This window comes from Centipeda periodontii DSM 2778, from assembly GCF_000213975.1.
GTDB lineage: Bacteria > Bacillota > Negativicutes > Selenomonadales > Selenomonadaceae > Centipeda > Centipeda periodontii.
The window spans coordinates 1,908,560-1,962,274 of the sequence record NZ_GL892076.1 but is presented as its reverse complement, the minus strand read 5'-3'; the positions used below and the strand labels follow the sequence as shown (position 1 = coordinate 1,962,274).

General features: G+C 55.1%; 49 protein-coding genes and 1 pseudogene. 41 read left to right on the top strand and 9 right to left on the bottom strand.

Annotation, left to right across the window (positions count from 1 at the left end; translation table 11 throughout):
• The 7 genes and pseudogenes from HMPREF9081_RS14210 to HMPREF9081_RS08870 form a co-directional block, all read left to right on the top strand.
• A partial coding sequence (locus HMPREF9081_RS14210; protein ID WP_218916827.1) for a hypothetical protein occupies positions 1-183 on the top strand: 183 nt, incomplete at its 5' end.
• Positions 183-605 carry a single-stranded DNA-binding protein gene (locus HMPREF9081_RS08895; RefSeq protein ID WP_006306852.1) on the top strand — a complete coding sequence of 141 codons (423 nt, stop codon included), beginning with the start codon at positions 183-185 and terminating at the stop codon, positions 603-605. The genes HMPREF9081_RS14210 and HMPREF9081_RS08895, both read left to right, overlap by 1 nt.
• Before the next feature lie 121 nt (positions 606-726).
• Positions 727-1,941 carry an ISL3 family transposase gene (locus tag HMPREF9081_RS08890; RefSeq protein ID WP_040394936.1) on the top strand — a complete coding sequence of 405 codons (1,215 nt, stop codon included), beginning with the start codon at positions 727-729 and terminating at the stop codon, positions 1,939-1,941.
• A gap of 288 nt (positions 1,942-2,229) precedes the next feature.
• A pseudogene (locus HMPREF9081_RS08885) lies at positions 2,230-3,206 on the top strand (IS5 family transposase).
• A 12-nt stretch (positions 3,207-3,218) separates the two neighbouring features.
• On the top strand, positions 3,219-3,983 hold the full coding sequence (locus tag HMPREF9081_RS08880; protein ID WP_006306848.1) for an ABC transporter ATP-binding protein: 765 nt from the start codon (positions 3,219-3,221) through the stop codon (positions 3,981-3,983).
• Positions 3,980-4,726 (top strand): ABC transporter permease, encoded by a 747-nt coding sequence (locus tag HMPREF9081_RS08875; protein WP_006306847.1) that lies wholly within the window; start codon positions 3,980-3,982, stop codon positions 4,724-4,726. Before HMPREF9081_RS08880 ends, HMPREF9081_RS08875 begins: the two co-directional genes overlap by 4 nt.
• Before the next feature lie 139 nt (positions 4,727-4,865).
• Entirely contained in the window at positions 4,866-6,659 is a 1,794-nt protein-coding gene (locus HMPREF9081_RS08870; RefSeq protein ID WP_006306846.1) for a methyl-accepting chemotaxis protein, read from the top strand.
• A gap of 134 nt (positions 6,660-6,793) precedes the next feature.
• On the opposite strand, the gene HMPREF9081_RS08865 is transcribed toward HMPREF9081_RS08870, so the two are convergent.
• On the bottom strand, positions 6,794-8,422 hold the full coding sequence (locus HMPREF9081_RS08865) for a DUF4153 domain-containing protein (RefSeq protein WP_245529876.1): 1,629 nt from the start codon (positions 8,420-8,422) through the stop codon (positions 6,794-6,796).
• A gap of 36 nt (positions 8,423-8,458) precedes the next feature.
• Complete coding sequence (locus HMPREF9081_RS08860) at positions 8,459-9,043, bottom strand: hypothetical protein (RefSeq protein WP_006306844.1); 585 nt, start codon at positions 9,041-9,043, stop codon at positions 8,459-8,461.
• 196 nt (positions 9,044-9,239) lie between these two features.
• Between HMPREF9081_RS08860 and HMPREF9081_RS08855 the strand changes: the two genes are divergently transcribed.
• The 26 genes from HMPREF9081_RS08855 to HMPREF9081_RS08730 all read left to right on the top strand — a co-directional run bounded on the left by HMPREF9081_RS08855 (position 9,240) and on the right by HMPREF9081_RS08730 (position 37,705).
• The gene (locus HMPREF9081_RS08855) at positions 9,240-11,129 is read left to right on the top strand and encodes a type I glutamate--ammonia ligase (protein ID WP_040394934.1); all 1,890 of its coding nucleotides are present in this window, start codon (positions 9,240-9,242) and stop codon (positions 11,127-11,129) included.
• Positions 11,130-11,268: 139 nt separating this feature from the next.
• Positions 11,269-13,842, top strand: coding sequence for an ATP-dependent chaperone ClpB (clpB, locus tag HMPREF9081_RS08850; protein ID WP_006306842.1), 2,574 nt, complete (start codon positions 11,269-11,271; stop codon positions 13,840-13,842).
• Positions 13,843-13,975: 133 nt separating this feature from the next.
• Positions 13,976-15,421 (top strand): DUF438 domain-containing protein, encoded by a 1,446-nt coding sequence (locus HMPREF9081_RS08845; RefSeq protein ID WP_006306841.1) that lies wholly within the window; start codon positions 13,976-13,978, stop codon positions 15,419-15,421.
• Between the two features lie 81 nt (positions 15,422-15,502).
• Positions 15,503-16,903: a TIGR02452 family protein gene (locus HMPREF9081_RS08840; protein WP_006306840.1), complete on the top strand. Its 1,401-nt coding sequence runs from the start codon at positions 15,503-15,505 to the stop codon at positions 16,901-16,903.
• Between the two features lie 113 nt (positions 16,904-17,016).
• On the top strand, positions 17,017-17,382 hold the full coding sequence (locus tag HMPREF9081_RS08835; RefSeq protein ID WP_040394932.1) for a sigma factor-like helix-turn-helix DNA-binding protein: 366 nt from the start codon (positions 17,017-17,019) through the stop codon (positions 17,380-17,382).
• The gene (gene ffh / locus HMPREF9081_RS08830) at positions 17,379-18,746 is read left to right on the top strand and encodes a signal recognition particle protein (protein WP_006306838.1); all 1,368 of its coding nucleotides are present in this window, start codon (positions 17,379-17,381) and stop codon (positions 18,744-18,746) included. The genes HMPREF9081_RS08835 and ffh overlap by 4 nt, the downstream gene beginning before the upstream one ends.
• 188 nt (positions 18,747-18,934) lie before the next feature.
• Entirely contained in the window at positions 18,935-19,210 is a 276-nt protein-coding gene (gene rpsP / locus HMPREF9081_RS08825) for a 30S ribosomal protein S16 (protein ID WP_040394931.1), read from the top strand.
• A 79-nt stretch (positions 19,211-19,289) separates the two neighbouring features.
• Entirely contained in the window at positions 19,290-19,517 is a 228-nt protein-coding gene (locus tag HMPREF9081_RS08820; RefSeq protein WP_006306836.1) for a KH domain-containing protein, read from the top strand.
• Positions 19,518-19,585: 68 nt separating this feature from the next.
• Complete coding sequence (locus HMPREF9081_RS08815) at positions 19,586-19,996, top strand: YlqD family protein (RefSeq protein ID WP_006306835.1); 411 nt, start codon at positions 19,586-19,588, stop codon at positions 19,994-19,996.
• A complete protein-coding gene (gene rimM / locus HMPREF9081_RS08810; protein WP_006306834.1) occupies positions 19,968-20,486 on the top strand; it encodes a ribosome maturation factor RimM in 519 nt (172 codons plus the stop codon). The genes HMPREF9081_RS08815 and rimM overlap by 29 nt, the downstream gene beginning before the upstream one ends.
• A 109-nt stretch (positions 20,487-20,595) precedes the next feature.
• Complete coding sequence (gene tsaE / locus HMPREF9081_RS08805) at positions 20,596-21,072, top strand: tRNA (adenosine(37)-N6)-threonylcarbamoyltransferase complex ATPase subunit type 1 TsaE (protein ID WP_006306833.1); 477 nt, start codon at positions 20,596-20,598, stop codon at positions 21,070-21,072.
• Entirely contained in the window at positions 21,053-21,772 is a 720-nt protein-coding gene (tsaB, locus tag HMPREF9081_RS08800; RefSeq protein WP_006306832.1) for a tRNA (adenosine(37)-N6)-threonylcarbamoyltransferase complex dimerization subunit type 1 TsaB, read from the top strand. Before tsaE ends, tsaB begins: the two co-directional genes overlap by 20 nt.
• Positions 21,769-22,257 carry a ribosomal protein S18-alanine N-acetyltransferase gene (gene rimI / locus HMPREF9081_RS08795; RefSeq protein WP_006306831.1) on the top strand — a complete coding sequence of 163 codons (489 nt, stop codon included), beginning with the start codon at positions 21,769-21,771 and terminating at the stop codon, positions 22,255-22,257. The genes tsaB and rimI overlap by 4 nt, the downstream gene beginning before the upstream one ends.
• Positions 22,220-23,242: a tRNA (adenosine(37)-N6)-threonylcarbamoyltransferase complex transferase subunit TsaD gene (tsaD, locus tag HMPREF9081_RS08790; protein WP_006306830.1), complete on the top strand. Its 1,023-nt coding sequence runs from the start codon at positions 22,220-22,222 to the stop codon at positions 23,240-23,242. Before rimI ends, tsaD begins: the two co-directional genes overlap by 38 nt.
• A 129-nt stretch (positions 23,243-23,371) precedes the next feature.
• Entirely contained in the window at positions 23,372-25,435 is a 2,064-nt protein-coding gene (locus HMPREF9081_RS08785; protein WP_006306829.1) for a PRD domain-containing protein, read from the top strand.
• A 37-nt stretch (positions 25,436-25,472) separates the two neighbouring features.
• Positions 25,473-27,371: a PTS mannitol transporter subunit IICBA gene (locus tag HMPREF9081_RS08780; RefSeq protein ID WP_006306828.1), complete on the top strand. Its 1,899-nt coding sequence runs from the start codon at positions 25,473-25,475 to the stop codon at positions 27,369-27,371.
• Positions 27,372-27,392: 21 nt separating this feature from the next.
• A complete protein-coding gene (locus HMPREF9081_RS08775; RefSeq protein WP_006306827.1) occupies positions 27,393-28,544 on the top strand; it encodes a mannitol-1-phosphate 5-dehydrogenase in 1,152 nt (383 codons plus the stop codon).
• Between the two features lie 234 nt (positions 28,545-28,778).
• A complete protein-coding gene (locus HMPREF9081_RS08770; protein ID WP_006306826.1) occupies positions 28,779-30,245 on the top strand; it encodes an ATP-binding protein in 1,467 nt (488 codons plus the stop codon).
• A 25-nt stretch (positions 30,246-30,270) separates the two neighbouring features.
• Positions 30,271-31,260: an aldo/keto reductase gene (locus tag HMPREF9081_RS08765; RefSeq protein ID WP_040394926.1), complete on the top strand. Its 990-nt coding sequence runs from the start codon at positions 30,271-30,273 to the stop codon at positions 31,258-31,260.
• 238 nt (positions 31,261-31,498) lie between these two features.
• A complete protein-coding gene (locus HMPREF9081_RS08760) occupies positions 31,499-32,140 on the top strand; it encodes an ABC transporter ATP-binding protein (RefSeq protein ID WP_006306824.1) in 642 nt (213 codons plus the stop codon).
• Entirely contained in the window at positions 32,097-32,753 is a 657-nt protein-coding gene (locus HMPREF9081_RS08755; RefSeq protein WP_040394924.1) for a heme exporter protein CcmB, read from the top strand. Before HMPREF9081_RS08760 ends, HMPREF9081_RS08755 begins: the two co-directional genes overlap by 44 nt.
• Before the next feature lie 13 nt (positions 32,754-32,766).
• Positions 32,767-33,384, top strand: a complete 618-nt coding sequence (ccsA, locus tag HMPREF9081_RS08750; protein WP_006306822.1) for a cytochrome c biogenesis protein CcsA — start codon at positions 32,767-32,769, stop codon at positions 33,382-33,384.
• Positions 33,377-33,751 carry a cytochrome c maturation protein CcmE domain-containing protein gene (locus HMPREF9081_RS08745; protein ID WP_006306820.1) on the top strand — a complete coding sequence of 125 codons (375 nt, stop codon included), beginning with the start codon at positions 33,377-33,379 and terminating at the stop codon, positions 33,749-33,751. Before ccsA (HMPREF9081_RS08750) ends, HMPREF9081_RS08745 begins: the two co-directional genes overlap by 8 nt.
• Positions 33,748-35,877 carry a cytochrome c biogenesis protein CcsA gene (ccsA, locus tag HMPREF9081_RS08740; protein ID WP_006306819.1) on the top strand — a complete coding sequence of 710 codons (2,130 nt, stop codon included), beginning with the start codon at positions 33,748-33,750 and terminating at the stop codon, positions 35,875-35,877. The genes HMPREF9081_RS08745 and ccsA (HMPREF9081_RS08740) overlap by 4 nt, the downstream gene beginning before the upstream one ends.
• Before the next feature lie 48 nt (positions 35,878-35,925).
• Entirely contained in the window at positions 35,926-36,408 is a 483-nt protein-coding gene (locus tag HMPREF9081_RS08735; RefSeq protein WP_006306818.1) for a cytochrome c3 family protein, read from the top strand.
• Complete coding sequence (locus HMPREF9081_RS08730; protein ID WP_006306817.1) at positions 36,401-37,705, top strand: ammonia-forming cytochrome c nitrite reductase subunit c552; 1,305 nt, start codon at positions 36,401-36,403, stop codon at positions 37,703-37,705. Before HMPREF9081_RS08735 ends, HMPREF9081_RS08730 begins: the two co-directional genes overlap by 8 nt.
• A gap of 68 nt (positions 37,706-37,773) precedes the next feature.
• Here the strand turns inward: HMPREF9081_RS08730 and HMPREF9081_RS08725 are convergent, their stop codons facing one another.
• Positions 37,774-38,571: a sulfite exporter TauE/SafE family protein gene (locus HMPREF9081_RS08725; protein ID WP_006306816.1), complete on the bottom strand. Its 798-nt coding sequence runs from the start codon at positions 38,569-38,571 to the stop codon at positions 37,774-37,776.
• Between the two features lie 228 nt (positions 38,572-38,799).
• Between HMPREF9081_RS08725 and HMPREF9081_RS08720 the strand changes: the two genes are divergently transcribed.
• The 6 genes from HMPREF9081_RS08720 to HMPREF9081_RS13375 all read left to right on the top strand — a co-directional run bounded on the left by HMPREF9081_RS08720 (position 38,800) and on the right by HMPREF9081_RS13375 (position 44,576).
• Positions 38,800-40,236 carry a carbon starvation CstA family protein gene (locus tag HMPREF9081_RS08720; RefSeq protein WP_006306815.1) on the top strand — a complete coding sequence of 479 codons (1,437 nt, stop codon included), beginning with the start codon at positions 38,800-38,802 and terminating at the stop codon, positions 40,234-40,236.
• 127 nt (positions 40,237-40,363) lie between these two features.
• On the top strand, positions 40,364-40,855 hold the full coding sequence (locus tag HMPREF9081_RS08715) for a hypothetical protein (RefSeq protein ID WP_006306814.1): 492 nt from the start codon (positions 40,364-40,366) through the stop codon (positions 40,853-40,855).
• A 144-nt stretch (positions 40,856-40,999) separates the two neighbouring features.
• Positions 41,000-41,833 carry a polysaccharide deacetylase family protein gene (locus HMPREF9081_RS08710; RefSeq protein ID WP_006306812.1) on the top strand — a complete coding sequence of 278 codons (834 nt, stop codon included), beginning with the start codon at positions 41,000-41,002 and terminating at the stop codon, positions 41,831-41,833.
• Between the two features lie 413 nt (positions 41,834-42,246).
• On the top strand, positions 42,247-42,471 hold the full coding sequence (locus HMPREF9081_RS08705) for a FeoA family protein (protein ID WP_037358255.1): 225 nt from the start codon (positions 42,247-42,249) through the stop codon (positions 42,469-42,471).
• A gap of 15 nt (positions 42,472-42,486) precedes the next feature.
• The gene (gene feoB / locus HMPREF9081_RS08700; RefSeq protein WP_006306809.1) at positions 42,487-44,382 is read left to right on the top strand and encodes a ferrous iron transport protein B; all 1,896 of its coding nucleotides are present in this window, start codon (positions 42,487-42,489) and stop codon (positions 44,380-44,382) included.
• A gap of 26 nt (positions 44,383-44,408) precedes the next feature.
• Positions 44,409-44,576: a FeoB-associated Cys-rich membrane protein gene (locus HMPREF9081_RS13375; RefSeq protein WP_006306808.1), complete on the top strand. Its 168-nt coding sequence runs from the start codon at positions 44,409-44,411 to the stop codon at positions 44,574-44,576.
• Between the two features lie 104 nt (positions 44,577-44,680).
• Here HMPREF9081_RS13375 and HMPREF9081_RS08695 read toward each other — a convergent pair whose 3' ends face one another.
• The 4 genes from HMPREF9081_RS08695 to HMPREF9081_RS08680 form a co-directional block, all read right to left on the bottom strand.
• On the bottom strand, positions 44,681-45,637 hold the full coding sequence (locus tag HMPREF9081_RS08695) for an arsenic resistance protein (protein ID WP_006306807.1): 957 nt from the start codon (positions 45,635-45,637) through the stop codon (positions 44,681-44,683).
• Between the two features lie 130 nt (positions 45,638-45,767).
• The gene (locus HMPREF9081_RS08690) at positions 45,768-47,534 is read right to left on the bottom strand and encodes an ABC transporter ATP-binding protein (protein WP_006306806.1); all 1,767 of its coding nucleotides are present in this window, start codon (positions 47,532-47,534) and stop codon (positions 45,768-45,770) included.
• Positions 47,521-49,266, bottom strand: coding sequence for an ABC transporter ATP-binding protein (locus HMPREF9081_RS08685; RefSeq protein ID WP_006306805.1), 1,746 nt, complete (start codon positions 49,264-49,266; stop codon positions 47,521-47,523). Before HMPREF9081_RS08685 ends, HMPREF9081_RS08690 begins: the two co-directional genes overlap by 14 nt.
• 42 nt (positions 49,267-49,308) lie before the next feature.
• Entirely contained in the window at positions 49,309-50,616 is a 1,308-nt protein-coding gene (locus HMPREF9081_RS08680) for an MFS transporter (protein ID WP_245529873.1), read from the bottom strand.
• Between the two features lie 112 nt (positions 50,617-50,728).
• On the opposite strand from HMPREF9081_RS08680, the gene HMPREF9081_RS08675 reads away from it, so the two are divergent.
• Both HMPREF9081_RS08675 and HMPREF9081_RS08670 read left to right on the top strand, forming a co-directional pair.
• Positions 50,729-52,135: an aminotransferase-like domain-containing protein gene (locus HMPREF9081_RS08675; protein WP_006306803.1), complete on the top strand. Its 1,407-nt coding sequence runs from the start codon at positions 50,729-50,731 to the stop codon at positions 52,133-52,135.
• Positions 52,136-52,231: 96 nt separating this feature from the next.
• Complete coding sequence (locus tag HMPREF9081_RS08670) at positions 52,232-52,924, top strand: aspartate/glutamate racemase family protein (protein ID WP_040394912.1); 693 nt, start codon at positions 52,232-52,234, stop codon at positions 52,922-52,924.
• Between the two features lie 176 nt (positions 52,925-53,100).
• On the opposite strand, the gene HMPREF9081_RS13365 is transcribed toward HMPREF9081_RS08670, so the two are convergent.
• Positions 53,101-53,259 (bottom strand): winged helix-turn-helix transcriptional regulator, encoded by a 159-nt coding sequence (locus tag HMPREF9081_RS13365; protein WP_006306801.1) that lies wholly within the window; start codon positions 53,257-53,259, stop codon positions 53,101-53,103.
• Positions 53,260-53,422: 163 nt separating this feature from the next.
• A partial coding sequence (locus tag HMPREF9081_RS08665) for a VOC family protein (protein WP_006306800.1) occupies positions 53,423-53,715 on the bottom strand: 293 nt, incomplete at its 5' end.

Sequence of the window (53,715 nt, the reverse complement as noted above, 5' to 3'; positions counted from 1 at the left end):
GAAGAAACGAAAAACATTTGTCCGCCTTCAAATGCTTGCGCAAATTCGGCGGACGGGCCTTATATCCCCAGCCCTAAAGGGCTGGGCTTTACGGCGCATTGGGGTAGAGCGACGCTGCCGGATAAAAATGGAAAACCGGATGCAGCCCCCAAACGTCCAACAATGAAAGCGAGGAAATTCTGATGAACATTGTAGCTTTGAGTGGACGCCTCGCTGCGGACATTCGCGAACACTACACGAAAACAGGGAAGCACGTGATTCATTTTCCGCTTGCCGTCCGGAAAGGTTTTCAAAGAAACGAGAAGGGGAAGTATCCCGTCAATTATTTCCAAATTGAAATTTGGAATAAGCTCGCCGATGCCTGTGTCGATCATTTGATGCGTGGCGATCGAATCAATGTGATCGGTCGTCTTGATACAGATCGCCGTCGAGATGAACAGGGGAATACTTCGTATCAGACGAAAGTTGTCGCCACGGAGATCGAGTTCCTGACACCTCAAAAGAGAGATGGTAAAACAAACGAGGAGATACCGGAAACAGTTTCGGATGAATCGTTTTCCGAAGCACCGTTCCCGGCAGTCGATGATGACGAAATTCCGTTTTGACCAATACTTCTCATGAAAAAAAAGGATGGATGACCGCAAATGCTGGCATCCATCCTTTTTTTCATGGAGAAATTCCGCTATACTGTGTGTTGGCGAAAACAATCAGAAAGGGGCTTTCTCCATGTACGAGGATTTTAACATTTTTTTATTAAAACTACCAGAGGACTGCAAGGAAATAACCACTGAGAGCTGCGTACAATTTCATTTGCCGCGTAAGCATCATGTCTGCCCTGATTGCGGGTCGCAGCACACCTATACACATGACTATCGGAAACAAAACCTGTGCGGGATTCCATCAGAAACAAATTATATCTACAATAGACGGCGATATCGTTGCCAAGATTGCGGGAAAAAATTCTCCGAGAACAATCCGTTCATAGATCCTTGTCAACGGATGCCCCGCAGTGAAATCGACAACATCATCAAGGAGCATAACGAACTTGTTCCGTCCGCGCTTATTGCACGCAGACACGGAATTTCAGTGAACACCATTATGCGTCATTTTGAGCGAGCCATAAACCGTGTTGAGGAAAAAGAGACAGCAAGCGAAAAAACCTTAAGTACCGTCATCTCAATCGATGAGTTTCGCGGAAATGCCGGTGCAAAATTTCAGGTCGTGCTCAACGATTTGCAGAATCGTAGGTGCTGTGACATCATCGATGATCGGAGCGTTGCAACATTCTATGACAGAATCCGAAGCTATCCGCTTGTGGATCGTGAACGTGTTGCGATGGTCAGCATGGATTTATCTCCGCTCTTTCGTCGGCTCGTTGAGGATTTTTTTCCCAATGCAGAAATCGTAGCCGACAAGTTCCATGCAGTGCGACTTGCCAACGAGGCATTGGACAGCATCCGAAAAGAAGTCCAGAAAGAGCTTGATAAACCACATAAGAAATGGTTCAAAAATGCACGCCGTGTGCTGCTCCGGCGACAGCAAAAACTCAGCTCCGGGGAACGCGCAAAACTCTCACAGATGTTCAGCTTCTCCGACAAATTGGCTGTTGCCCACGCCTTGAAAGAAGAATACTGTCGTATTTTTGACAGCTGTGATCGGAAAATGTTTAAGGAGCGGCTGCGGGATTTTAGGGAGCACGTTCTTGCCTCCAATATTGCGCCATTCATCAGAGTTCTAAAGACGATCGAACAGTGGAAAGAAGAAATCTGGAACGGAATCCGTACCGGATATAACAACGGATTCACCGAGGGCTGCAACAATACGATTAAAGTCCTAAAACGAGTCTGCTACGGATTCCGGAACTTCGCAAACTTCCGACGTCGCATCATGTATATTATCAACGATGAGGAACGGAAAAGCCGTCGGACAAAATTTTCCTAAAAATCTCCATTATTTTTCTCCCCAAGCATTGACAAAGAGCCGAAACCAAGGACTTGACATGGTAATGCACGCGAAAGTCGCGCCCCGCACGGGGCGCGTGGATTGAAACTGGATTGACAATCGAGAGAAGTCAATCCGTACAGTCGCGCCCCGCACGGGGTACGTGGATTGAAACAATTAAAAGCAACGAGGTGTTAAGGAAACGCTGATAAATTCTTTTGTTGCGTGATTCACCTCCGAAAGATTACAATAAGAGGAAGAAACAACGCGATGAGGGAGAGAAACAAAATGGTGCAACAAACATTTACGGACATGGAATACGCAAACCGCAAGAGAACAACACGGCGTGAAGCCTTTCTGGAAGCCATGGAATCCATCATTCCTTGGAACGAATGGATGGCACTCATCGCGCCGTACTATGTCCAGAGCGTGGCAGAAAACTGATTCCACTGGAAACGATGCTACGCATGTACCTCATGCAGAACTGGTTCGGTCTTTCTGACGAAGGAATCGAGGATGCAATTTATGACAGCTACGCCATGAAACGCTTTCTGCGGATTGATTTTTCCACAGAACAGACACCTGATGCCACGACGCTTCTCCACTTTCGTCACCTGCTCGAAAAGCACGACATCACTCGCAAGATGTTCGATGACGTGAAACAGCGGTTGGAAGCCTCTGGACTCATCATGCACGGCGGTACGATTGTGGATGCAACGATCATTCATGCACCGAGTTCGACCAAGAACGCGACAAAGTCCCGCGATCCTGAGATGCACTCCACGAAGAAGGGGAATCAGTGGTACTTCGGCATGAAGATTCATTCCGGTGCGGATGCCGGAACAGGCTATGTCCATACGATTATAGCGACCGTTGCCAACGTGCACGACATTGCAAAGACACATGAACTGATCCGCGAAGATGATCATATTGTCTATGGGGATTCGGGATATCTCGGTGTGGAAAAGCGCACGGAAATACGGGAGAACCCCGATCTTTCAGGTGTGGACTACCGCATTGCCAAAAGACATTCGCAGAACCGCATGACGAAAGAATACAAAGAAACGAATTGGGACAAGCAGATCGAGCATGCGAAAGCCTCGGTTCGCAGCAAGGTGGAGCATCCGTTTCTGATTGTAAAGAGGCTGTTTCATGCGGGCAAGACGCGGTATCGCGGTATCAGGAAGAACCTTCTGCAATACTATCTGCTCTTTGCGTCGGCGAATCTCGTTATTTTATCTGCGAAGTTTGAGAACATCATATAAAAACAGAAATGAATGTGGGGTGATGGTTTGCTGTGCTTTTCGGGGGTGTCCGTGGACTACGGAACGGGGGAGGACGCTGTGCACGCGCTCGCAGATATTTCGCTCTGCGTCGAGCGGGGGACAGTACTCGCGCTGATCGGTGCATCGGGCTGCGGCAAGTCGACGTTGCTGCGTGTGGTGGCAGGGCTTGTGCGTCCGACGGCGGGCACGCTGCACGCCGATGGTGCGCCCGTTGACCCACGTGTGTTGCGCATTGGCTTTCTGCCGCAGAACTACGGACTGCTCGCGTGGAAGACCGTGCGCGAGAACATCCTCCTCGGCGCAGAGATCAAGGGCGAATGGGATGGAAAGCGAAAGGCTATTTTCGACGAGCTTGTCACCGACCTCGGACTGAAGGACCTTCTCACGCGCTATCCGCACGAACTTTCGGGCGGACAGCAACAGCGTGTGGGGCTTGCGCGCGTCTTTCTCCTCGCGCCCGATCTCCTGCTGATGGATGAGCCGTTCTCCGCGCTCGATGCGATTACGCGCGAGTCCATGCAGGAGGTGTTCCTCTCGCTCCGAAAAAAATACGCCGTCACCACCATGCTTGTGACACACTATGTCGAGGAGGCGCTGGCACTCGCTGGGCGGATTGCCGTCATGACTGGAACGCCGGGGCGCATCGCCGAGATCATTGACAATCCGTTTGCGGGCGATCTCACCAATCGCTCCACGCCGGAGTTCTTTGTGCTGGGACAAAAACTGCGTGCAAAGATCGCGGGGAGCGGTGTATGATGGGCAAGATTTCGCTGCAGATGTTTGCGTTCGGCATATTTCTCTGTCTTGTACTCTGGGCTGTCACGGCACAGATTCTCCAGATGCCCGTGATCCCGTCGCCCGAGCAGGTACTCCTGCGGCTCATGCAGAAGTTCCCCGACACGATCGCCGTGCACGCGGGTTACAGCCTCCTGCGCATCGTCCTCGGCCTTGTTGTCGCTGTTGCCGTCGGCTATCCCGTCGGCGTGCTTATGGGTTATTTCCCGCGTGTGAACCGCCTGCTTGCGCCCATCCTCTACCTGACCTATCCCGTGCCGAAGATCGCGCTGCTGCCCGTTGTCATGCTCCTCTTCGGCGTGGGGGAGACGAGCAAAATGCTCCTCGTGTTCCTTATCATCGTCTTTCAGGTCGTCGTCGCCGTGCGCGACGCCGTGGCTGCGATCCCGCCCGAGACCTATGCGCCGCTGCGCGTCCTCGGCGCAACATTCGCCCAGATCGTGCGGCACATCATCGTGCCCGCCTCCTTGCCGAAGTTTATCACAGCCGTTCGGGTAGCGATGGCGACGGCGATCTCCGTCCTCTTCTTCACGGAGACATTCGGCACTCAGTATGGCATCGGTTATTACATCATGGATGCATGGCTACGCGTGAACTACCTCGATATGTACGCGGGCATCGTCGTCCTCAGCGCGATGGGGCTCGTGCTCTTCATCCTGCTCGACTGGGCGGAGCGGCGGCTGTGTGCATGGAGTCGGACATAAGGTTTCGATTTGCTCATCTTTTTACCGTTGTAATCCATCCGACAGGAAAAGCTGCAAAATTGCTTTTCTTTTTCCTACAAATGTCCTATTATATAAACTAGGGAAGATTGTGTATATGAGTTCGGGAGGGCTCTATCATATGAAAGGTACCGTGGTAGCAACTTGGATTAGTACGTCGCGTGAGCTGTGGGGCAATGCGTTGGTTGACAGGGTTATGCAGGAGATGGGGTGGGAGCCGGATCGGCTCTTTCTGCCGCTTGAGGACGTTGACGACGGCACGATCAAACGCCTGATGGACACGCTCAGCAAGGCGAATGGTCTGTCTGTTCGAGATATTTGGTATGAAATGGGACGCGATAATATCAAGTCCTTTGCGCGTGTGTATCCGTCTTTTTTCGCGAATAAAAATCTATATACATTCTTGGCATCGACGTATGATATTCATGTCGAGATTGTGAAAAAGATTGCGGGCGCAAAACCGCCTCAGCTTATTATGACGCCGATTTCGGAATACGAGGCGGTATTTACCTATGACTCGAATCGGGGGCTTCTGGACTATTTTCGCGGGTTGCTCAATGGTTCGACCGAGTATTTTAAGGAAAAACTCGGGGTCGAGGTACTGGAACAGACAGCCACTCATATGAAGCTGAAGCTCACCTTTGAAAAACCGATCTTCCGAGAGAAAAATTTTGGCATCAATAAGATTGTTTCCTTTACCGGCTCATTGGCGGGCGGCATTGGTCTGCTGACGTTTGCAGGGACTCTGATTTTATCCGTGCTGATCAGCATCAGCGATATTTCGTGGAAGACGTTCGTCCTTCCTGCGTGCGGTGCCATGTTTGCTACAATCGGCGCCGGTATGCTCCTGCGTCCGCTCGGCGCGATCGAAAAAGAAATCGATCAGCTGTTGGAAAACAAATATTTCGACGCACTGACACTTCGCTCAGGCGACGTGTTCGAGCGGGTGAGTGACAAGCTGATCAAGTATCGCAAGCAGGCGCAGGCGAACTTTACGGGCTTCAAGGGGACAGGGGACGAACTGCGGCGATATGGCATTGACTTTGACGGGTTGGCTGAAAATATGGGGGGTGCCTCGGAGGATATCGCTGGTGTGATCAACGAGATTGCCGACAGCGCTACGACCGGGGCGGAGAATACCATATCTGTGGCTGCGTTCCTCAACGATAATATGAAAGCGCTGCAATCGGTCATCAATGAGCAGGTCAAGAACAATGATGAGTTGAATTACGCCGTCAACAGCATTCACGAGGGGTTCAGCAAGGTGCGGGCATCCAGTACGAACCTCAATCACAGCATGAAAAAATTCACTGAGGTGAAGGAAGCAGTCGAGTCCCTCAGAGAGGCGACGGAGAAGATCATGGCGATCACGGGGCTGGTGACGGATATCGCCGGTCAGACAAACCTGCTCGCCCTCAATGCGGCGATTGAAGCGGCGCGGGTAGGGGAGCAGGGGCGAGGGTTCAGTGTCGTCGCCGAGGAAGTCCGCAAACTTGCCGAGCAGTCACAGGGACATGCAGAGGTCATCACGTCCGATGTCATGGCGGTCACGCGTATCATCAACGAGGTCGTCGTTTCGGTCAATGAGGAATATGAGGTCTTGGAGCGTGAGAGCAATCAGCTCGTCCATGTTGTCGAGGGGAACAGTCAGTACATCGACAACATTCGCGGCGTGTCGGGAAGCATTTCGGGCATCATCGAGCAGATCAAGACCGAGATGACGAATATGGAAGATGTTCTCAGCAAGGTCGAGCATATCGCTGCTATGGCGGAGCAAAACTCCGCCTCAACTGAGGAAGTCAACGCTGCGATGCACACATATAATCTGAAGCTGCAGGACATGATGGAAAAAATCAAGCAGTTCAAGGATGTCACGACGGCGTTCTCGGCAGATATCAATCACTATAAGACCTGAGGAAGCACCGATAAATCCTGTCCTATGAAAAAGGCTGTTGCACGAAGACAATTTTGTCCTTGTGCAACAGCCTTTTTAGGCATCGCTGATAACACAGCATGATTGCACAGATTGAACAGGGAGGGCGTGCTTCCCTAGCGTATGAGTACAAATCCCTTTGCACTGTCCCAGACAACACGGCCGTCCTCGGCTCGACTGACGGCAATATGGTCGAAGTGGAGGAGGTAGTTGCCTGTCTCGTAGTTCTGCAGTTCTTTGCTGAGGATGGATTTTTCGTTTTGCTCTCCATATTGTACGAGTATGTGCGCGTAGGGGTTCAGGTCAATGCGTTCCTCCGTGCCGTCTGTGCGCGGAACGACGAGGACACCCTCATGCGTAATCTTGTTCGAATCAAATGGGAGCAGCGTGCGATAGCCTGCAATGGAGAGTTCTTCAAAGTCCTCTCCGTAGAAGTAAAAGGACGCGCGCATCGCGTTGAACTTGGTGTCGAATACCTCTGCGGCGAGCGGGGAGGCATCCTGTTCGAGGTAGAACGCAATATCGATGATCTCGTCCACAACCGTGGGCGGCGTGTCGTCACGCTTTATGATCTGTCCATCCTGCATGAGGTTGTGTTCTGTGAGCAGCTGACTGAGCCGTGCCTCCTGACTGCGGAGCGGTACGTCGACGACGTTGAGCGGGGTGAGACTGAAGATGAGCGCGAGGATGGCGGCGCAGAGGTATACTTGCTGCGGTTTTCGCCGAAGGAAGGCGACGGCAAGCGCATAGATGCCGCAGAACGTACAGATCATGGAGGTGTAGCGCAGCGTTGTCAGTCCGTATGCCTCATAGCGGAGATAGACGCCGTAGAGCTGGACGGCGAGGATGGGGAGGAAGAGGAGAAGCCCCCATTTCAGAAAGCGGGAAAAGAGGGGAAGACGCTCCTGCGCGGCAAGTGTGCCGAAGAAAAAGGCGAAGCCGAGGAGCGCGAACGAGGCGTACCAATTCATCGTGCCGACGGGCATCTCGCCCACGCCGATGATCTTGCCGACGTAGAGGTAGAGAACGATGAGCAGAAGGAGATAGACGGGGAAGAAGAGATAGAGGAGCAGCTTCTGCGTGGCGGCGGGGAACTGATAGCGTGCGTTCGCACTTGGCAGTGCGCCGAGAAATGCGGCAAGTCCCCAGCCGCCGTATGCGATCAGACCGGAGAAGAGATAGGTCGTCTCGGGCAGCCATCCGTCCGCATCGGTGACGATCAGTGCCCAGAATGCGGCGACACAGAGGATGAGCCCGAGAGAGAGCAGGATGCTCGTCACGATGGAAAAGGCGGCGGCAAAGAGAAGGGCGGGAAGCCCCGGGGCTTTGTTTGTTCGTTCGAGGAGAAAGAGCGCAAGGAAGGCGAGTGCGAGATAGATGCCTTGCGTTCCAATGATCAGATGGCGGCTCGGATTTTCCACGCCATACCACGCATAGGCAAGGAGGAGGAACAGGACGGCAGACGATGCCGCATGCAGCAGCAAGGATTTTTTCACGGGAAATACATCCGTGAAGAGGCGGAACATGACCGCCATCATCCATGCGCCGAAGACGGCGGGGGCGAGGCGTACGAGATGCTCGAAATAGTCGCTGTGCCAACCCTCCGCATACAAATCGGGGCGCAGCAGGATAATGCCTGCACCGACGAGAAACAGGGCTGCCTGCCAAAAGACGGCGACGGGGAAACGGTGGATGAGTTCATGCGCCCGTCCCTTCAGCTGCAAGATGCGAATGGTGATATTCATAGCCATCATCCTCTCTGTGACCGATTTCCGTTTACGTTACAGCATTTGTATTACTGATCCTGTCCGTGGCTCTTCCGTGTCATCTGCATCGCCTCCGTATTCCTTTGCATCGCTGACCTCGACAAAGCAGAGCGCGTTTCGGTCAAAGTCCCAATGCGGCGTACGGTACCAGCGGTTCATCAGTCGAACATGCGCCTGTACGCGCTCCTCAAAGTGCTCCGGTGAATAGACGGGGTGGATGAGGCGCAGATACCGTTCGAATGCGGCGAGCCGTGTATCCTCAATGGCGTTATAGATATACGACCTTCGCTCTGCATAGAGCCATTTTCCGTTTTCGACGCGTACTCTTACATAGCGCCATTTTTTTGAATTTTCCGTACGGTGCTCCAGTTCCAACGCATAGCTGAGCAGCTCACAAACGTGATCAAACTGCCACAGGCGAAGATCCTCCTCGTCGCGTGCCGCATACTCCAGTGTGTCCGGTTCACCGCGCTCACCCTCCAACATGACGTTCCTGCCATCCAAGTAATAGCCGCCAAAAAATCCGATGTCCCGATCTGCAAACTCTCTCGGCAGGTGTGAGCGAATCCATGTCCAATCTACATCCATCTTGCTTTTCATGGCATCTTCTTCTTTCTCTTTATTATGTATGTCTTCCTATATTCTATGTGTATAGGGAATGATCGTCAATGTGTATGAAATTAAGGAAATGAATACTTCTTCTCAATATCTTTACAACAACCTCCGAAAAATGGTAAGATGGGCGCGTGAGTTTATGCCGCATGGCATTCTTTTAGAAAAAGGGTGGTACGCAAAGATGAACGAGCTCCTCTATAAGATTCCCGCCAACACGCCGCGTGAAGAGGTTATCCGCCAGCTCAAGGCGCATCCCGAGGTGCGCTTCGTCTCGCTTGTCGGCATCGATATGGCGGGCAACGATACGGACGAGAAGATTCCCGTGCGGATTTTCATTGAGGACATTGAGAAATTCTACAACGGAACCGCCGTGCAGACGGATGGTTCCTCCGTCGTCCTGCCGAAGATCGCGACGATCAACAACGCGAAGGTGGATCTTCCGATTGATCCTGCGGTCAACTGGTTTGTCGACTACGACCCCGAGGGGGCGGATGAGGAGACGGGGCTGCCGATTGGGACGCTGCGCATTCCCTCATTCATCATACATGAGGAGAAGCGCGTCGACTCGCGTGCGGTAATCGTGGATACGCTCGCCTATGTGAAAAAGGAACTCCTCGACTTCTTCCATCGGAATCCTGAGATTTCCGCTGCGCCCTCTCTGAACGGCGCGGATATCGTGGACATCGCCTTTACGTCGGCGACGGAGCTTGAGTTCTGGGTCAAAACACCGCTCGATGACAACGCATCCATCGAGGAGATGTCTGCCTCGCAGGTGATGAATGAGCAGTACTGGGAGCGTACGCACGGTGCTGTGCGTACGGCACTTGAGGACTGCATTATCCAGCTCGACAAATACGGCTTCCACATGGAGATGGGGCACAAGGAGGTCGGCGGCCTCAAGGCGCAGATCAACGAGAGCGGGCGCATGACACATGTCTGCGAGCAGATCGAGATCGACTGGCAGTATGATAGTGCCGTGCAGGCGGCAGATAACGAACTCTTCGTCCGCACCTTTGTTCGTGAGATCTTCCGACTCTACGGACTCGAGGTCAACTTCAAGGCGAAGCCGCTGATCGGGTTGGCGGGCAACGGCGAGCACACGCATTTGAGTCTCGCGGCGATCACGAAAGACGGCAAGCGTCACAGCCTCTTTGCCGCAGACGACCAGAATGCACACTATATGAATGCGGTCGGCTATAGCGCACTGATGGGGCTGCTCAAGAACTATGAGGCGATCAATCCGTTTGTTTCGGCGACGAATGACGCATTCAACCGCCTGAAGCCCGGATTTGAGGCGCCGGTCTGCGTCGTTACCTCGTTCGGGGCATCGCCCGCGATCCCGTCGCGCAACCGTACGGTACTTGTCAGCCTGATCCGCGATCTTAAAAACCCGCTCGCAACGCGGTTCGAGTTGCGTGCGACCAATCCCTACTCGAACACCTACCTCGTCATTGCCGCTTCGTACCTCGCAATTCTCGACGGCATCAAGTATTCGGAGGGACGCACGGCGGATGAGCTGCTCGCGGAACTCTCGAAGCAGCCGGGGGAACCTGCGGGTTACCTCGAAACCGACCGTGCCTATCGGAGCGAGGAGGACGTATTCGAGCACTATACGGCGGACGAGCGCGATGCGCGCTTCGGCAAGCCGCCCGCGACGGTTTGGGAGAATATGCTCGGCTTTGATCTCTATCCCGAGAAGGTGGCGGTGCTCACACAGGCGAACACACTTCGCCCGCAGATCATCGACTCGTTCCGCACGGGAGCACTCCTGCGCTGGAAGATCGAGCTCATCAGCCGCATCATTCCCGAGAACCGCAACATTGTGCGCCGCATGACGGAGATCAAGAGTGATTTCCTGACGGATCAGGATGCCTATATGTGGAACAAGATCCACGATCTGCGCATCTATCTCGCGAAGGACACGATCGACGACAAGGCGCTCTTTACGCTGCTCATCAAGGCACTCAATGAGGGCGACTATCCGACGGCATCCGCGCTGCAGCTTGAGATGTATGCAAAGATGGAGGAGCTCAAGGAGCTTTACGACGCGTATAAAAAGAATATGATCTGAATGTATGAGGCTCTGCTCAACGAAGGCAGAGCCTCTTCTAAAAAATAAAAGTCAAAAAAACAAAATTTATATTTGACTATTTGACTTTATCTGGTATAATAAGCTCATAAATATGAAATGAACTGTGGAGGGACACATTATGGAACAGGATAAATACACAGCGCGCACGCTCGCGGCACTGCAATCGGCACAGCAGATCGCGGCGATGCGCTATCATCAGGAAATCACATCGGTACACGTACTGCTCGCACTCGCGAAGGAGCCGGAGGGGCTGCTCGCAACCATCTTTGATGTCTGCGGTGTTGATCTGCCGCTGCTCAAGGCACGGCTCGAAAAGGAGCTCGCCGCCATCCCCAGTGTGCGCGGGACGAATCGTCTCGGCATGGGGATGGACATGGTACGCGTGCTCGGGCGTGCCGAGGAATTGGCGAAGTCGATGAAGGATGAGTACGTCTCGACCGAGCATCTGCTGCTCGCACTTATTACGGACGGGAGCGACGAGGTACAGAGCATCGCGCGTGAGTTCCGTCTGACGAAGAGCGCGGTGCAGGAGGCGATTCAGAAGCATCGCAAGCAGAATGTCACGAGCGACAACCCGGAGGAGGGCTATCAGTCACTTGAGAAATACGGACGCGATCTGACAGCGGCAGCGCGTGCGAACAAGCTCGATCCCGTGATCGGGCGTGATGAGGAGATTCGCCGCTCGATCGAGATTCTCTCACGTCGGACGAAGAACAACCCTGTGCTCATCGGTGAGCCGGGTGTCGGCAAGACAGCGATTGTCGAGGGGCTTGCCCGCCGCATTGTGGCGGGGGATGTGCCCGAGTCGCTGAAGAACAAGACGCTCTACTCGCTCGATATGGGCGCACTGGTCGCGGGCGCGAAATTCCGCGGCGAGTTCGAGGAACGTCTCAAGGGCGTGCTGAACGAGATCGCAAAGTCCGAGGGGCAGATACTGCTCTTCATCGACGAGGTGCATACAGTCGTCGGTGCGGGCGCGGCAGAGGGGGCGATGGATGCGGGTAACCTGCTGAAACCGCTCCTTGCGCGCGGTGAGCTGCGCTGCATCGGTGCAACGACGCTGAACGAGTATCGCAAGTACATCGAGAAGGATACGGCGCTCGAACGCCGCTTCCAGCCCGTCATGGTCGGCGAGCCGAGCGTGGAGGATACGATCTCCATTCTGCGTGGTCTGAAGGAGCGGTACGAGGTGCATCACGGCGTACGCATCCGCGACGCGGCTCTTGTGGCGGCAGCGACGCTCTCCGACCGCTACATCTCCGACCGTTTCCTGCCCGACAAGGCAATCGACCTCGTCGATGAGGCGGCGGCAAAGCTGCGCACGGAGATCGAGTCCATGCCCGCACCGCTTGACGAGATTCGGCGCAAGATTCTCCAGCTCGACATCGAGGAGGAGGCACTGAAAAAGGAGACGGATGAGGCATCGAAGGAAAAACTCGCCGCTCTTGTCGCTGAGAAGGAGCAGCTGCATGATGAGGAGCAGAAACTCCAAGCGAAATGGGAAAGCGAGACACAGGCAATCCTGCGCGTACGCGCCATCAAGAAGGAGATGGACGAACTGCGCGGTGAGATGGAGGCGGCGGAGCGTGCCCAGAACCTTGCGCGCGCCTCGGAGCTGAAATACGGAAAGATGCCGGAACTCGAGAAGAAACTCGCGGAAGAGGAGGCGGCGATTGCCGCCAAGGCGGACGGCGAGCGGATGCTCAAGGAGGAGGTCGGCGAGGAGGACATCGCGCGTGTCGTCAGCCGTTGGACGGGCATTCCTGTGACGAAGATGATGACGGGCGAGCGAGAGAAGCTGCTCCGCCTTGAGGAGGTGCTGCACGAGCGCGTTGTCGGACAGGACGAGGCGGTGACCGCCGTCAGCGAGGCAATCCTGCGTGCGCGCGCGGGCATCAAGGATCCGAACCGCCCGATCGGCTCGTTTATCTTTCTCGGCCCCACGGGCGTGGGCAAGACGGAGCTTGCAAAGACCCTCGCCGAATCGCTCTTTGATGATGAGCGGAGCATGATCCGCATCGACATGAGCGAGTATATGGAAAAGCACAGCGTCTCGCGTCTCATCGGTGCGCCTCCGGGCTACGTCGGTTACGATGAGGGCGGGCAGCTGACGGAGGCGGTGCGCCGTCGTCCGTACAGCGTCATTCTGCTCGACGAGATCGAGAAGGCACACCGCGACGTGTTCAACGTCCTGCTGCAGATTCTCGACGACGGGCGTCTGACGGACGGCAAGGGGCGCGTCGTGAACTTCAAGAACACCGTCATCATCATGACGAGCAATCTCGGCTCGCATGAGATTCTGAGCAAGGACTACGCGGAGGCGGAGACGGCGGTGCGTGCACTGCTCAAGGAGTATTTCCGCCCTGAGTTCCTGAACCGCGTGGACGATACGATTGTGTTCAAGGCTCTTACAAAGGACGATGTGAAGCGCATCGCGGCAATCATGCTCGCGGCACTCAGCAAGCGTCTTGAGCGTCAGGCGGATATTCAGTTGACGTGGGAAGATGCGGCGATTACGGCACTTGCAGACGAGGGCTTTGACCCCGACTTCGGTGCGCGTCCGCTGCGTCGCCTGCTCACGCATACCGTGGAGACGGCACTCTCGAAGAAGATCATCGCGGGTGATGTGCGCGGCGGCGATACCGTGGAACTTGGCTTCGACGGGCGGGAGTTTACGTTTAAGACACTGTAAGAATAGGGGACTGCTCTTTTTTCGGAGCAGCCCTTTTTTCGTATCAAAGGTTACAGTACTTTTTCATTGCTTTGCGTTATAATCGTCACACAGAGATGATGATGTACGATAATATAGATAAAGGAGAGAACCCATGGAAAAGGTACTCGATTTGAAAAAGACGGTCGCCGAGCTGGTGGAGGAGAATCCCGAAGTAAAGGAGATCATGGCGGGGATCGGCTTTAAGGAGATTACAAACCCCGTTGCGCTGAATGTGATGGGGCGCATTATGACAATTCCACGCGGTGCGGCGGTAAAGGGGATTGAACTCTCGAAGGTCATCGCGGCGTTCGAGGAGCGCGGATATCAGGTGATCAGCGATGATGCACAGTCGCGGCAGGGACGCATTCGGAACTTCATCGAACGCCTGTCGAGCGGCGAGGATCTCGACTCCGTCCGTGCGGACTTCGTGCAGGAGTTCAGCCACGTCGAGGCGCAGGAGATTATGGACGCAGAGCAGACACTCATCAAGGAGGGAATGCCGATCACGGAGGTGCAGCGTCTCTGCGATGTGCATTCGGCACTCTTTCACGGCGTGGCGAGCGAGCCGCCGGCGGGTGCGCTCTCGCACGATGAGATTCACGCACAGGCGGCATCGGTGAATCCCGACGATATCGACGCGCTGCCCGAGGGGCATCCGCTCACGATCCTGCGTGCGGAGAATGCGGCACTCGACGCGCTGCTCGACACGATTGAGGGCGAGCTGGACGGCGCAAAGCGAACGGATGTCATGCTCCAGCACATTCTCGCACTCGGCGATGTGCGCTCTCACTACATCAAGAAGGAAGAGCTGCTGATGCCGATTCTCTACGATTACGGTGTCACGGGCCCCTCGCAGGTCATGTGGGGCATCGACGATGAGATGAAGCGCGAGCTCGCCATGATTATCAAGGCGCTCAAAGCGGATGCAGAGACACTGCCGCTCTACGAGGCGCGGATCCGTGCACTCACGCAGCGCATCCGCGAGATGATCTTCAAGGAGGAGAAGATTCTCTTCCCGCTCAGTCTGCGCTATTTCACGCAGATGGAATGGTATCGTTGCTATCATGACCTGCCGGATATGGGCATCTCGTTCGGTGTTCCCATCCCTGCGTGGGCAGAGGCGCAGCCGTGGCTCGATCAGGAGGCGGCTCGTCTCGCACAGTCTCAGGTGGGCGGGAAGCTCCAGTTCCCGACGGGCGAGCTGTCGATGGAGCAGCTAACGGGGATCCTTCAGCTGCTGCCCGTGGACATCACGTTCATCGACAAGGACGATGTTGTCCGCTTCTTCACGAACGAGGGGCAGGTGTTCACGCGTCCGTTGTCCGCGCTCGGGCGGGACGTGATGAACTGCCACCCGCCCGAGATCATTCCCGTGGTGCGGAATCTGATCGCCGACTTCAAGGCGAAGAAGCGCACGCAGATGATCGTGCATCGCTACATCCGCGAGCGTCCGATCCGTGTGCACTATCAGGCGATGTATGATGCAGCGGGTGAGTACATCGGCACGGTCGAGTTCGTGACCGATCACGCAGAGCCGATCGAGAAGTTCCGTCGTTGATCTTTCGTGACATAAGGATATGAAGATTGGAAGTGGGTCAGGAAGAAATCCATGCAATGAGATGAAAAAGGAGGGGCTGCCATGTCTCGGCAGGAACGCAGGCGAATCGCGGAAGAAACCATACAGATCACGCATCAAGGCAGGTACCAAAAGCATGGAAAAACAATAGTTCTTCCCAATGAGGACTATAGCGTAGCAATTCTCATAGATGCCAAAGAGGCAAAACGCTGTGGAGAAGTTGCAAAAAGTAGCTGCTCGATATCAGATACTCCTGATATCTATGTCTTGGAGGCAGATTCTTTTGCCTGTGCCGAGGGAATGGAGAATGTACTCGTAATGAATTTCGCCAATGCACATGTACCCGGCGGCGGCTTTCGAAACGGCGCAAATGCACAGGAAGAATGCTTGTGCAGAGAGAGTACGCTTTATCACTCCATAGGCAGCGATGCGGCATACGAGATGTATGACTATAACAATCGTCGGAAAAATTCCTGTGATTCCGACTACATGATACTATCTCCCCATGTATGCGTCTTTCGGGATCTTCATGATGCTTTTTTGGATGAGCCGTTTCTGACCTCTGTCATTACGATTCCTGCGCCGAACCGCAACGGTGCGGCGCGGGAGGTTTCTCCCGATGTGCTGTCCCGTGTAATGAAATCAAGGCTAAGGAAAATGTTTGCCGTTGCCGCAGCGCATGGGTATTCGTCACTCGTTCTTGGCGCATGGGGATGCGGGGCATTTGGGCACGATCCACACAGTGTTGCAAAGTATTTTTATGATATTCTTATGGATGAAGGATATCATAAATACTTTCAAACGATAGCATTTGCAATTATTGATAGAGGTGAAAAGAAAAATTTTCACGCATTTGCAGATGTATTTCAGGATGTTGGAACAATATGCACCAATGATACATCTAAAGCTGTGACAGCAGTGCCGGGATTTTATCAAGCAAATCATCCGTTCATCACATACGACTTTTCGCAGGAAAACATTTCGCCTGAGAATAAAGGTTATTCTTATGGCACAACCAAGAACGGAATTCCCTTTATGGCAGAAATCTGGGAGCAGACCGATGGAGATCGGGCTGTGGCATTCTATCTTCCCGTTATGGAAGACTTCATGAAGCTTGAGGGCGTGCCGCTTGTCAATGAAGAAACCGATACGAAGACCTTTTTTGTTCAAAAGCCGGTGAAGGCGTTTCATGCTTTGTGTGTTGGCATGGCGGACGGCGGCATGGTGGACGATTTAAGCGTTCTGTTTGCTTATGTCAGTTTTTTGGAAGAATGTAATTTACTTGCATTTTCAACCGATCTCCAAAATGCGTATGCGTTTCTCTTGACGGATGTGACGGGGCAGGATCTGATTGCGATTACGATATCGCTCACCATAGAGGGGGAGACGGTGGCATCTACACCGCTTTCATGGAGTCCGTTTCACCATCCGTCCTCCAAGAGAACACATCTGCGTTTGGTGTAATGCATTCAAAAAACACGCGGACGTATATTGATCAAAGCCTGTCAAGAAAAAAACTTGACAGGCTTTTCGTTTGCCGTTATAATCGCAGAAGTGTTTACGAATGGATGATGTGCATGGAGCGACTTTACTACCTCGCAAGATTGTATGATCTCTACGGCGGGCTTCTCACGGGTAAGCAGCGTGACTGCCTGCACCTGCACATCGCGGAGGATTTCTCCCTCGCGGAGATTGGCGAGGAGCTCGGCATCACACGCCAAGCGGCGCATGAGAGCATCCGCCGCGCCGAGCGTGCGCTTGCGGAGATGGAGGAGACACTCGGTTTCCTCGCACGCCAGCAGGAACAGGAGCGCGCACTTGCTATTGTCTGTGCAAAGCTGCGTGCACTCAGAGAACCAATTGCGTGCGCCGATGTGCACCGCATCGCGGACGAACTGGAACAATACACATCACAGGATGATACGAAGGAGGTGGGAGAATGATCTTTGAGAATCTGTCCGATCGTTTGCAGGGCATATTCAAAAAGCTGCGCGGACATGGCAAGCTGACCGAGGACGATGTGAGCGATGCCATGCGCGAGGTGCGGATGGCCCTCCTTGAAGCAGATGTGAACTTCAAGGTTGTCAAGGACTTCGTCAAACGCGTCAAGGAGCGTGCCGTCGGGCAGGAGGTGCTCGACACGCTCACGGCAGCACAGGCGGTCATCAAGATCGTTGACGAGGAGCTGACCGCGCTGATGGGCGGGACGGAGAGCCGTCTGAATATCAGCCCAAATCCGCCGACGGTCATTATGCTTGTCGGACTCCAAGGCTCGGGTAAGACCACCTCGGCGGGCAAGCTCGCGCTCATGCTCAAGAAGCAGGGTAAGCGCCCGCTGCTCGTCGCAGACGACATCTATCGCCCTGCCGCGATCAAGCAGCTTGAGGTGATCGGCGAAAAGGTCGAGGTTCCCGTCTTTTCACAGGGACAGGAGGATGCCGTTGCCATTGCGCGCGCCGCGATTGCACACTCGGCATCGCACGCGAACGATGTCGTCATCATCGACACGGCGGGACGTCTGCAGATCGACGAAACGCTGATGCAGGAGCTGCGCGACATCAAGGCAGCGGTAAAGCCGCATGAGATTCTGCTCGTCGTCGATGCGATGACCGGACAGGAGGCGGTGAGCGTCGCGCAGTCCTTCGATGAATCGCTCGGACTTGACGGCGTCATCATGACGAAGCTGGACGGCGATGCACGTGGCGGCGCGGCACTCTCGATCAAGGCAGTCACGGGCTGCCCCGTGAAATTTGTCGGTATGGGCGAGAAGCTCGAACCGCTCGAGGTGTTCCACCCCGACCGCATGGCATCGCGCATCCTCGGCATGGGCGATGTGCTCTCGCTCGTGGAGAAGGCACAGGAGAACTTCGACCTCGAGAATGCGAAGAAGATGGAGGCGAAGCTCCGCAAGAATGACTTCACACTCGACGACTTCCTCGATCAGCTGCAGCAGGTGAAGAAACTTGGATCATTAAGTAGTATCCTCGGCATGATTCCGGGGATGGGCAATCTCAAGAAGAAGCTCGGTGATCAGGAGTTTGACCTTGACGGCAAGGAGATGCGTCAGCTTGAGGCGATCATCCGCGCGATGACGCCGAAGGAACGCGCGGACATCACAATCATCAACGGTAGCCGCCGCAAACGCATTGCTGCCGGCAGCGGAACGCGCGTGCAGGATGTGAACAAGCTGCTCAAGCAGTTTGGCGAGATGCGCAAGATGATGAAGAAAATGAAGAAGATGAAGGGCAAGGGCGGAATGCCGTCGCTCGGCGGCATGGGACTTCCGAAGATGCCATTCTTCAAATAATATAGGAAGCACTGATAAATTCAGCCCATTATCTTGGCGCATTCTTTTCGCCCTGCCTGTGTCAACAAATCCTCCACATAGCTTTGGCTATGCGTCCGGTTTGTTTCCTTGGCAGGACAAAAATTCTGCACCAATCTGACAGACTTCATTTTATCAGCGATTCCTATACAACGAAAGGTGGTGAAATTATGGCAGTCAAGATTCGTTTGAACCGCATGGGTGCGAAGAAGAATCCCTTTTATCGCATTGTGGTCGCCGACTCGCGCGCACCGCGTGACGGTCGATTCATCGAGATCCTTGGAAACTACGATCCGTCGAAGCAGCCCGCCGTCGTCAGCATTGATGAGGACAAGGCAATCGATTGGATGAAGAAGGGCGCACAGCCGACCGACACGGTCAGGAACCTCCTGAGCAAGAACGGCACGATGGCGAAATTCGCCGAGGCAAAGCGTCAGAAAGATTGACAAATACAGCGCGTGAGCGGGGGATTCATCTCGGTGATCTCTCGCGGCGTGCGTATTGCAATGAGGAGAGACGACCGGCGTGAAAGAGATAGTCGAGGTTATCGCAAAATCCTTGGTCGATCATCCGGAAGCTGTCGTCGTTGACGAAACGCAGGATGATCAGGAGATCATTTTAAGGCTTCGTGTGGCAGAGGATGACATGGGCAAGGTCATCGGCAAGCAGGGGCGCATTGCAAAGGCTCTGCGCAGTGTTGTCAAGGCTGCTGCAACGAAGGAGAATAAGAGGGCAACGGTCGAGATCGGCTGAGCCTTTAGGAAGCATGGCAACGGCGTGCGTCTCAGACGGTCGCCGTTTTTGCATAAGGAGAGATACAGGTGGATTCTATTTCAATCAAGGTGCCTGTCACCGTTAAGGCAAAGCTGACGGAGAAGCTGCGCGCAAAGATGCTCAAGGAGATGGAGGAAGGTCTCAGCCGCGCGGAGCTTGAGGTGCAGCAGCTCGGCATTCAGGAAAAGCGTGTCATGCAGGAGGCGGAGCAGGGAGAGCTGACGCCGCAGGCGATCCAGCATATCAACACGATCCGTCAGGAGCGCCAGCGTCGTCTGGACTACATCGAGGAGACGAACGTACACCGTGAGGAGCTGCAGAAGTTCGTCGAGGGCGCGGAGATCGTGCAGGGCACGCTCGAGCGGCAGGTCGAGGCGAAGGTTGGCGACGATATGCGCGAGCTGATGAACGTCGAGATCTTGGTGGAAGATGACAAGATTATCGCCATCCGTTCCTAATACGAGCAATGAGCGCATCGTCATCGGGCGTGTCGGTGCGGCGCACGGCATTCGCGGCGATCTGCGCATCATTCCACTGACGGATTTTCCCGAGCGTTTTGCTGCGCTGCGTGAGGTCATGGTCGGTGATGAGCTCCTGCACATCGAGAGCATGAAGCAGCAGGGGAAGAATTTCCTCATGCGCTTTCGTGAGTACACCGTCCGCGAGGCAGCGCAGCGATTGACGGGGCAGCTCCTCACGGTCACGCGCGCGGAGGCGGCACCGCTCGATGAGGGCGAATACTACGTCTTCGACATTGTGGGGCTCACGGTCTATGATGAGGAGGGGCATGAGCTCGGCACGGTTGAGAATGTCCTGAAAACGGGCAGCAACGATGTCTATGTTGTGCGCGCCGAGGATGGGCGTGAGATTCTCATTCCCGCACTGCGCGCAGTCGTGCTTGCAATTGACGTGCCGGGCGGACGCATGACGGTACGGCTGCCAAACTAAGCGGACGGGGAGAATATCTCTCCGTTCCGCTTTTTCTTTGCGGAGAGCCTCGTAACATGTTATAATGTATCAAAAGTTTCTATTTTTTTCACGCATAAGGGGATAGAATATGTTCACCTGTATCACGCGTTCTCCCGAGGAGACTGCGCATTTAGCGGGAACGATTGGTAAAATTATTCATGAGGGGACGGTGATCTGCCTCGATGGAGAGCTTGGTGTGGGCAAAACCCTCTTTGTGCGCGCACTGGCGCGGACGCTCGGTGTGGAGAGCGACGTGACGAGCCCGACGTTCAACCTCATGAACATCTATGAGGCGGCATGTCCCATCGTGCATTTTGATCTCTATCGCATCGCGTCCGAGGAGGAGCTCGAGGACATTGGCTTCTATGAGTATGTGGAGGCAACGGAGGGTATTGTGCTGATCGAGTGGGCAGAGAAATTCCCGGAGGCGATGCCAGAGGATCGTGTTCAAGTGAATATTGCAAATCTGGGCGGTGAGGGGCGGCAGTTCACCTTTGCCGCCGAGGGGGAGAAGAGCACGAGGCTCTTGGAGGAGTTGAGTGAGATTGTCGATCCTGAGCATTGATACCTCCTCGCAGGTCTCGAGCGTCGCCGTTCTCTCAGCCGAGCGCATTGCGGCAGAGATCTCTATGCAGGGCGCGCTGACACACTCGGAGACGCTGATGCCGCACATCGAGACAGCGCTCCATATGGCGCGTGTGAAAAAGGAAGAACTTGAGGGGCTCGCCGTCAGCATCGGTCCCGGTTCGTTTACGGGGCTGCGCATCGGACTTGCAGCGGCAAAGATGATGGCGTATGCACTGCACATCCCTCTCATCGCAGTACCGACACTTGAGGCGCTTGCCCATCACTATGTATGTGAGGGTGTGCGCCTCGTTCCCATGATGGACGCGCAGAAGGGAAATGTCTATGTGCAGGAGTTTGCGTGGGAGGCGGGTGTGGATGGACTGACCCTGCGGGAAATGCACGCGCTCTCCATTCTGCCGTTGATCGAGGTCATTGCGGCACTCACGGGAACGGCGCAGCCCGTCCTGCTGCTCGGCGATGCGATGCAGAAGAAAAACACAATCGAATTGCCCACACATGTGCGTCTTGCACCGATTCATGCACGTATGCCGCGTGCGGCGTGCGTGGGGCTTGCGGGGCTTGCGCGCCTTGCGCGTGGAGATGTGGACGACCCCGTGGTAATCCAGCCCCTTTACCTGCGCCGCAGCGAGGCGGAGGTGCTGTGGGAGAAGCGGCACGGCGCGGAGGGGGCGCAGTGATTCACTTTCGGGAACTCCTGCCTGCGGATGCAGAGGGGGTGGCGCGCGTCGAGTCGGAGAGTTTTCCGACGCCGTGGTCGCGTGAGGACTTCTGGCGCGAGGCGTCGAACGAATTTGCCTGCTATATTGTCGCGCTCGACGATGCGGAGATCATCGGCTTCGGCGGGTGTTGGATCTCGTTCGAGGAGGCGCAGGTGACCAATATCGCACTGACAACGTCGCAACGGGGCAGGGGACTGGGGAAAGTCCTCGTGGAAAAGCTCATGCGTGCGGCAGCAGAGCGCGGCGCAGAGCGCATGACGCTTGAGGTGCGCCCGTCGAATACACCTGCCCTCCGCCTTTACGAAGGTTTGGGCTTTGCGGCGATCGGCGTGCGCAGGAAATACTATCAGGACAACGGTGAGGACGCAATCCTCATGTGGCATACAAAGCTAAAGGAATTTGTAAATGAAAGATGTGCAGGAGAAACTGACGCTCGGGATTGAAACGAGCTGTGACGAGACATCGGCGGCGGTGCTGCGCGGAACGCGCGAACTCCTCTCGTGCGTCACCGCAACGCAGATTCCGATCCATCAAAAATACGGCGGCGTCGTGCCTGAGATCGCCTCGCGCAACCACATCTTGAGCATCCTGCCCGTCGTAGAGCAGGCGCTTGAGGAAGCGAACGTCCGGCTTGCGGACATCGATCAGATCGCCGTTACCTATGGACCGGGACTCGTCGGCGCGCTTCTCGTCGGCGTGTCGGCGGCAAAATCGCTGGCGTTTTCGCTCGGCGTTCCGCTCATCGGCGTGAATCATCTCGAGGGGCATATCTTCGCAAACTTCCTCGCGACGCCGCAGCTCACGCCGCCCTTTATGGCGCTCGTCGTTTCGGGTGGGCATACGGCGCTCGTCGATGTCGCGGATTATGAAACGTTCCGCCAGATGGGCAGGACGCGTGACGATGCGGCGGGCGAGGCGTTCGACAAGGTCGCGCGCGTGATGGGGCTGCCATACCCCGGAGGCCCCGAGATCGATCGGCTCGCACGCGAGGGCGACCCTGCTGCGATTGACTTCCCGCGTGCGCTCGCGCAGGAGGGAAACTACGAGTTCAGCTTCAGTGGGCTGAAATCCGCTGTACTGAACTACATCAACAGCGAGAAGATGAAGGGGCACGCGCTGAACGAGGCGGATATCGCCGCCTCGTTCCAGTCTGCCGTCATCGAGGTACTTGCGCACAAGGCGTTCGAGGCAATTCACGAAGCGGGGCGTGATACGCTCGTGCTCGCGGGCGGCGTTGCGGCGAATGCGGCGCTCGAGAAGCGTCTGCGGATGGCGGCAGAGGCAGAGAGGATTCGCTATCTCTACCCGCCGCCGCGCCTCTGTACGGACAACGCAGCGATGATCGCGTGTCGCGGAGCGTATCAGGCAGAGGCGGGCAGGTACAGCGACCTCTATCTGAATGCCGTACCGGGGCTTGATTTTGCATGACTATAGGGCTGATGTGTGACGCATCGGCTCTTTTTATTTGTCCATAGCCCTTCATGACAAAGAGCAAGGTCTTTTCATTGCAGATATGAATGCCATTCGTTATAATGAAGGTCGAAAGGGGGCGGACGCATGGACATGACGACGCGTATGCGGGCGATTCTGTCCGCGCTCCTTGCTGCAGACGGCTATGTGCCTGCCGAGCGGATTGGTTCCGAGATTGGCGTCAGCTCACGCACTGTTGCGCGTGAGCTGCATGGACTCGAGATGGCTCTGATGCCGTATGGAATTACGCTGCTGCGGCGCACGGGCGCGGGGGTTATGCTCGCGGGCGATCCGGAGGATCTCAGGCGTCTGCGCAAACATCTCGCCTCGGACGGAAACACACACCGGGAACTTTCCCCCGATCAGCGGCGCTCCATCCTTACGACGCGCCTTCTCATGGCAGATGAACCGCTCAAGCTTTTTACTCTTGCGCGTCTCCTGAACGTAACGGACAGCACGGTCAGTCACGATCTCGATCGGCTGCAGCCACATCTTGCAGAGCAGCGGATCGCGCTTGTACGCCGTCCGGGACTTGGTGTCTACGTCGAAGGAGCAGAGCGGGACATCCGCAGCGCACTTGTTCGGATGATTCATGACCATGTGGATGAAACGGAACTGCTTGCGCTTGTCGGTGACGACGGTGGAGAGGGCGCGGCTCATGCGGCGGACAGGGCTTTGCTCGGGCTTGTCGATGGGGTACAGATACGGATGATCGACGATGCTGTTGCCGAGGAAACGCGAGGTCGGCACATTCCAGATACTGCGCGTGTCGGCCTTGTCGTTCACCTCGCGCTCGCCGTGCGGCGTTTGCAGCAGCGCGATACGATTGCGATGGATGCAGAGACGCTTGAGGAGCTTCGCGGTACGGAGGAGTTCGCTGCGGCGCGCGTGATTGCGGAGCGGCTGGGCGCGGCATTTGAACTTGCCGTTCCTGAGGCAGAGATCGGCTACATCACGATGCACCTTCTCGGCGCGCGCGGCATGGCGCTTCCGGCAGGGGCGGGGCGCGTCGACAACTTCCGCCTCGTACAGATCGCACAGTCGATCATGCGTCTTGCATCGGAGAAAAGCGGTGCACCGCTGCTGCGCAGCCGCACGCTGCTCTCGGGACTGGTCAATCATCTCGCACCCGCGCTGCACCGTCTGAAACTTCGCATGGACATCCGCAATCCGCTGCTTGCGCAGATGGAGGCGGAGCATCCGGAACTCATGGAGATTGCGCGATACGCCACGCGCATGATGGAAGAAGAGGTGGGTGCGCCGCTGCCCGCCGATGAGATTGCCTACATCGCCATTCACATCGGTGCGGCACTGACGGAGGCGGGTGGAGATCGCTCGATCGTGCGTGTGCTCGTCGCGTGTCCGACAGGACTCGGTACGAGTCGTCTGCTCGCGAGCCGCATTCGTCGCGCCTATGAGCGGATTCGCGTCGTCGGGGAACTCTCCTCCCTTGCGCTCACAGCGCATGAGATCACGCAGCGCTCGGCGGATTTTGTTGTGTCGACCGTACCGCTCCCACCGCTTCCCGTGCCCGTCGTCGTCGCGAGTGCGTTTCTGACCGCATCGGATCGGGCACGGATCGACGCCGTTCTCGCCGCCTGTGCGCCGCATATGGTCACAGAGTCAGCGGAAAAGCCGCATTTCACAAAGGCGATGGCAGCGATTCACCGTCTGAGCGGTGTGATTCACGATCTGCTCGTGGGCTTTCGCCTGCAGGGGGACGTGCGGGTGCAGACGCTCCCGCAGCTGGCAGAGGCGGCGGCGCGTCTCCTCATTCCCGAGGAGCCGTCTGCGGCAGCATTTGCGGCGGCACTTGTTCGCCGTGAGAAAATCGCGCCCACATGGATCGCACCACAGATGCTCCTCCTCCATGCGGCATCGACGGCACTTGATGAAGCGCGCTTCGGCGTTCTTCATCTCGCAGAGCCGCTTCCCTATGGAGAGGATGCCGTGCATACGGCACTCGTCATGCACGCGTCTTTAGGGGGAGACGAAACAGAAAAGCAGATACTTGGGACTGTCTCGGCACATATGGCGGAGCATCCGAGCTTTACAGACATCCTCGCGCAGGGGGGTGCGGACGAGATGCGCCGCGAACTGGAATACGTTTTTGAAGAGCATTTCCGGGAAAGATTGGAACAGCTCTTGTAGATAAAATATTTAGATATATTTTTGAAGGGGGATTTTTATGAGTCAGCAAGGTGGAGGGGCACAGGAGGCCATGCAGAAATTCGGCCGCTTCCTGTCCGGAATGGTCATGCCGAATATTGGCGCATTTATCGCATGGGGGTTCCTGACGGCGCTCTTCATCCCGACGGGATGGATGCCGAACGAATACCTCGCTCAGGTCGGTGGTCCCATGAGCAAGTGGCTGATTCCTCTGCTCATCGGCTACAGCGGCGGCGCAGCAATCTATGGGCATCGCGGCGGCGTCATGGCGGCGATCGCGACATCGGGCATCATCGCGGGTTCGGATATCCCGATGTTCCTCGGTGCGATGATTATGGGACCTCTGGGCGGCTATATCATCAAGAAGTTTGACGATGCCATTCGCGACAGCATTCCGGGCGGCTTCGAGATGCTGGTCAACAATTTCTCGCTCGGTATTCTCGGCGGCATCCTCGCGATGATTGCCTACGCCGTCGTCGGTCCCGTCGTCGGCGGTGCGAACGACATCCTGCGCAGCGGCGTGGAGGGAATCGTTGCGATGGGGCTTCTGCCGCTCGCATCCATCATCATCGAGCCGGCAAAGGTGCTCTTTCTCAACAACGCACTCAACCACGGCGTGCTCAGCCCGCTCGGCATCCAGCAGGCGCAGGAATACGGCAAGTCCATGTTCTTCCTGCTCGAGGCGAACCCGGGTCCCGGCTTCGGTATTTTGCTTGCGTACTGGCTCTTTGGCAAGGGCATGGCGAAGTCGTCCTCGCCCGGCGCGATGATCATTCACGTCCTCGGCGGTATTCACGAAATCTACTTCCCGTACATCCTCATGAAGCCGACACTCATCGTTGCAGCGATCGCGGGCGGCATGTCCGGCGTGTTCACGCTCGGTCTCCTCGGCGGCGGTCTGATTGCACCGTCCTCCCCGGGGTCGATTTTCGCGATCATTGCCATGACGCCGAACGGCTCGGCACTCTTTGCAAACCTCTCGGCGTTCGCCGTTGCAACGGCGGTATCCTGTGCGGTTGCCTCCGTCTTTATCAAGATGTCGAAGGATGTTGATGAGGATTCGCTCGAATCCGCACGCGAGAGCATGGCGGACATGAAGAATCGAGGCAAGGACCTCCCCGCAGAAAAGAAGGTTGCGGGCAAGGATCTGAAGGTCATCGTTTACGCCTGCGACGCGGGCATGGGCTCGTCCGCCCTCGGTGCAGCGGCACTGCGCAAGAAGCTCAAGAAGGACGGCTATACGGATATCTCCGTCACGAACTGCGCCATCGGGGCAATCCCGAGCGAGGCACAGCTCGTCATCTCGCATGAGAAACTCGCCGAGCGTGCGCTTGCAGACTCGCCGCAGGCAGAGCACATCTGGGTGCGCGACTTCACGCAGAACAATGTCTATGAGATCGTCACGACACGTCTGAAAGAGGCAGCAGTCGAAGCAGGCACTCCAGCATCCGACGCAGAGGCAGAGGCGACCGATACGGTCAGCGCGGGTGTCCTGCTGAAAGAAAACGTTCGGGTCGGACTTCCCACCGTCAGCCGCGAGGACGCAATCACTGCGGCGGGCAGGATGCTCGTGGCGAGCGGCTACGTCGACGAGGGCTATGTGCAGGGCATGTTGAATCGTGAACAGGATCTCTCGACCTACATCGGCAAGGGGATTGCGATCCCGCACGGTGAGAACGCCGTCAAGGATACGATCAAGAAGACGGGCATCGTCGTCTGCCAGTATCCCGAGGGTGTGCAGTTCGGCGATGAAACGGCACATCTCGTCATCGGCATCGCGGGCGTCGGCAACGACCACCTCGCCATCCTCGCCAACATCGCGACCATGGTCGGCGACTATACGGATGAACAGCTCGAAGAGCTCTTTAAGACGAAGAGTGCCGATGAACTTTACGAAGTCTTTACGAAAGCAGATTAAAAAACCTGAAAGGAGATTTCCATGAAACAGGCAATCCATTTCGGCGGCGGCAACATCGGTCGCGGCTTTATCGGGGAACTCCTCGTGCGTTCGGGCTATGAGGTTACATTTGTCGATGTTGCGGAGACACTGGTTGACGAGATCAACGCGCGCCGCTCCTATGACATCGAGGTGGTTGGCAATGAGCCGAAGAGCATCCACGTCGAGTATGTGAAGGCGATCAACAGTAATAAGCAGCTTGAGGAGCTGCTGGATGCATTCGTCACGGCGGGCATCGTGACCACCGCCATCGGTCCGAACATCTTGAAGTTCATTGCGCCGAATATCGCAAAGGGGCTTGCACGCCGCGTCGAGAAGAACGAGACGCCGCTCAACATCATCGCGTGCGAGAACATGGTGGGTGGCTCGACCGTTCTCAAGAACTTCGTATACGAGCACCTTGCAGACGATGTGAAGGCGAAAGTCACGCGCTGCATCGGCTTCCCCGACGCTGCCGTCGATCGCATCGTGCCCATCCAGCACAACGAGGATCCCCTGCTCGTGAAGGTCGAGCCGTTCTGCGAATGGGATGTCGACCGCAAGGGCGTGGTCGGCGCAGAGCCGCAGATCGAGGGGCTGACGTGGGTGGACAATCTCGAAGCCTACATCGAGCGCAAACTCTTCTCCGTCAACACGGGACATGCCTCGATTGCGTACATGGCGTATCTGAAAGGCATTGAGGACATTGCAACGGCGATGAAGGACGAGGAGATCGTCGCGTTCGTCCGCCGCGTCTGGGCGGAGTCGAGTGAACTGCTCATCGAGAAGTTCGGCTTTGATCGTGGGCAGCTTGCGGCATACATCCGCACAGCGGAGGAGCGGTTCAAGAATCCGCATCTCTCCGACGCCGTGACGCGCGTCGCACGCGGACCGAAGCGCAAGCTCGGCGCGAAGGATCGCCTCGTCTCTCCCGCTGTGCAGCTCATGGAGCGCGGCAGAAAGCCTGAGGCGCTGGCAACCGTCATCGCCGCCGCCCTCCATTTCGACTTTGCCGACGATCCAGAGGCGGTTGAGGTGCAGAGCTTCATCAAGGAGAACGGCATTGAGAAGGCGATCACGCACTTCACGGAGATTCCGGCAGGCTCCGAACTCTTCAACCTTATTCTTGAGAAGAATGCAGAGATGAAGAAGTAAACTGCATCAAAAAGAATCGCGGTACAACTTTGTACCGCGATTCTTTTTGTCATATAATGGGAATGATCGAAGAAACTTGATACAGATTGATGAATTTTATTGACTGGTATATTACACTCCTATTGGATTAATTACATTGGAATCTATCAATCCCTTTTGTTTCATATAGATAGTTTAATTGATTGTTTTATTGATTATCCTATGCTATAATCTTGATTGGAAGAAGGTGTTACCATGCCGTTTCTTGATGAACAAATTGCATCGATTATCCATGAAGCGTGTGCGTTCGAGGAAGAAAGACCGTGGATCGAATTTAAGCTGAATCAGGTGACGACGCCCATGGATATTGGGGAATATATCAGCGCACTTTCCAATACAGCAGCCCTTTATAACAAGACACACGCGCTGATGATTTGGGGGGTTGATGACGAAACGCACGCAATCCGTGGGACGGAGTTTCGACCATCGCGGACGAAGCAGGGGAATCAGAGCTTAGAGCTCTTTATCAGCACGCAGCTTGAGCCGCAGGTTCAGTTCTACTTTCATGAGGTCAACATTGATGGCTGCATAATTGTTCTCTTGGAAATCCATTCGGCAAATGCCTCACCTGTAAAATTTCGTGGGATTGATTACATTCGTATTGATTCCCATAAAAAGAAGTTGAAGGACTTTCCGGACACGGAGCGCGAGCTATGGGCAACCTTGGGGCGAAAACCATTTGAGAGCATGATTGCAATGGAGGACATTCCAGCGGATTTTGTCCTGCGCCTCCTGAATTATCCAGCTTATTTTGACCTCCTTTCGCTGGACCTGCCCAATGACAAGAGGGGGATGATAGAAGCTCTGCTTGCGGATCGTATGATTGTCAAGAATGTGACAGGAAATTACAATATTACCAACCTTGGTGCGATCCTCTTTGCCAACGATCTATCTGCATTTCCCTCTTTGGAACGAAAGGCACTTCGTGTTATCCGATACAGTGACCATACACGCCTATATGCCGGGAAAGAACGTATCTTCAAATCCGGGTACGCATTCGGCTTTGAACAATTCGTCACCTATGTTTCTGATCAGTTGCCATCGAACGAGGTGATGGGAAGGGCACTGCGAAAAAACATGCCGATGTATCCGGAACTGGCAATTCGTGAGAGCCTTGCAAATGCACTGATTCACCAAAACTTCTTCCTTCATGGTGCAGGTGTGATGGTTGAGATCTTTTCAGATCGCATGGAAATTACAAATCCGGGTACGCCGCTCATTGAAACAACTCGTTTTTTGGATTACCCTCCCATCTCACGCAACGAACAAATGGCGGCATTTATGCGAAGAATCGGTGTCTGTGAGGAGCGTGGCAGCGGCTTTGACAAGATTGTTCACGCAACGGAGGTGCATCAGCTTCCTGCGCCGGAAATAACAGTGTATGAGAATATGACGCGGCTTACACTTTTTTCATCGCGCCCTTTCAGTAAGATGAGCAAGGTGGATAAACTGCGCGCCTGTTATCTCCATGCTTGTCTGCGTCGCGTTCATCGAGAATATATGACGAACGCATCGCTGCGGGAGCGTTTTGCCATTCCATCCCATAACAGCGCTATGATTTCACGACTGCTGAACGAAAGTTGCGAGGAGGGGTTGGTAAAACTAGCGGACGAAGCTGATACATCGGTGCGCAATCGTCGTTATATACCATATTGGGCATAATATGGAGATGTGGAAAGGAAGCATCATGAACTACCGCAAACTTGGAAATCTCATCGTTTCGTCGGTCGGACTTGGCTGTATGGGGATGAGTCAGTCTTACGGCGCGCCCGCCGACAAGAAGGAGATGTGTGAGCTGATTGCCGCTGCCGTGGATATGGGCATAACGCTCTTTGACACGGCGGAGGTATACGGCACGCCCGACGATCCGCATGACAATGAGAAACTTGTCGGAGCGGCACTTGCGCCCTATCGGGACAAGGTTATCCTCGCTACGAAGTTTGGTATCCATTTCGATATGAGCCTGCTGAAAGAGAACAAAAGTCCCGTCGTTCCAGACGCGCGTCCCGAAGTGATCCGTGCGTCTGTGGATTCGTCATTGCAGAGACTTGGCACGGACTATATCGACCTCTACTATCAGCATCGCGTCGATCCTAAGATCCCCGTCGAGGAGGTCGCAGGTGTAATGGGTGATCTGATAAAGGAGGGAAAGATTCGCCACTGGGGCATCTCCGAGGCGACGGAGGAGGACATTCGCCGAGCGCATACCGTTTGCCCGCTCACGGCAGTGCAGAACCGCTACTCGATGATGGCGCGCGCATACGAAGCGCTCTTCCCAGTGCTCGAGAAGCTGAACATCGGCTTTGTCGCATTCTCGCCGTTTGCAAATGGCGTGCTCACAGGCGCATATGACAAGAATACGGCGTTCGAGGTGGGGGATATGCGTGCGAATATGCCGCAGTTCAGTGCGGCGGCAATGGAGGAGAATGGTCAGCTCCTCGCGCTCCTCCGTGGTCTGGCTGAGGAGAAGGGCGCGACGTGTGGACAGATCGCGCTCGCATGGATGCTTTGCAAGAAATCGTACATTGTACCGATTCCGGGGACATGCAAGCGCGAACGCCTCGTAGAGAATGCAGGGGCTGCGGACATTCTTCTCAATGCTGAGGAAATTACAGGAATTGACGAGTGTCTGGAAAGGATTCCGATGTCTGCGGTTTTTGGAGTCATGCGCCGCTAAATGTGATAAAGATCACAGCGCAATGATAAAAATTATATATGCTAAAAACTTGAAGAAGCGGTCGGATTTTCGTGATGAGATTTCGGCCGCTTTGTTCAGATCCCAATTATCAAGAGAAATGAAGTCCATTCATTTTTGAAATAGCCTACAGCTATAGAAAAGACTAATATAAAATATGTATTTCATTTTTCTTTCATAGCCGTGCTAAAATAAACCAGAGTTATGGAAGGGATAGCCTATGGTTGAAATTCGTTTGAACGATGTCAGTCAAATGTTTGAAGGGCGTGAAGTCCTACACCAACTTACGTGTTCCTTTCAAGGCGGCAGGGTGACTGCTGTTACCGGGGCGAATGGCAGCGGGAAATCGACGCTTCTGCGTCTTGCGGCACGGCTCATGCTTCCAACATCCGGGACGATTGATACACTTCTGGATGGTACTCCTGTCAATGGAGCGGACTACCGCAGACTGCTTGCAATGGCGACGCCGGAGATGGAACTGTATACACGCCTTACGGTGCGTGAGAATATCACATTCCTCTTGGTAGCACGCGGTATTGGATGTGAGGATGCGGATTTGCAGGAGCTTCTCGCACGTGTTGGACTGTCCGCAGAGGTTCTGCCGCGTATGACGGGGCAGCTCTCGACAGGGATGCGCCAGCGTGTACGGCTCGCCGTCGTTCTCGGTGTGGACGCTGAGGTGTGGCTGCTCGATGAGCCGGGGCTTGCTCTCGATGAACAGGGGCGTGCGCTGCTCCTGCATGAGACGCGTGCAGCGGCGAAGAGGGGGCGGCTCATCCTGTGGGCGACGAATGAACCAGAGGAAAGGAAGGCGGCGGATGCGTGCTTCGATCTTACGAGCGACATTCAACGTCGTCCGTAAAGAACTCCTCGACGGCATCCGTCTCCGCGCCGGCTATGTGACGATGGGGATGTTCGCGCTGACGGTGATCGCCTTTCTAAGTATGTCGCTCGCGTGGGGGACAATGGATGTCCGCCTTGCGTCGGCACTCCTCTGGATTGTGATTTTCTTTGCGGCGACGTTGCAGGGAGAACGGCTCTTTGCGGAGGAGGCTGCGGCGGGCACGCTGCTCTTTTTGTGGATCTACGTTCCGGCACAGGCGGTTCTCTTCGGCAAGATGGCGGCACATTTCATTACACTTGTCGTGCTTGCCGCACTCGTTTTTCCTCTTGTTGTCATTTTGATGGATGCGCCGCTTGTCCTCAATGGATGTTTTGCTGCCACATTGTTTTTAGGACTCTGGGGCATGGCTGCGGCGGATACGCTGCTTGCGGCGGTCGCCGCAAATGCGAGCGTGCGCGGGGGGCTTGTTCCCGTCCTGTTGCTACCGTCCATGCTGCCGATTCTTCTGCCCGCGATTTCGCTCTCGGCAGGCGGGGGAGAGCCGGCGCTCCTCGGCGGTATGCTAATCTATGATATGGCGCTCACGGTGGGCGCATCGATGCTGTTTGATTCTCTCTGGATTGAGAGTTAGAGATGGGGGTCTCATGCTTGCCGGGGTGATTGCCGCTCTGACAGTGGCTGTGCTCTACGCCGTGTTCTTCGTCGTCCCCCCTGCTGAGGGGCTGGGCAACTACGTACGCATTGCATTCTTCCACATTCCGTGTGCATGGGTCTCGGTCATTGCGTTCTTCTGCGCCGCTTTCTGGGGGGCGCGTTATCTGAAAACGCGAAACCTTCACGATGATGCGAAAAGTGCGCGATCCGCTTTTCTCGGATTGCTTTTCACACTCCTCGCGACGGGGAGCGGGGCAATTTTCTCAAAGCTCACATGGGGCGCGTATTGGAACTGGGATCCGCGGCAGACGACAATTTTTGTTCTGCTCCTCATCTATGGGGCATACGCTACACTTCGTATGACAATGCGGGATGAACGCGCACGAGCCTCATCGTCGGCGGTCTATGCACTCTTTTCCTTTATCGCGGTTCCGTTCCTCGTCTTTATTCTGCCGCGCATGTTTTTCTCGCTGCATCCGTCGCCTGTCCTCAACGGCGCGGGGCAGATCGATATGGACGCGGTGATGCTCGGAACGCTTATGCTGTCGCTGCTCGATGTGACACTTATGTATGTTTGGCTGATGAAACGGGGGGATCGTCATGCGTAAATACTTCTTTGTTGTACTGATTCTTGGCTTTATCGGCTACGCCGGATATTTTTTCGCCTATTCCGTGACACCCTACGTCAGCATTGCGGATGCGCGTGCCTCTCAGCGCAACGTGCAGGTGAAGGGACTCCCGGACGATGCCGTTGAGCCGCATATGGAGAATGAGACGTTCGTCTTCTCCATCGCTGACGAGGAGACGGGCGAGACGATGCTTGTGCGTTACAAGGGCGTGAAGCCCGACAACTTCGATGAGGCGTATCATATCGTCGCGATTGGAAAATACACGGGTGATGCGTTCACGGCAGACAAGCTGCTCGTCAAGTGCCCGTCGAAATACGAGGCGGAAAAAGGAAAGGTTCAGGTATGATCGGGACGGTACTCTTAGGCGCTGTGCTTCTCTTTGCCCTCACAGCGGTATTTGCCGAGACGCAGGGGAAAACGAACGAAGGGAAAATCTGCGCAGCCCTCACGAGTGTTGCTGCGCTCGGTGCAGCGGCGGCACTCTTTGCCGCCATCCTCTCGGATGATTTCAGCTACAACTATGTTGTCAGCTACTCGTCCATCGATCTGCCGCTCCTCTATAAAATCTCTGCATTTTGGGCAGGGCAGCAGGGCTCGTTCCTCCTCTGGCTAGTGATCCATGCCGTCGTCGGCATGATCTTGGTGCAGAATGGGCGCATGACGGCAACAGGGCGCGGAATTTATCATGTGCTCACCGCCGTCCTCGCCTTCCTCGTCCTCATCAAAAGTCCGTTCGTTCCCGCCGACACAATCGTGCTGGACGGGCACGGGATGAACCCACTCCTTCAAGATCCGTGGATGGCAGTGCATCCACCAATCATCTTCATCGGGTATGCACTTCTCGCCGTTCCTTTTGTCTATTCGCTTGAGAGCATGATAAAGGCGCCGATGGATGCGGGATTCCTTGCTCCCATGCGCCGATGGACGCTCGTTGCGTCCGCATTTCTCGGTGCGGGCATCTTCATCGGCGGCTATTGGGCGTACAAGGTACTCGGCTGGGGCGGCTACTGGGGGTGGGATCCCGTTGAGAACTCCTCGCTCGTGCCGTGGCTGCTCGCCTGTGTTCTGCTGCATCTGATCTCGGTTGCACGCGAGCGGCGCGGGGCATTCTACCTTGTTCATCTCGCCGCGATTTTCTCCTATGCATTCGTCCTCTACGGGACATTCCTGACGCGCAGCGGCATCCTCGGCGACTTCTCCGTGCACTCGTTCGCGGGCTCGGACATCGGCTTCTACATCGCCCTTGCAAATGCACTTATTCTCCTCGCAGGGCTTGGCGTGCTCATCGCGCGCATCGAGCGTCTGCCGAAGGGCGCGGTCTACGGAGAGCATCGCAGTCGTGCATTCCTCGTTCTGCTCGGAATGCTGCTCCTCGTCTTCATCGTTGTCATTGTCTTCTTCGGCATGTCTATGCCGCTCATCTCGGGGCTGCTTGGAGAGAGTGCGGCGGTCGATACGAGCTACTATGTACGCACATCCCTGCCGATCGCGATTCCGTTTGCGCTGCTGATGGCGCTCGGCGTACTCATGCCGTATGGCGGCGGGCGGGCGAAACGCCCGATTTGGATCTTCGTGATCTCTGTGGGCGGCGGCGTACTCACGGGACTCACCCATGTCACAGATGTCATGTCGGTTCTGCTATCGACCTTCTCCCTGCTTGCCGTCGCCGCCGCGATTGCGGGATATCGCTTCCGTCAGATCGGTTTCGGCGGGATGGTCGCTCATGTAGGTGCAGGGCTTGCCCTCCTTGCCTTCGTACTGTCGGGGACAGGAAGTCAGACGACAACGGTCACGCTCACGCCCGATGAGCCGCAGAAAATCTACGGTCACACGATCGTCTATCGCGGTCAGGTGTTTGCCGAAAACGGTAGGGAGAAATTCTACCGCTACGAAGTGGATGGTGTGATTGCTGAGGCAGTGACAAAGCTGCGTGCAAATGGTGAGGATGCGGCACGCGAGCCCGCGATTGCAAAGAGCCTCTTGGGCGATCTCTACATTGCCCCGTCGCCGACCTCGGCGGAGCGCGACGAGATGATTCTCCGCCGCAGCAAGACCGTTATGGGCATCAATGACTATGCCTATCGTTACGAATCCATCGCGTTCGAGCCGCAGGGCGGCGGCAAGACTCTCGTCACGGCGCAGATTGCGCTGACGGATGGCGAGGAGGTCGACGATGCAGCCCCCACGATCCTTGCGACGGAGACGGGCGGGACATCCCAGCCCATCGAAGTGATGAATGGCAAGTTCCGCATTCGTCTCACGGGTGTATCGGCGGATGAACGTGACGTCAGGATAGAGATTCTGCCCTCCGTGGCAGAGGAGGCGGCAGTCCCTGTTCCCACCTCGGTCAGTACAAAGCCCGGTATCTCCATTCTCTGGCTTGCCTGTGTTCTCGTGACTGCCGGCGGTCTCCTGGCAGCTGCACAGGCAGTAAATGCGGGCAAAGGAGGTGGATCGGAAAAGCGGTCTTAGGGAATTACCAATTTCCTAGTGAGAAATCATAGAAGGGAGGAAGGACACATGAATTTGAAGCAGTATGCAAAGGAGCATACGCTGCGCTGTATCATCGGTGCGTTTCTCGTGGGGCTGCTTGCCGTCGGTGGCGGTATGCTCATGGACAAGGCATCGGCATCGCCGAAGTTCTGCGGCATGTGCCATGCCATGCAGCACGAGGCAAAGACACACGCCATGTCCACACATGCGGATATCGCCTGTGTGGAGTGCCATCTGCCGCACGACAATATTGCCGTTTACTATTTTGAAAAGGGCAAGACAGGCATGCATGACACGCTCCATCAGGTACTGAACGACTATCCCGTACACATCAAGATCTCCGATCACGGACGGGATATCGTGAATGCCAACTGTCTGCGCTGCCATACATCGACCATGGGATCGGTATGTCTGGACAGGGGCAAGGACGGAAATGCAAACTGTACGAAGTGTCACAGTGGTATGCCGCATGGTTCCAATCCTTTAGAAGGGGGGATAAGAGTTGAGTAACAGAAAGAAAATCATCGCGGGTGTTGCCGGCGTCTGTGCCCTGTTCTTTGGATTTGTCGCCGTTCGCATCGGCGCGCACCCGAACGATGACAGCATCAAACGCGTGCAGATCCAGGGCGACACTGCTGCCAAGATCGGCAAAGAGGCGTACAAGGACGCCTATCCACTCCAGTACAACTCGTTCATGAAAAATAATGAGGAATCTCCATCGCCCACGGGCTACGGCGGCAGCATGGAGGGCAACAGTCATCTGGAGCACCAGCCCGAGATGCTGGAAAACTTCAAGGGATACAAGTTCGCCATCCAGTATGACGATGACCGCGGGCATACGTATGCGGGCTACGATCTCCTGCATACGAAGAGGCTTCCGGGACAGAAGGGGAGTTGTCTACAGTGCAAGGGTTCGTATGTTTATGATGTGTACTTCAAAGAAGGTGGATGGGCGTATGCATCGAAGCCGTTTGATGAAGTTGCGGCTCCCATCACGATGGACGAGTGGTTCGGCTGCTCGACCTGCCACGATCCCGAGACGATGGAGCTGCGCGTATATCAGCAGGGCTTCATTGAGTCGATGGCAAAGCGCGGTGTGGACGTAAATGCGGCGACGCATAACGAGATGCGTGCCTATGTGTGCTCGCAGTGTCATACAGAGTACTACTTCACCGCCGAGGATGGTCGTGTCGCACATCCATACGAGAACGGTCTGGATGCCGAGTCCGAGTATCAGTACTATCAGTCCGGACAGGCAGGCGGATTCAAGGGTGACTGGATGCACCCCGACTCCAAGACGATGATGCTCAAGGCGCAGCATCCGGAGTTCGAGACGTGGGCGACGAGTGTCCATGCCGATGCCGGTGTTACCTGCGTGGACTGCCACATGCCCTATATGCGTGACGGCGGCAAGAAGTACACCTCGCACTGGATGACGAGCCCGCTGAAGACCACGCAGCAGTCTTGTCTGAAGTGTCATGACGAGAGCGAGGAGACCCTCGTTGCACGCGTCAAGACCATCCATGACAACACGTTCAAACTCCAGCGTATCGCGGGACAGACCGTTGCACGCGCACACCGCACGGTCAAGGCTGCGATGGATGCGGGCGTGCCCGATGCAGCACTTGAAGATGCACGCGCGAAGATTCGCGAAGCACAGTGGTACTGGGATTGGGTTGCCGCCGAGAACGGCATGGGCTTCCATAACCCCGACAAGATCATGCGTACCCTTGGGCTTTCGATTGATCTCGCACATCAGGCAATCGAGTCCGCCGAGGGAGCACGCCACGGCTTCCAGCCGCTCTGATCGGAGCACAAAGAAACCAAAAAAGAATCGCCTCATGTTGGGGCGATTCTTTTTACGTTCGGTTTGTTTTACAGCATCCCGCTCATCCAGATGAGACGAACGCCAAGCGCGAACATGGCGAGAGAGAGGAGGACGAGGATGACCTTGGACTTCGTCTTCTGTGAGATGGCAGCGCCGATCTGCGCACCGACGGCGGCACCGATGGAGATGCAGATGGCGGGCGTCCATACGACGTGCCCGAGCCAGACGTGACTGACGACACCGAACGCCGCCGAGCAGGCAAGGACGAAATGCGAGGTCGCCGTCGCCATGTGTACGGGGAAACCGAGCAGGTAGACCATGAGCGGCACATGGATCACGCCGCCGCCGATGCCGAAGATGCTCGAGATGAAGCCGACGCCTGCGCTCGAGCCGATGCCGAGCGAGCGGTTGAATGTGAAGCCTGCAGGGAGCGTGTGGACATCCGTATGTTTCTTGTGCGTGGCGTTCCAATACATGAGCAGTGCCATCACAAGCAGGAATGAACCATATGAGATGTAGAGCATCGGTCCCGTGAAGTCGTCGACGATGTACGATCCAAGAAATGCGCCCGGCAGCGTCGCGAGTGCAAACGGTATTGCAGCGGGGAAGTAGACGCGCTGCTGGCGGATGTAGGCGAGCGTCCCCGAGAGGGCGTTTGCAAACACAATGACGAGCGATGTGCCAGTGATCTGTGCCGCCGTGTGAAAGTACGGATAGATGCCGCCGTCCGAGAGAAAGAAGATGAAGATCGGCACGCAGATCAGACCGCCGCCGATGCCGACGAGCGTCCCGAACGTGCCGACAAAGAGTCCGAGTACGAGAAAGAGCAGAATATCAAGTCCCATAAGTCATGCCTCCATAGTATCAATGTATTGCCCATTATAGCACACAGGAAGTATTAGACAAGAGGGCAGTGTTTGTGATATGATGAGCGCAAAGAAGCCCATTTGCTATTTTAGGGACTTATTTAGGGGAGCTTCTTTGATTCTTTATAGGAAGGAGGGCAGGGAATGGGGCACCGGAACGGATCGGTGCGTAATTACTAGAAATACAAAAGAAAGAAGTGACAACACATGGTTACATTTCTTGGTGCGCTCGCAACGCTCATTGTGGGCTACATTGTATATGGTACAATCGTAGACCGGGCGTTTGGGCGTACGGGGGAGGTTGCTCCTGCGATACGGCTCGAGGATGGAGTGGACTACATCCCCCTGCCGACGTGGAAGGTGTTCCTCATCCAGCTGCTCAACATCGCAGGTCTCGGGCCGATCTTCGGCGCACTTGCGGGCGCGCTCTGGGGGCCGAGCGTCTATCTCTGGATCGTTTTCGGTACGATCTTTGCCGGCGGCGTGCACGACTACCTTTCGGGCATGATCTCCTTCCGTGAGGATGGCAAGAGCCTCTCGGAGATCGTCGGCAAGAATCTGGGGCACATCATGCTCCAGATCATGCGTATCTTCTCGATTGTCTTGCTCGTCCTCGTCGGTGTCGTGTTCATGACCGGACCCGCAATGCTGCTTTCAAAGCTCACGGGCATGGAAGTACTTATGTGGCTCGGCGTGATCTTCATCTACTACACGATGGCGACACTCCTGCCGATCGACAAGATCATCGCGCGGTTTTATCCGATCTTCGGCATCTGCCTGATCGTCATGGCGCTCGGCATCATGGGCGGTATGCTCTTTGGTGTCGGCGGTCACGTCATGCCTGAGATGACGCTTGAGAATCTGCATCCGAAACAGCTGCCGATCTGGCCGCTGCTCTTTATCACGGTTGCCTGCGGTGCGGTTTCGGGCTTCCATGCGACCCAGTCGCCGATCATGTCGCGCTGCCTCAAAGATGAGCGCATGGGGCGGCCTGTCTTCTACGGTGCAATGGTCGCTGAGGGCATCATTGCACTCTGCTGGGCGGCTGCCGGCGCGACCTTCTACGACGGCACGGCAGGGCTCGGTGCGGCACTCAAGGAGGCGGGTCCTGGTGGTGTCGTCTATGAGGTCTGTAACGGCTTTATGGGTGCCATTGGGATCGGCGGCGTGAGCATCGGTGCAATTCTTGCCATGCTCGGTGTTATTGCCTGCCCGATTACCTCCGGTGATACGGCGTTCCGCTCTGCACGTCTGACGCTTGCGGATTGGCTGAACATCCCGCAGAAGGAGGCACCGAAGCGCCTTATTATCGCTGTTCCGATGCTCGGTATCGGTCTTGTCCTCTCTCAGATGGACTTCTCCATCATCTGGCGCTACTTCTCGTGGGCGAATCAGACGCTTGCGATGATTACCCTCTGGATGGGCACGGCATACCTCTATCTGCATAAGCCGGGTTCGTATGCCTATGTTTTCGCTCTCGTACCCGCGATCTTCATGTCAGCAGTCACGACGACCTATCTCATGCAGGCTCCCGAGGGGTTTGGTCTTCCGACAAGCATCACCTATCCGGCAGGCATCGGCTTTGCCATTCTCTTTACAGGACTCTTCGTCCGTGCATATATTTTGCGTAAGAGAACGCTCTAACGTATTCTAGTTTTACCGACCGCCGTGCTTTTGCATGGCGGTTTTTCTTGCAAAAAAAAATATATATGATACAATAGTCATATACGAGCGGGTAACCGTTCTCATACGATAAGGGAGGAAATACACAATGGCGAAAAATGAGGAGAAAGACGTGCAGGAAGAGGCAGTGGAGACGGCTGCTCCCGAGGGGCGCTCGAAGGCAGAGAGATTTCAAGAATTCTTGAAGGAGAACCAGATTGAGTTCTTTGAGTCTCAGACGCTTGATGACGAGTTCCATACGACGATCTTTCGCTCGCGTATTGAGGCAAAGAAGCAGATTATGCCGATGGCGATCTTCATTGATGACAGCTTCTTTACGATTATCCGCACACAGGTTGCGACGGGCATCAATGTGAATAATGTCGAGCGGATTAAGGGATATCTCAATAAGCTCAATGCGGAGTACAAGATCTTCAAGTATTATCTCCGTGAGGACGGCAATATCTACCTTGATATCTGCATTCCTTTTGCCGATGAGACATTCGACAGCCGGATGATAAACACGCTTCTGCCGATTCTCGTGAAGCAGCTTGAGGATGAGTATGAGGATCTCATGGCTGAGGTCTGGGCAAAGGACTAAAGAGAGCAATATTGCGAGAGGCTGTTTCTTTCGGGAGGCAGTCTTTTTTGATGAAAATACGTAGGTGTTCGGCTTGATTTTCATTTCAAATCTAGGTACAATGATACGCGGTAATGATAACGTACGGTGCAGGGGAGGGATGTCATGGACTGGAAGAAGATGATCGGCGGGCGGCAGTTTTGGTCACTTCTTGCCGCCCTTCTTATTCTCCTCGGTGTCGTCTTGATTGTGGGACATCCGCATGAGGAGGCAGCACCTGCGCCCCCGTCTCCGGCAGAGAACGATGTAAAGGTGCTTGTACTCAACTATCACATGGTCAACTCTATGTTTATCTCGCTCGCGGTTGAGCCGTCGGATTTCGATTGGCAGATGAAATATCTCGTCGATCACGGTTATCATTCGATTACCCCCGATGAACTCTATGACTTCCTCGCGGGGCGGGGAACACTGCCCGATCGTCCCGTGCTGATCACCTTTGATGACGGGTATGAGGACAACTATACGAATGCCTATCCGATTTTGAAGAAATATAATCTCAAAGCAACGATCTTCATTGTGACCGGATTTGTGAGCAAGCGGAAGGGATATCTCACATGGGATCAGCTGCGTGAAATGGAAAAGCACGGCATCACAGCGCAGTCCCATACCGTAACGCATGCGCCTTTGCCGGATCTGCCCGACGACCGCATCCGCGAGGAGCTTGTTGAGTCAAAACGGCAGGCGGAGGAAGAGCTCGGGCATCCCATCGAATTCATTGCCTATCCGACGGGTGTGCATGATCTGCACATCGTTGGAATTGCGAAGGAAGCGGGGTATAAGGGCGGTTTCACAGTCAAATATGGCAATGTCGACCGCGAGAGCAACATCTACGCACTGGAACGCGTACCTATCTTTCGTACGGGTGCGACGAACGTGGACTTCGTTGATCGCCTGCGCTATACATCGAATATCACACAGTTTGGATGGACACGTAATTGATACGAGAATGTTTCTTATATTAGAGAAGGTTAATCGCTATTTCGTGTGGGTAAAGGAAGCAATGATGCCGCTACGGTTGGGCAACGACGACATCAAGATCCAATTTTCCGCATTCCAAGATGTAAAGGTGCATCAAGATTCAATGCGGCAGAAAACAAGAACAACGTATCCATGATGATTTCTCCAATCTGTTTCTCGGGATATTATATCATGTCTGCCGATCATCTTGAAACCTCCTACCCACACGAATCAGCGAAAGACCAGAATTTATCAGTGGTTCCCTAATTTTATGAAACAGCCCTGGATGAACCCCCTTGACGTAATGATATGAAGTAAGGTATCATACACGGTGCAGAGATAGTTTCATTATCATTTGCATTGATAAAAATGTGGATCTTAGGAGGTATCTTGTATTGACACTGAAGGATGGGAAGACGGGAATGACGCTGAAGATTCTGCAAATCAGCGAGTCGCCTCTCAAGCAGCGTCTTATGTCGATGGGGATGATTCCGGGGACGAAGGTGACGGTTCTGCGTTCGGCACCTATGGGGGATCCGATCGCGATAGGCATTCGTTCGTATAATCTCGCCATGCGGCGCGAGGACGCAGCACTCATATCTGTCGAGCAGATCGGTTAAGGGGAGGGCGGAGATATGTCAGCATTGGCAGTTGCACTGACCGGAAACCCGAATACCGGTAAATCGACCATATTCAACGCACTGACGGGTGCGCGTCAGAAAATCGGAAACTGGCCGGGGGTTACGGTTGACAAGAAAATCGGTCACACGCATTACAAGGGGCGGGCGATTTCCATTGTCGACCTTCCAGGGACGTACAGCATCAACGCCCGCTCGCCGGAGGAACAAATCGTCATCGACTACTTGACGAGCACGAAGCTGGATCTCGTCCTGAATGTCGTGGACAGCTCGAACATCGAGCGCAATCTTTTCCTTACGGTGCAGCTTCTTGAGAAGGGGATTCCGCTCCTCATCGATCTCAATATGCAGGATGATGCGCAGCGGCGCGGCATCAAGATCAACACGGCGAAGCTCGAAGAGGCGCTCGGCATGCCCACCGTCGAGACGACGGGGCGCAGCAGCAAGAGTACAAAGACGCTGCTCGATGTCTTTACGAGTACGGTCATGGCACGGTACCAGCCGAGCGACCTCGTCAAGGCACATATCGCGAAGATCCATGAGATCGAGAGCAGTTCGCGTACGGAGGCGGAGAAGGAAGAGGCGATCATCGAGGCGCGCTATGCACTCATCGATCAGGTTGTGCGACATGCCGTAACGGTGCAGAATGTCGGTGCGACGCGATCGGAGAAAATTGATCGTTTTCTCGCAAACGGTGTGCTTGCGCTGCCGATTTTCCTTTTGATTCTCTATGGCGTGTTTCAGATCACGTTTACATGGATCGGTCAGCCCATTGCCGACGAACTCGAGGTGCTCATCAACGATCAGTTCCTGAACTTTGTCAAGGATTCGCTTGTAGCGGCGGGGGTCGCGGACTGGATGGTTTCGCTGGTCACGGACGGCATCATCGCGGGTGTCGGCTCAGTGCTGACGTTCGTTCCGCTCATCTTCGTCCTGTTCTTCTGCCTCTCGTTCCTCGACGGCACGGGCTACATGGCGCGTATCGCGTTTATCACGGATCCGATCATGCGCCGCTGCGGGCTGACGGGTAAGGGGATCATGCCGCTGATGATGGGCTTCGGCTGCGCCGTTCCGTCCATTATGGGTGCGCGTGCGCTCGACTCGGAAAAGGATCGCATGATCTCGATCCTCGTCACACCGTTCCTGACGTGCGGTGCGAAGCTGCCGATCATGGCACTGTTTGCGGCGATGTTCTTTCCCAACAATGCAGCAAACGTTGTATTCCTTATGTATATCATCGGTATGGTCATGGCTATTATCGTGGCAAAGGTGCTCGGTTCGACGCTGTTCAAGGCACATGGCTCGACCTTCCTGTTGGAGCTCCCGCCGTACCGTATGCCCGATATGAATTCGGTTCTCCTGGAGACGTGGGACAAGGGTAAGGGGTACCTCATCAAGGCAGGTACGATTATCTTTGCGGCATCGGTCATCCTTTGGTTTATGTCGAACTACAACTTTGGCGGTCCGTGCGAGATTGAGGACAGCATCCTCGCGACGCTCGGCGGCTGGATGTCTGTGCTCTTCACATTCCACGGATTTGCAACGTGGGAGGCTGGCGCGGCTGTCCTTTCCGGTATCATGGCGAAGGAAACGGTCGTTGCGACAATCGGCATTCTCTATGGTGTTGCCGATGTCTCGACCGAAGCGGCGGATGCGGCTAATACGGCTTCCATGATGCTTCAGACAGGTATGGGCGCAGCGTTTACAAGTCTTTCAGCGCTTGCCTTCATGGTATTCTCACAGCTCTATACGCCGTGTGTCACGTCACTCGGTACGATTAGGAAAGAGACGGGCGCGTGGAAATGGGTCGGCTTCTCTGCCGTCTATATGTTTGCGATTGCTTGGTTTGTTTCGCTTCTTGTCTATCAGATTGGTCGGTTACTCGGCTTCTGATAGGCGCCTCTGAGGGGGAGATTCTTATGGCAACCTATGTCGTCGGTGCATTTGTGGCGGCTGCACTCTTTTTTGCCGTTCGCCATGTCTATCGGAACTTTCGCTTGGGCAGGAAGGACTGCTGCGGCAGCAGCTGCTCGTCATGTGATGAACCTCCTTCCTGCTGCCATTCATCGGAACAACCGAAAAAATAAGAGAAGCGCGCTCTCTAGGGGGCGCGCTTTTTGCTGTCTACAAGAGCTCATATATGAAGTGATCGCTGAAAAACCCGTCAAGCTCCTGTCCGGAGAAGCAGATATCATTCGTGGGTCTGTGTCTTTCGGATGCGCTGCGCAATTAGAGCGAGTACCGGAAGCTCGATCAGCGGCCCAATGATGAGTGCGAGTATGGTCAGTGGACGATCAGGGAATGCAGCGGCGGCAATCGCAAGGGCAAGAGGCGAGTTGCGTGCGAGCGTGGTGAAGCTGAGTGCCGTGAGGTCTGCCCGCCGAAAGCCCAGACGTACACCAAGCTGACGTACGAGCACGTAGTTGACACTGAAGAAGATCAGCATGACGAGGAGCATATCGGCGAAGAGCTTCGAATGTGCAAACAGTACCGTACTTTCCGATGCAAACATAGCGAGGACGGCAGTCATGAGAAAGCCAAGCTGCAACGCGTCTCCCCATGTGCGGAGATGAGCGATGCTGCGTGCCATAAGCGGGGAGATGCGTCCAAGTGCATTGCTGCACGCCGCGAGTCCCAACGGCAGGAGAAGCACGACCAGAGCACTGCGAACGACCTCCGCATCGGTTATACGGATGGCATCGCCGTAGAACAGCGCCAGATCGACAGGCAGGAGCAGAATTTGCAGTGCGAGGTTCAGCGGCAGGATCGAGGCCCCGAGTACCGTGTTGCCGCGTGCCTGCGCCGTAAAGACGAGATACCAGTCTGTGCATGGTGTCACGAGGAGCATCATCAGCCCAAGCTGCATATCGATGTTCTCACGAAAGAAAAGAAGTCCCAGTCCATAGGAAAAAACGGGTGTCCACAGGAAATTGACTGCGGTGGCGGTCAGTGTGAAGCGGACATTCTGGAACGCCGCACGCAGCTCACTGCCGTCTGCGGAGAGAAAAACAATATAGAGGAGTGCCATGAGTGCCGGCGTGATGATATGCGAGGCGATCTCGCAGAATGATGTCATATATCCGAGGCCAATTCCTGCCAGCGCCGCTGCGATGATGAGCAGCGGCTGATATATTGCAGCAAAATTCATCCATTCACCTCCTCTGTAAGAACGTGATTTGCATACGAGAATTTGTTATGGTCGAGCAAATTTGTAACATAAGTGGAGTACAAATTTCCAACGAACGTGTTGGAGCGAGAGGATGTCTTTATGTCCGCGATCATCCGATTTTGGACGGATCTGTCGAAGATGACAGCCTCCACCCGACGGCTGTTCTGCGCGATGCGATGAAGTCGGCGTAGATGCCATCCTCGGCGATCAGTTCTTCGTGTGTTCCGCGCTGAACGATCCTGCCGTCTGCTACAACGAGGATCTGCGCGGCGTTTCGAACCGTGTTCAGCCGATGGGCGATCATGATGACGGTCTTGTCCTGCGTCAGTGCTTCGATTGCCTGCTGCAGCCGATCCTCGTTCTCCGGATCGACGTTCGCCGTCGCCTCGTCAAAGATGATGATGGGCGCGTCCTTGAGAATGGCACGGGCGATGGAGATGCGCTGTTTTTCGCCGCCCGAAAGGTTTGCGCCACCCTCGCCGACCATTGTTTCATACCCGTTCGGCAGCTGCATGATGAAATCATGACACGCTGCCTTTTTTGCTGCCGCAATGACCTCTGCGCGGCTCGCCTGCGACCGCCCAAAGCGGATGTTGTTTTCGATGGTGTCGTGGAAGAGGTAGACGCGCTGAAATACAATGCTGATCTGTGCCATCAGGGACGCAAGCGTGTATTCCTTGACATTGTGCCCGCCGATGGTAATTGTGCCGGCATCGACATCCCAGAACCGCGCAATGAGATGGCACAGCGTCGTCTTGCCGGAACCGCTCGGCCCGACAATCGCCGTCAGACTGCGTTCGGGGATCTCTGCGGAAATGTCGCGGAGGAGCGGTCTTTCTCCATAGGAAAAGGATATGCGGTCCAATGCGATATCATGATGCGTGGGGACAATATCTCTGCCGCTTTCATCGAGCTGTGGAATGGCATCTGTTTCGTTTGCCTCGTCGATGGAGGCGCATACGACGCGGAGCAAAGAGAGAGCACTGCCCGCAGATTCGAGCTGCTGATAGGCGATGAAGGAGAAGACAATGCACATAATCACATCGAGCAGGGACATTGTTCCTGTGCAATGTGCATAGAGTGCGGTGGCGATGATCAGGATGCTGAAAAAGCGCAGGGTGAGTTCCTGTGCAGCCACGTATGGGGTAAAGAGACGCTCCATCGAAAGGTTGGCTCGCTCGCTTTCGGCAAGCGCATCGCGCACCTGTCTATCGCCCTTGCCCGTGAGGTTGAATGCCTTGATGACGTGCATTCCGTGCAGCTGCTCAAGTACAGCCTCGACAAGCGATGCTTGTGCCGCCTGCCGTTTCGGTGCGAGCATGCGGGATTTTTCCTCCATGGTCGCTGTGACCCACAGATAGAGGGCGATGCCGACAATGAAGACGGCGCCGATGCGCCCATCGAAGACAAAGACCATCGGGATGAGGATGAGGGTATTCAGGAAGCCGGTCAGCGTGTTGACGAGAACCATGGAGGCAGTTTCCTCCACATCGCCCAGAACAGTTGTTGCGATGCCCGTGATCCGTCCGAGGCTGCTCTCGTTAAAATAGCCCATCGGGACGCGCTTGAGACGCTCTCCGATGGCGATGCGCTTGTTCGCCGCCATGAAGTAGCCCGCATGGACGCGCTGCAGTTGTGAGATATACTCGACTACGGATCTACCGAGGATGCTGACGGCGAGGATTACGAGTGCCTGCATCGCCGTATCCATGCCGTCCGCGTGCTCCATGAGTCCCTTCAGGACGACATAGAGTGCTGCAATTTGCAGGGCGTGGAATATGGCGTAGAGCACACCGAGCAGCACTGAGCGGTTGAGATTTTTTCGCTCGCTGCCCGCGAACGCCCAGATTTTTTTGAGTGCGTCAATCATTTGCATCACCGTCCTTTGCACTGATGTGTGCCTGCCACATGCTGCGGTATTCTGTGCAGTCCGAAAGGAGCTGTGTGTGCGTTCCCGATGCTGCGACTGTGCCGTCCGCGATGAGAAAGATCGTATCCGCATCGGTGATGGTAGAGAGACGGTGCGCGATGATGATGACCGTCTTCCCCGCGATCAGCCGTGCGACAGCACGCTGGATGACGGCCTCGTTCTCCGGGTCAATGTACGCCGTTGCCTCATCGAGGATGACAATGTGGGCGTCTTTCAACATCGCGCGTGCGATCGCGATGCGCTGGCGCTCGCCGCCCGAGAGATGGCTGCCGCCGCTGCCGACAACGGTATCATAACCACGTTCGAGCCTGCGGATGAAGTCGGCACAGCCCGAAAGCTCTGCCGCATGCTCGACTTCGGCATCGGTCGCCGATGTTTTGCCGAGACGGATGTTCTCTCGGATCGTGTCGTCAAAGAGATAGGTATCCTGCGCGACAAAGGAAACCAGATCATAGAGCTGTGTGAGCGGGATATCCTTCAGATCGTGTCCGCCGATGCGGATGCTGCCCTCCTGTACATCCCAATAGCCGGCGATCAGACGTGCGAGTGTCGATTTCCCGCTGCCGCTTGCGCCGACAAATGCGTTCAGCGTGCCGCTCGGGATCGTGAGACAGATATCGTCTAGGACGTTGTTCGTTCCGTCGTAAGCAAAGGAGACATGCTCCACCGAGATGTCCGTCGTCTCAACGGGAATCGGCGTCGTCGCATGGTGCTGCTCCTCAGCAGAGAGAATGGAATCGACAGCACTGACGGTTGTGCCGACCTTTGCGAGTGCATCGATAAAGGACATTGAGGCGAGCAGCGGACCCGCGATCCCGAGGGAGAGGATGATCGTCTGGATAAAGACATCCATCGGAAGAGTACCGTCTTGATACCAGAGCCAGCCCACAGGCAGGATCGTAATGAGCGTGGTCGGGGATACCACCTTGCCGACGGACATCGGCAGCTGGCAGTGCAGCATCCATTGATAGTAGTACGAGGCATTTGCGCGAACCTTTTCCGAGAACTTTTCATAGGACGCTGCACCTTGGTTGAATGCCTTGATAACCTCGATGCCGCCGATATACTCGACAACGGCGGCGTTCATCTCGTCCGTTGTCCGCACCGCTCCTGCGTATTTTTCCTCGTAGTCGCGCATGACGATCGCCATAAAGACCATGCCGACGGGAATCGAGACGAGAGAGAGCAGCGCCATGCGCCAGTCGAGGATGAGCAAATAGATGAAGATGCACAAGGGGCCAAATGTATTTGCTGTCATCTCCGGCCATAGGTGCGCAATCGTGCGCTCCATGCTCTCGACCTGATCGACAATCGTGTGCTTCATCGCACCGCTTGCGTGATCGATCACGACACCGAGCGGGAGCTTTGGCAGCTTCTCGAGGACGCGCGTGCGGATGTCGCGCAGTACAGCGAATGCCGCGCGATGCGACAGCGCAAGAGCCTGTGCATATAGGATGCTGCGTAGGGCATAGCCGACGAAGGCAGTAAGGCATAGGATGAGATAGAAGCGCGGCTCCACTGCGCCAAAGAGGAGTGCTGTAATCATCTCTGCCGCCGCCCAGTAGGGAACAATCCCCGCGAGTACGCCGAGTGCCGCAAGTGCAATCGCCATGCGCAGCCGCCCATGTTCCGCAGCGGCGAGCTGCCAGAGTCGCCGCATAGGGCTTGTGTTTTCCATAAGAAAACCTCCATAATAAACGCGATTGGATTTTGTTATCAATTATAAGGTGATATGAAATTTGTGGCAAGCGGAAAAATTCGATGACCTCTGTGGATTCTGCGTGGCGGTGGGGATACGGCTGAGGAGAGCGGCGCAGCAGAGCGCAGCCGATGCGGCGCACACCTGAAGTGCGAGACCGTCCACATAGGTGGCGGGCGAGGCGAGAGATGCGCCGTCTCCCATGAGAAACTCACCCGTAAGCACAATCCCGAGTGCACCTGCGAGCTGCTGCCCCGTCGTCAGGATGGCACCGCCAACGCCTGCGTCCTCCATCGGCAGATAGCGCAGGACAATACCCGTCGCAATGGGAATCACTGTGCCGTTGCCGACACCGAGGACAAACAGCGCGAGGATGACAAAGGGAATCGCAGTGGACAGGCTCGTGATTGTACCAAGCAGCACGGCGAGGATACCCGCGCTGGTACAGATCGTTCCGCAGATCAGTACGCGCGGCGGCGCGAACTTCCGCATGAGTGCGGGGCCTGCGGACGAGGCGAGGACGAATCCAGTGCCGACCGCCATAAAGACGAGCCCCGCCGTCTGTGGTGTGAGTTCACAGATATTCTGCAGGTAGAGACCGAGCACGACAAAGAAGGGGACAATGGCGGCGTACAGGCATACATTGAGAAAAATTCCGACCGTATAGCCACGATAACGAAAGAGCCGAAGAGGATTTCCAAGCTGCTTTTGGTGTGCCCCATGTGCAGCGTTTTGGCTTGTGGGCAGCGACCTGCAGCCAATGCCGGCGATCAGGCAGATTGGCATGTTGGCAAGGAAAATCATGCGCCAACCGAGTCCGAGGAAATCCCATGCGGGAATCCAGCCGCCGAGTACCTGCCCCATGATCTGCCCGAGTCCGATGGATACGCCGAATGCGGATAGTGCCTGCACACGTGCATTATCTTCGTATGAGACACGAATCAGAGCGAGTACCTGCGGCACCATGATGGCGCCCGAAATCCCCTGCAGAAGGCGTGCGACAACAAGCTGCAGTGCTGTCTGAGCAGCACCGCAGAGCAGCGAGGTCACGGCAAAAAGAAAAAGCCCGAGACGGTAGATACGTCGCCGTCCGAAACGGTCGCCAAGACGTCCGCCGACAATCAGCCCCACGCCGTAAACGAGCGCATAGCCGCTCATAATCCCCTCGAATTCTGCAGCCGACGGATGTAAGGAGGAAATGATGGCGGGTGCGGCGACATTGATAACGAACTGGTCGAAGATGGACAGAAACGAGCCGACCAGGATAAAGGGCAGAATATAAAGTGAGGCGGATACCTTTGTGCCCGTTGAAGCAATGCTGTTTTTCATATCTATGGTCATCTCTCCTGTGATATAATACATACAATTATTATGTTAGACTGCCTATTGTGTGATTTCAACAGTAAAATTGTATGTATGACAATATTGTGGGAGATGTCCTATGCCCATCAATTCGTTCGATGATTATCCGATGACGTGGCGTCCAGAACGTATCTATCTGCATCCTCCGTTCTACCGTGCGCTTGCCGCGCAGCTTGAACGTGATATCCTCAGCGGACGGCTGTCGCCGCATACAAAACTCCCGCCGCAGCGGGAGCTTGCCGACTACCTCGATCTCAATCTGAGCACGGTAACGCGCGCCTTTCGTCTCTGTACGGACAAGGGACTGATCTATGCGGTCATTGGGCGCGGGACGTTTGTCTCGCCGAATGCAGCGTTGTCGAATACAACAGCAGATACGAAAAAGTCTCTTATTGAACTTGGTAGCATTCATCCGTACGATTCACTTAGCGAGATTCTTGCGGATACTGCACGGGAGATCCTGCGCGGCAGGGATGCAGCGCACCTCTTTGCGCTTCTCGGTGCAGAGGATGAGGAGCGTCATGCACGGACTGCGTGCTGCTGGCTTGCGCGTTTTTCTCTTGCGGCAGAGCCGACGAATCTCCTTCTTACTGCTGGCACGCAGAGTGCACTTGCAATCGTACTCACTGCGCTGTTCGATGCAGGGGATCGAATTGCGGTGGACAGGTATACGTATGCGAATTTCATCAGCCTTGCAAAACAGCTGAACATCCGACTCATCCCCATCGAGGGGGATGTGGACGGGATGCTGCCGGATGCGCTCGCACAGCAGCATCAGCAGATAAACATCAAGGGCGTCTATCTTATGCCATCCTGCACGAATCCGACCGGTATCGTTATGCCTGAGGAACGGCGCAGGGAGATTGCAGCGGTGCTGTGTAAGCACAATATGCTTTTGATTGAGGACGATGCCTACGGCTTTACGGCACGCGGGAACGCTGCGCCCATGACCGTGCTCCTCCCGCGGCAGTCCGTTTATCTGCACAGTCTTTCAAAACTTACCTGTCCCGGACTGCGTGTTGCATACATGCTTGTTCCAGCGCATTTTAGGCAGCTCATTCGGAGAGCGGCGCGCAGCATCAGCATGGCGATCCCGCCGCTGAGTGCGGAGATCGCATCAGAGCTGATTGCCAGCGGCGCGGCGGAGCGTATAATGCGGGAGAAATGTCGGATGTCAGAGGAGCGCAATCGCATCTTTCGAGGGATCTTCCCTGCACATACGGAGAGTACACGCGGCTTCTTCCAATGGATGCCGCTGCCTGTGGGATGCGGTGGGGCGAATTTTGAGGCGCAGGCACAGCATCGCGGTGTTTGTGTCCTCTCGTCGGATCACTTTGCCGTCGGCGGGGAGGCGGAGCATTCCTTTATTCGCCTCGCCCTCTGCTCGCCGCCAACGAATGAGGAGCTGGCGCGCGGACTGCGCATTGTTCATGATCTGATGGAGGAAAATACGATCCCGCCGCAGACGGAGACATTGATCCTTTAGGAAGAATAAAGGCAGAGTGGGGTGAATTGTCCTCCCTACAATTTTTACCTTGTCATGACGGACGGGCGGTGCTATCGTAATGGAAGAGGTGATACGATGAAAACAATAGGGCTGATCGGTGGTATGAGCTGGGAAAGCACCGTGACATACTATCAGGTCATCAACGAAACGATAAAAAAGCAGCTGGGCGGTCTGCACTCTGCAAAATGTATTCTATACAGCGTCGATTTTGATGAAATCGAGAAATATCAAGCGAGCGGGGAATGGGATAAGAGCGCAGATGTTTTGTCTGAAGCCGCACAAGCATTGGAACGGGCGGGGGCGGATTATATCGTAATCTGCACCAATACGATGCACAAGGTAGCGTCTGAAATCGGCAGGAACATTCATATCCCCATCCTGCATATTGCGGACATGACCGCGGTACAGCTAAAGAAACACGGCATCCGAAAAGTCGGTCTGCTCGGTACGAAATACACTATGCAGCAGGATTTCTATAAAAATATTTTGATCGAACAGGGAATTGAGGTTCTCATTCCAAATGATGCTGATGTCGATGTCGTCAATCGCATTATTTACGATGAACTGTGTCTTGGGAAAATCTTGGAGGAATCCAAAGCCGTATATCTGGACATTATTCATGAACTCGCACGAAACGGGGCGCAGGGGATCATCCTAGGATGTACTGAAATCGGACTTCTTATCCAGCAATCCGATACCGATATTCCACTCTTTGATACCACACGCATTCATGCGAAGCAAGCAGCACTCAAATCACTGGAACAATAAAAATGCGAAAAAAAGAGATTCCATTCGCCCTACCTAGCGTTTGGAATCTCTTTTCTACTTCATCGGACACGGTATTCTATTTGCAACTATTCTCCATCATGCGAGACAGTACATCGGCAACAAGGGGGAGTGTTGTCACGCCGTCAGCGTCCAGATAGTGCCCGCCCGTCTTGGTTTCATGAGTCGTTGATGGGATACGCTCTTCCCCAACCGCACATTGCATTGATGATAGGGACGAATGTTTTTCCTTTATCGGACAGTGTGTATTTGACCTTTGGGGGAACCTGTGGATATTCCTTGCGTATAGGAAGCACTAATAAATTCAGCACTGCCATCTTAGCGCATCTTTTTTGCCCGCTTTTCGCTCTCGATCCTCCACATGGCTTTGGCTATGCGTCTGGTTTGCCTCCTCAATCGGACGAAAAATCTACGCCAATCTGAGGGTCTATTTTATCAGCGATTCCTATAATCAAAGCGAAATCTGCGATGCTCATGAATCTATACCGTTATTTCGATTTGATTTCCTTCAATACCGATAACGCAGCTCTCGTAGTATCCGTCTCCCGTGGTACGAGGTCCGCTGATGACCTCATAGCCGTCGGCTTTCATACGAGAGGTAAGGGAACCCACTGCGTCTTTGCTGCCAACGCTGAAAGCAACATGGATAAAACCTGTTCTGGCGAGAGCCTTCGTGTCGTCTGCCATTTCGGGCTTCTTCATAATTTCCAGTCTTGCACCATCGTCGAAAGATATGAAATAAGAGCGGAAATCTGTGTTTTTGTTGTGTTGAC

Bases quoted from the DNA above. Each gene is read 5' to 3' on its own strand.
- HMPREF9081_RS08760 (WP_006306824.1), top strand. From the start codon at position 31,499: ATGGTTGAAATTCGTTTGAACGATGTCAGTCAAATGTTTGAAGGGCGT.
- HMPREF9081_RS08785 (WP_006306829.1), top strand. From the start codon at position 23,372: ATGGACATGACGACGCGTATGCGGGCGATTCTGTCCGCGCTCCTTGCT.
- HMPREF9081_RS08720 (WP_006306815.1), top strand. From the start codon at position 38,800: ATGGTTACATTTCTTGGTGCGCTCGCAACGCTCATTGTGGGCTACATT.
- HMPREF9081_RS08840 (WP_006306840.1), top strand. From the start codon at position 15,503: ATGTCTCGGCAGGAACGCAGGCGAATCGCGGAAGAAACCATACAGATC.
- ccsA (WP_006306819.1), top strand. From the start codon at position 33,748: ATGATCGGGACGGTACTCTTAGGCGCTGTGCTTCTCTTTGCCCTCACA.
- HMPREF9081_RS08875 (WP_006306847.1), top strand. From the start codon at position 3,980: ATGATGGGCAAGATTTCGCTGCAGATGTTTGCGTTCGGCATATTTCTC.
- HMPREF9081_RS08710 (WP_006306812.1), top strand. From the start codon at position 41,000: ATGGACTGGAAGAAGATGATCGGCGGGCGGCAGTTTTGGTCACTTCTT.
- rpsP (WP_040394931.1), top strand. From the start codon at position 18,935: ATGGCAGTCAAGATTCGTTTGAACCGCATGGGTGCGAAGAAGAATCCC.
- HMPREF9081_RS08845 (WP_006306841.1), top strand. From the start codon at position 13,976: ATGGAAAAGGTACTCGATTTGAAAAAGACGGTCGCCGAGCTGGTGGAG.
- HMPREF9081_RS08680 (WP_245529873.1), bottom strand. From the start codon at position 50,616: ATGAAAAACAGCATTGCTTCAACGGGCACAAAGGTATCCGCCTCACTT.
- HMPREF9081_RS08690 (WP_006306806.1), bottom strand. From the start codon at position 47,534: ATGCAAATGATTGACGCACTCAAAAAAATCTGGGCGTTCGCGGGCAGC.
- rimM (WP_006306834.1), top strand. From the start codon at position 19,968: ATGACAAGATTATCGCCATCCGTTCCTAATACGAGCAATGAGCGCATC.
- HMPREF9081_RS08870 (WP_006306846.1), top strand. From the start codon at position 4,866: ATGAAAGGTACCGTGGTAGCAACTTGGATTAGTACGTCGCGTGAGCTG.
- clpB (WP_006306842.1), top strand. From the start codon at position 11,269: ATGGAACAGGATAAATACACAGCGCGCACGCTCGCGGCACTGCAATCG.
- HMPREF9081_RS08670 (WP_040394912.1), top strand. From the start codon at position 52,232: ATGAAAACAATAGGGCTGATCGGTGGTATGAGCTGGGAAAGCACCGTG.
- HMPREF9081_RS08890 (WP_040394936.1), top strand. From the start codon at position 727: ATGTACGAGGATTTTAACATTTTTTTATTAAAACTACCAGAGGACTGC.
- HMPREF9081_RS08765 (WP_040394926.1), top strand. From the start codon at position 30,271: ATGAACTACCGCAAACTTGGAAATCTCATCGTTTCGTCGGTCGGACTT.
- ccsA (WP_006306822.1), top strand. From the start codon at position 32,767: ATGCTTGCCGGGGTGATTGCCGCTCTGACAGTGGCTGTGCTCTACGCC.
- HMPREF9081_RS08865 (WP_245529876.1), bottom strand. From the start codon at position 8,422: ATGAATATCACCATTCGCATCTTGCAGCTGAAGGGACGGGCGCATGAA.
- HMPREF9081_RS08860 (WP_006306844.1), bottom strand. From the start codon at position 9,043: ATGAAAAGCAAGATGGATGTAGATTGGACATGGATTCGCTCACACCTG.
- HMPREF9081_RS08745 (WP_006306820.1), top strand. From the start codon at position 33,377: ATGCGTAAATACTTCTTTGTTGTACTGATTCTTGGCTTTATCGGCTAC.
- tsaD (WP_006306830.1), top strand. From the start codon at position 22,220: ATGAAAGATGTGCAGGAGAAACTGACGCTCGGGATTGAAACGAGCTGT.
- HMPREF9081_RS08895 (WP_006306852.1), top strand. From the start codon at position 183: ATGAACATTGTAGCTTTGAGTGGACGCCTCGCTGCGGACATTCGCGAA.
- HMPREF9081_RS08715 (WP_006306814.1), top strand. From the start codon at position 40,364: ATGGCGAAAAATGAGGAGAAAGACGTGCAGGAAGAGGCAGTGGAGACG.
- feoB (WP_006306809.1), top strand. From the start codon at position 42,487: ATGTCAGCATTGGCAGTTGCACTGACCGGAAACCCGAATACCGGTAAA.
- HMPREF9081_RS08755 (WP_040394924.1), top strand. From the start codon at position 32,097: ATGCGTGCTTCGATCTTACGAGCGACATTCAACGTCGTCCGTAAAGAA.
- HMPREF9081_RS08835 (WP_040394932.1), top strand. From the start codon at position 17,017: ATGGAGCGACTTTACTACCTCGCAAGATTGTATGATCTCTACGGCGGG.
- HMPREF9081_RS08685 (WP_006306805.1), bottom strand. From the start codon at position 49,266: ATGGAAAACACAAGCCCTATGCGGCGACTCTGGCAGCTCGCCGCTGCG.
- HMPREF9081_RS13375 (WP_006306808.1), top strand. From the start codon at position 44,409: ATGGCAACCTATGTCGTCGGTGCATTTGTGGCGGCTGCACTCTTTTTT.
- HMPREF9081_RS08695 (WP_006306807.1), bottom strand. From the start codon at position 45,637: ATGAATTTTGCTGCAATATATCAGCCGCTGCTCATCATCGCAGCGGCG.
- HMPREF9081_RS13365 (WP_006306801.1), bottom strand. From the start codon at position 53,259: ATGGCAGTGCTGAATTTATTAGTGCTTCCTATACGCAAGGAATATCCA.
- HMPREF9081_RS08675 (WP_006306803.1), top strand. From the start codon at position 50,729: ATGCCCATCAATTCGTTCGATGATTATCCGATGACGTGGCGTCCAGAA.
- tsaE (WP_006306833.1), top strand. From the start codon at position 20,596: ATGTTCACCTGTATCACGCGTTCTCCCGAGGAGACTGCGCATTTAGCG.
- HMPREF9081_RS08880 (WP_006306848.1), top strand. From the start codon at position 3,219: ATGTGGGGTGATGGTTTGCTGTGCTTTTCGGGGGTGTCCGTGGACTAC.
- HMPREF9081_RS08770 (WP_006306826.1), top strand. From the start codon at position 28,779: ATGCCGTTTCTTGATGAACAAATTGCATCGATTATCCATGAAGCGTGT.
- HMPREF9081_RS08725 (WP_006306816.1), bottom strand. From the start codon at position 38,571: ATGGGACTTGATATTCTGCTCTTTCTCGTACTCGGACTCTTTGTCGGC.
- HMPREF9081_RS08780 (WP_006306828.1), top strand. From the start codon at position 25,473: ATGAGTCAGCAAGGTGGAGGGGCACAGGAGGCCATGCAGAAATTCGGC.
- HMPREF9081_RS08855 (WP_040394934.1), top strand. From the start codon at position 9,240: ATGAACGAGCTCCTCTATAAGATTCCCGCCAACACGCCGCGTGAAGAG.
- HMPREF9081_RS08775 (WP_006306827.1), top strand. From the start codon at position 27,393: ATGAAACAGGCAATCCATTTCGGCGGCGGCAACATCGGTCGCGGCTTT.
- HMPREF9081_RS08735 (WP_006306818.1), top strand. From the start codon at position 35,926: ATGAATTTGAAGCAGTATGCAAAGGAGCATACGCTGCGCTGTATCATC.
- ffh (WP_006306838.1), top strand. From the start codon at position 17,379: ATGATCTTTGAGAATCTGTCCGATCGTTTGCAGGGCATATTCAAAAAG.